Below are 55,848 nucleotides of genomic sequence, written 5' to 3' on the forward strand. Positions count from 1 at the left end.
GTCGCCACCAAATGCCGGATCTTGATATCGGGGTGCATTTTGCTCATGACCCGAGCAAAACCGGTCCGAGTGTCCACGATGTCCTGAGACACACTGTCCACGATGTCTTGAGACAGAAACGTCCATTAAGTCATGAGACTCCACAGCCGCTATGGAGGCCCGATAAGGACATTTAGTGACAGCTCAACCGGTGGAGGGGGTGCCGAGGGAGCGGACGCCGGCGACGGCGGTGCGGACCGCGGCCGCCGCCTCCTGCAACTGCGCTGCCGTCACGGTCGAGTCGAAGCTGAACCGCACCGCCGTCTGGGCGATCTCGGGCTCGATGCCCAGGGCCAGCAGCACCGGCGAGGGCGCATCCGAGCCGGCGGCGCACGCGGAACCGCTGGAGCAGATGATGCCCTGGCGTTCGAGCTCCAGCAGCACGGACTCGCCGCTGGTGCCCGGGAAGCAGAAGGATGCCACCGAGGGCAGCCGCTCGGTGGGGTGGCCGGTGAGCAGTGCGCCGGGAACACCGGCCAGCACGGCGTCAATGAACCCGTCGCGGAGGGCAGCGACGTGCCCGGCCGGTTCCCGTGGCAGCGCCAGTGCCGTCGCCAGCGCCACGGCCCCGGCGACGTTTTCCGTGCCCGACCGGCGGCCCCGTTCCTGCCCGCCGCCGTGGACCAGCGGTTCAAGCCGGACCCGGCCGCGCACAAACAGCGCGCCGCTGCCTTTGGGCGCGCCCAGCTTGTGGCCGGAAATGCTCAGCGCGTCCACGCCCAGTGCGCCGGTGTCCAGCGGCAGCCAGCTGGCGGCCTGGACGGCGTCGGTGTGGAACGGGACCCCGTGGGCATGGGCCAGCGCCGCGAGCCGGGCGATGGGCTGGACCGTGCCGACCTCGTTGTTGGCGTACATGATGCTGACCAGGGCCGTGCCGGGCTGCAGCACGGCGGCGAGGGCCTCTTCGCTTACCTGCCCGAAGCGGTCCACGGGGATCACGTCGACGGCGAACCCGTGGACCCGTTCAAGGTACCTGGCGGATTCTTCCACCGCGGGATGCTCGACGGCGCTGATCGCCACCCGGTCCAGGCGCGGATCGGCGGCGCGCCGGGCCAGGGCGATGCCCTTGACGGCGAGGTTGTCCGCTTCCGTGCCGCCGGAGGTGAAGACGACTTCCCCGGGGCGGCAGCCGAGGGCCCTGGCGGTTGCGGCGCGGGCCCCTGCGAGCGCCGCGGCAGCCGCCTCACCCAGGGAGTGATGGCTTGACGGGTTGCCGAATTCGCCCGTGAGGTACGGCCACATGGCCTCCAGCACCTCGCGGCGGACCGGGGTGGTGGCCGCGGCGTCGAGGAAGATCATGGCGCGCCTCAGCCGGCCGCCGGGCCGGCGCCTGAGTCGACGGCCGGCTCGACGTCAAGCTCAATGTCCAGGCCGAGGTCCAGTGCCGTGACACTGTGCGTCAGGGCGCCGATCGAGATGACGTCCACCCCGGTGGCCGCGATGTCCGCCACGGTGGCGAGGTTGACGTTGCCGCTGGCCTCGACGCGGGCCCGGCCGCCCACCAGCCCGACGCCGGCCGCGAGCTCGGCCAGGGAGAAGTTGTCCAGCATGATGGTGTCCACCCCGGCGGCCAGGACGGGCTCGATCTGCTCCATGGTGTCCACCTCCACTTCGAAGTGTGTTGTGTGGCCGAGCTGGGCCTTGGCGCCGCTGAGCACTGCGGTCAGCTTCGCCGGATCGCCGCCGGTGAGGACGGCCAGGTGGTTGTCCTTGGCCAGGACTGCGTCGGAGAGGCTGAAGCGGTGGTTGGCGCCGCCGCCGCAGCGGACGGCGTAGCGTTCGAGCACCCGCAGCCCCGGTGTGGTCTTGCGGGTATCGGTGATCCGGGCCCGGGTGCCGGCCACGAGCGCCACGAACTCGGCCGTTTTGGTGGCGATGGCGCTCATCCGCTGGACCAGGTTCAGTGCGACGCGTTCGGCCAGCAGCACGGCGCGGGCGTTCCCGGTCACGCGGGCCAGGGCGGTTCCGGCGGCGAAGGCCTCGCCGTCGTGGACCAGCAGTTCGACGACGGCGCCCGGGTCGGTCAGCCGCATCGCCGCGGCGAAGACCTCCCCGCCGCTCAGCACCCCGGGAACGCGGGCGTTGAGCACCGCGGTGGCCCGCGCCTGCGCCGGGATGAGCGTCTGGGAAGTGACGTCCCCGTACGGGGCGTCCTCCTGCAGCGCCGCGCGGAGGACGGCCAGGACGGCGGCCTCGGGCAGGCTCCCGGCGAGCGCCGCGGTGCGGGAGGGCAGGGTTTCCGGGGCAGCGGTTGCGTGGGCAGTGGTGGTCACGAGGAAATCCTTTGCATGGAATGGGTGAGGGCTGAGGCGTCGTCCGTGTCCGCCCGGTAGTGGGCTCCGACGGACTGCGTGCGGTTCAGGGCAGCCGCCACAAGCAGGCGGGCCGCGAGGAGCAGGTTCCGGTCCTCATGGGCATCCTGGCAGAGCCAGTCACTGTGGCCGGCATCGGGAGCGGTCTCAGAATGGACAACGGCGTCCCAGGCCGCAAGCACGGTCTCCGCCTCCCGCAGTTGCTCCCCGCTGCGCATTACCCCGGCGTCCGCCGTCATCAACCGCCGAAGAGCGTCGCGCGAGAAAACCCCGTACGCGGATACCGACTTCACAAAATCTTCGGACACGCTCGCTAAAGTGTCCTCCCCTGACGTGAAGTCGTGCGACGGCGCTGCGGAAGCGTGCGTCAAGGGGAGGCCGCCCGCGGCCGTGGGCCCACACGATCCGGGTTCCCTGGCCGAGCTTGCGAGGCTAGGGGGATCGTGGGGAGCACACGGAGCAGTGGTGTCGTGCGACGGGTCGGCGCGCAGGAAGTCCTCGACCGCCCGGCGGCCGAACACCAGGCCCTCCAGCAGCGAGTTGCTCGCCAGCCGGTTGGCCCCTTGGGCGCCCGTGCGGGCCACCTCGCCGGCGGCATACAGGCCGGGTACCGACGTGCGGCCCCACAGGTCGGTGCACACGCCACCCATCCAGTAGTGGGCTGCCGGGGACACGGGTACGGTCTCTGTGGTCCAGTCGTACCCTGCGGCGAGGGTGGCCGCCGTGATGGTCGGGAACCGCCGGGCCAGGAAGCCCGGGCCCCGCTCTGCTTCGATGCCGCGGGCGTCCAGGTAGACCGGGCTGTCCGGCGCGGCCCCGGTGGCGGCAAGGTGCAGGGCGATGCTGCGGGAGACGACGTCGCGGGGGGCCAGTTCGGCGTCGGGGTGGTAGTCGGGCATGAAGCGGTATCCCGCGGAGTCCAGCAGCACCGCGCCCTCGCCGCGGACCGCTTCGGAGATGAGCAGGGCCGGCGGGCCGCCTGGAATCTCCTCGGCGGCAAGGGTGGTGGGGTGGAACTGGAAGAACTCGAGGTCCCGCACCGCGGCGCCGGCACGCCAGGCCAGGGCCAGTCCGTCGGCGGTGGCGACGGCGGGGTTGCTGGTGCGGGCAAAGAGCCGGCCCGCACCGCCGGTGGTGAGCAGGACGGCGTCGGCGGCCAGCTCCTGGGGCCGTCCGCCGGCCAGGTAGGCCACGCCGGTGACCCGGGCCGGCGTCGGGGGTGTGCTGCCGGGCTGTGGCGGAGTTTCCGGGCGGACACCAGGTTCGGTCAGGAGCCCGGTGACGAACGCGCTGGTCTCCACCCGGAGCCGGCCGTGGCCGGCGCGGTCCAGGACGGCGCGTTCGAGGACGGCGGCGACGAGCCCGCGGGCGATGCAGGCGCCCGTCGCGTCCCCGCCGGCGTGCAGGATGCGAGGCGCCGAGTGTGCCGCTTCCAGGCCCAGGGCCGGTCCGCCGTCGGAACCCAGGTCGAAATGCACGCCGTAGCGGGCCAGGCCGGCGATGTCCCGGACAGCCTCCGTGCACAGGATCCGGACTGCTTCGGGGTCGTTGAGCCCGGCACCGGCGGCGAGCGTGTCCGCGATGTGCGCTGCCACGGAGTCCCCGGGGGCGGCATCCTCCGGGGCCAGCACGGCCGAGATGCCGCCCTGGGCGTAGAAGGTGTTGCTTTGCTCCAGCGTCCCCTTGCTCAGGAGGACCACTTCGAGGTCACGGCCGCCGGTGGCGGCGTCGTCGGTGGCGAGCAGCGCGGCGTAGAGCCCAGCAATCCCGCTGCCGACGATCACGAGCCGCCTGGTCACGGCCGCGCCGCCAGCATGCGTTCCAGGGCCACCCTGGCCGGGGCGGCCACGTCCTCGTCCACGGTGATGCGGTTCAGCACCTCGCCCCGGACGAGCGCTTCCAGGACCCAGGCGAGATAGCCGGGGTGGATGCGGTACATCGTGGAGCAGGGGCAGATCACCGGGTCGAGGCAGAAGATGGTGTGCTGCGGGTATTCCGCGGCGAGCCGGTTCACCATGTTGATTTCGGTGCCGATCGCAAACGTGGTGGGTACCGTTGCCGCGGCGATGGCCTTCTTGATGAAGTCGGTGGACCCGGCGGAATCGGCGGCATCAACCACCTCCATGGGGCATTCAGGGTGCACGATCACCTGCACGCCGGGGAACTCGGCGCGGGCCTTTTCGATCTGGCCCACGTTGAAGCGCTTGTGGACCGAGCAGAAGCCGTGCCAGAGGATTACCCGGGAATCGAGCAGGGCCTGCTCGTCATTGCCGCCGAGGTCCTTGCGCGGGTTCCACATCGGCATCTGCTCCAGGGGCACCCCCATGGCCTTCGCGGTGTTGCGGCCCAGGTGCTGGTCGGGGAAGAACAGCACGCGCTGGCCGCGTTCGAACGCCCATTCCAGCACGGTCGCGGCGTTCGAGGAGGTGCAGACGATCCCGCCGCGCTCGCCGCAGAAGCCCTTGAGGGCTGCGGAGGAGTTCATGTAGGTGACCGGGATGACCGGGACCCGGCCCTCGGCGTCGGGCTCGGTGCCGAAGACCTCCTCAAGCTGTTCCCAGCACTCGGTGACCGAGTCGATGTCCGCCATGTCGGCCATGGAGCAGCCGGCGGCCAGGTTGGGCAGGATCACGGCCTGGTCGGGGCGGGACAGGATGTCCGCCGTCTCGGCCATGAAGTGCACGCCGCAGAAGACGATGGCCTCCGCGTCGGGCCGGGTCAGGGCGGCGTTGGCGAGCTGGAACGAATCTCCCACGAAGTCGGCGTATTCGATCACTTCGTCGCGCTGGTAGAAGTGCCCCAGCACGACGGCGCGGTCCCCCAGTGCCGCTTTGGCGGCGCGGATCCGGGCGTCGAGTTCGGCGTCGGAAGCGAGCTTGTATTCTTCCGGGAGCTGGCCCTGCCGGGGAGTGGAGGCCGGTGCGACGTCGGTGGAGGAGGCACCCGGCCCGTAGGCGGGCACGCCGGCGAGGGCCTCGGCGAGGTCGTAGTCCCAGGGCCCGCGGGCCAGCGCGGGGCTGCAGGTGGAGGCGGCCGCGCCTTGTGCCAGAGTGGTGGCCTGCTCGCGCGTGATCAGCTGGATTGCCGTGTTGACGCTGCTCATGGTGTGCTCCTGTTGTCTGGGTCGAGGCCTGGGCGGCCGGTGAAGCGGTAGAGGCGGGGCGGGCGGTGCTTGCCGCCCTGCAGATAATGGTCGGTTTCTTCGATTTCCGGCGTGGCCTTGACCTGCCGGCGGAAGTTGGCGGGATCGAGTTCGCGGTCCAGGACGGCCTCGTAGACCTCCCGGACCTGGGCGAGGGTGAAGTACTCGCCCAGCAGGTGGTAGGCGATGGATCCGTAGGCCATCTTGTTGCGCAGCCGCCACAGCGCGTAGTCGACGATCGAGTTGTGGTCGAAGGCCAGCCCGTCCAGCCTGTCGGCGCGGAACCAGCGCACGTTCTCCGATTCGTCGGCCAGCGCGGCCTCCGTGGGCTGGACGAGTGCCCAGTACACGATCGAGACGACGCGCTGGGTGGGCGAGCGGTGCAGCCCGCCAAAGGCGTAGAGCTGTTCGAGGTAGTTCGGGGCCAGCCCGGTGGTCTCGCGCAGGTTCCGCGAGGCGGCGTCCTGGAGTGACTCGGAGTGCGTGAGCGGGCCGCCCGGCAGCGCCCAGAGGCCCTTGAACGGTTCGCGGATCCGGCGCACCAGCGGGATCCACAGCGTGGGCCGCCCGGAGCGTTCGCTGGGACGCAGCGCAAAGATCACCGTGGAGATGGCCAGCGACGGCGGCGCGGTCTGGCGCTCCGAGACGTTGGCTGCTGTGGTGTAAACGGTGATCTACCCGCCCTCTGAGGTCCCGGGCGGGTCCCGCGATGGACTGCCCGGCTGGATCCGGCCCGACCGCCGGATTAGTTATAGTCACATTGACTAGAACTAATGATACGGCCGCGCCGCCCGGGCGCAAAATGTTTCAGGTCACACGGGCCGGACCGGGATGCCGCCGGCGCACGGACCGGGCTTGTCCGCGGGTGCCGGCACCGGTATTAATCGAGGCTATGGACGGAGAAGTCATGGACCCGGAGGGTACGGGCGCAGAGGCAGCGGGCGCAGAGGCGGTCAGGGCCCGATACGCGGGAGCGGCCCAGGCATTCATGGAGCTCGCCGGGCAGGTACCGCACCAGGCGTGGTCGCGGCCGGCACTGGGTGAATGGGATGTCCGGGCGCTGACCGGCCACACGAGCCGGGCCCTGACAACCGTGGAAGCCTACCTCGCCACCCCGGCCGCCGGGGCGCGGGTGCCGGGTCCGGTGGAATACTTCCTGGGCGTCCGGGGCGCCACCTCGCCCGCCGCGATTGCGCAGCGGGGCAGGGAAACCGGGGAGGCGCTGGGCGAGGACCCTGCCGCTGCCGTGCGGGAGCTTGTCCAACGCGTCACGGCCCTCGTCAGGAACACGCCCGACGATGCCCTGGTGGCCACCCCGGCCGGAGTAATGACGCTCATCGACTACCTGCCGACCCGGACCTTCGAGCTGGCCGTGCACACCCTGGATCTGGCGCGCGCCCTGGGCCTGCCGCCGCCCGCCGCCTTGGCCCCGGCGGTCGCGGCCTCCCTGGAGCTCGCCGGAGCCATCGGCTCCCGGTTGCCGTCCGCCGGTGATTTGCTGCTCTTGCTCACCGGCCGGACCAGCCTGCCCGAAAACCTGAGTGTCCTCTAGCCCGTGCCGGCGGCCGCGGCTTCCAGCAGCGGCAGGGTGCGGCCCTGGAAGTGCGTATTGAGCACGATCACGGAGGACGAGCGCAGGACCGATCTGGTGGCGATCATGGCATCGAGGACGCGCTGGAGGTCCGAATTGGAGCGGGCGGCTATCCGGGCCATGAGGTCCGAGCTCCCGGAGACGGTATGGATCTCAATCAGCTCGGGGATCCGCGCCAGGGCCTCCACGACGGCGTCGTGCCCGAGGTCCTGGTTGATCGTGAGGGAGCAGAAAGCCACCACGGGGTAGCCGAAGTGCGCCGGATCGGGCTGGGGCACCCATGAGCCAATCACGCCGGCGTCCTGCATCCGGTCCAGGCGCGACTGCACCGTGGCGCGGGCAACCTTCAGCACCCGGGAGGCCTCCAGGACCGAGGCCCGGGGGGAATCCGTGAAAAATCGGACAATCTTTGCATCAAGCGGATCAACGTCCACTGATTCTTCCTTCCCAAGCGGGACCGGGCCGGACAAACAGCCAACGATGCCCCGATTCAGTTAGCAAACTGCCACCATGCTCTCACGGCGGAGGCGCCCCGGCGGCCGGGGGCCGGGCCCAAATCCGGTAAATTCAATAGGTCCCATAAGGACGCAAAGATCCAAACCACACGAAGGTTCGCCATGACGATGAAGTCCACCGCGACGCTACCCACCGCGGTTCCCGCCCCGAGCCTGGGGCACAGCATGAAACCACGCCAGCTGACCATGATGGGACTGGGCAGCGCGATCGGCGCCGGCCTGTTCCTCGGCTCGGGGGCAGGAATCCAGGCCGCGGGACCGGCCGTGCTGATCTCCTACCTCGTCGCCGGAACCCTGATCATCCTGGTGATGTGGGCGCTCGGAGAGATGGCCGCGGCCAATCCCAACAGCGGCGCCTTCTCCGTGTACACGCAAAAGGCCATGGGCAAGACCGCGGGCGCCACCGTCGGCTGGCTCTGGTGGCTGCAGCTCGTGGTGGTCATCGCCGCCGAGGCCCTCGGCGCGGCCGGGCTCCTGTTCACTGTGTGGCCGGTGATCCCCGTCTGGGCACTGTCCCTGATCTTCATGGCCCTGTTCACCGCCATCAACCTGGCGGGCGTGAAGAACTTCGGCGAGTTCGAATTCTGGTTCGCCATCCTCAAGGTGGCTGCCATCGTGATATTCCTGGCCATCGGCGGGGCCCTGCTGCTGGGCTTGCTGCCGGACGTCCCGTCTCCTGGCCTCGGCAACTTCACATCCGGCTTCGCCCCGGCTGGCCTGGGCGGCATCGCAACGGCACTCTTCGTCGTCATCTTCGCCTTCGGCGGCACCGAGATTGTCAGCGTGGCCGCGGCCGAGACGGAAAACCCGGAACGCAGCGTCGCCCAGGCGATCCGCACCGTCGTCTGGCGGATCCTCGTGTTCTACATCGGCTCGGTATTCGTCATCGCGGCCGTCCTTCCCTCAACCTCCGCGGCCCTGAAGTCCCCCTTCGCCGGCGTCCTCGACGTCGCCCGGATCCCCGGCGCCGGCGCCGCGATCACCCTGGTCGCCGTTATCGCGCTGCTGTCCGCCCTGAACGCCAACCTCTACGGCGCGTCCCGCATGGTGTACTCGCTCTCTGAGCGCGGCGAAGCCCCCAAGTTCCTCTCCAGGCTCAACACGGCCCGGGTCCCGGTCGTGGCGGTGAGCGTCTCCGTGGCCTTCGGCTTCCTGGCCGCCGTCCTGGAACTGCTCTTCCCCGACCAGATCCTGCCGGCGCTGTTCCAGCTGGTCGGTTCCACCTGCCTCGTTGTGTGGGGCTCGGCCCTGGTGTCCCAGCTGATCCTGCGCCGCCGGGCAGACCGCGACGGCACGGCGCTGCCGCTGCGGATGAAGGGCTTCCCCGGGCTGACGATCTTCGGGCTCGTGCTCCTGGCACTGATCTTCGCCGTCGGCTTCAGCAGCCCGGAGAGCAGCAAGCAGCTGGTCAGCACCCTGGTACTGGTGGCCGGCATCGCCGTGGCGTGCTGGACCGGCGCCCGGATCACCCGGAACCGCAACGCCGCCGCCGCCGGCGCAAAAGCCGACCAGGCGGAACAGCCCAGCCGCTAGACAAATTGCCAAGCTCACCGGCGCGCGGGGCGGCATAAGTGTGCAGTCTGGGCACCCCAGCCTAGGCTGATTGCCCACCCCGCCGCCGGTGACTAGGGTCACAGGCATGGACACAATTCTCCCCGTGGCTTCCGGCAGCGCTGCCGGGCCGCTCACAGCCGATGAACTCCGCGAGCTCTATTCGCTCATGGTGGCCGTCCGGCACCTCGACACCTCGGCCATCGCCTGGCAGCGGCAGGGCATCATCCCCGGCTACGCCCCCGAACTCGGCCAGGAAGCGGCCCAGGTGGGCAGCGGCTACGCCGTGGACACCACCCGGGACTTCGTCTTCCCCACCTACCGCGAAATGGGCGTTGCCCGGACCATGGGGGTGGACATGGTGGCCTACATGTCCACCCACAAGGCCACGTGGCACGGCGGCCTGTACAACCCGCTGGAATCCCGGCTGGCCCCGATCCAGGCGGTAGTTGCCGGATCCGTCCTGCACGCCGTCGGCTGGGCCCACGGCCAGACGCTGGACAAAAAGGACGGCGTCGCAATGACGTACTTCGGCGACGGCGCCTCCTCCCAGGGCGACGTGCACGAGGCGATGAACTTCGCCGCCGTGATGAAGGCGCCCGTCGTGTTCTTCGTCCAGAACAACGGCTGGGCCATCTCGGTCCCCACCGAGCGCCAGGTGGCCGGCGGCTCCGTCGCGGCCCGCGCCGCGGGTTACGGCATGCCCGCGCTGAAGATCGACGGCGACGACGTCGTCGCGGTCCTCGAGGCGACCCGCCGCGCCTTCGCCCACGCCCGCGCCGGCAACGGCCCCGTGCTCATCGAGGCCATGACGTACCGCCGCGGCCCGCACTCCACGTCCGATGATCCGGGCCGCTACCGCTCCCTCGACGAGGAGCGCGACAGCGCCGGCACCGACCCGCTCGAGCGGCTGCGGCAGCGGCTGCTGGCCGATGGTATCGCCGACGAGGCGTTCTTCGCCGAAGCGCTGGCCGCGGCCAAGGCCGAAGAGGAGCAGATCCGTACCGGCATCCAGGCCCTGGGCTCCCGGCCCGGCACCGAAATGTTTGACCTGGTCTTCCAGGAAACCACCCCTGCCCTGCAGGCCCAGGCCGCCAACTGGCGCGAGGAGTCCGAACATGTCTAACTCGATTCTCGAAAGCGAAAGTGCCAGCGGCAACAACACTGCCGACAACACTGCCGACGACACTGTCGAGAGCACTGCCGACAGCGCAGAAGGCCCCGCATCCACCACGGTGATGTCGATGCAGCAAGCACTCAACCGCGCCCTCGACGAGGTCCTCGCGGACAACCCCAAAGCCGTCATCTTCGGCGAGGACTGCGGCCGGCTCGGCGGCGTCTTCCGCATCACCGACGGGCTGCAGGCCAGGCACGGCGCGCAGCGCGTCTTTGACACCCCGCTGGCGGAATCCGGCATCCTGGGCATGTCCGTGGGCCTGGCGATGGCCGGGTTCCACCCCATTCCCGAGGTCCAGTTCGACGGCTTCGCCTACCCTGCCATCAACCAGATCGTCTGCCAGATCGCCCGGATGAACTACCGCAGCCGGGGCACCATGCCGATGCCCATCACCCTGCGGGTGCCCAGCTTCGGCGGCATCCGCGCCCCCGAACACCACGGCGAAAGCCTGGAGGCGCTCTTCGCCCACGTACCGGGCCTGAAGGTGGTCTCGCCGTCGAACCCGCATGAGGCCTACCACCTGCTCAAGTACGCCGCCACGCGGCCGGACCCGGTGATCTTCATGGAGCCCAAGTCGAGGTACTGGCAGAAGGGTGAGGTGGACCTTGCGCACTGCGATGCGGACGACGATGCAGACGGCGGCTCCCCCACCGGCGCCAAGGTGATGCGCGAAGGCCGCCACCTCACGCTGGTCGCCTGGGGCGCCATGGTGGCCCGCTGCCTGCAGGTGGCGGAGCTCGCGGCCGAGGACGGGATCGACATCGAGGTCCTGGACCTGCGCTGGCTCAAGCCGATCGACGCCGAGGCCCTCGCCGCCTCCGTGCGCAAGACGCGCCGCGCCGTCGTCGTCCACGAGGCGCCGCTGACCTCCGGCCTCGGCGCCGAAGTGGCGCAGCTGATCACGCAAAGCTGCTTCGACACCCTCAGGGCGCCGGTGGAGCGCATCACCGGCTTCGATGTCCCGTACCCCTCGGGCGACCTGGAAGATGAATACATCCCGAACATTGACCGGATCCTCTTCGGCATCCAGCGAGTATTGGAGTACAAACGTGGCTGAAATTTCCTTCCCGCTCCCGGATCTCGGCGAGGGCCTGATCGAGGCCACCGTGCTGGAATGGCTGGTTTCCCCGGGCGAGCAGGTGGAGCGCAACCAGCCGCTCGTGGAGGTCGAAACCACCAAGTCGGCCGTTGAATTGCCCAGCCCGCAGGCAGGTAAGGTAGTGCGTATCTACGGCGGGCCCGGCGACAAGATCAATGTCGGCGAGCCCCTGATTGTGTTTGAGGTGCCGGACAACACCGCCGGCATCGTGGGCACGGTCCCGAAGGAAGAGGCACCTAAGCGCCGGGTCCGCCTGAGCGCCGTACTTGATGAGGACTGAGAGCATGAGCGGCAGACACACCGGCGAGCAGCATTCGCACACCGTTGAGGGCACCGACCCCCAGCTGTACGTGCAGGTGCATGAGCCCCAGAACGACGCCGGGTTCCGTCCCGTCCTGCTGCTGCACGGCTTCTCCTCCTCCTCCAAGCTCAACTGGGAAGACAGCGGCTGGCTCACCGCGCTCCTGGAAGCCGGCCGGCGCGTCATCACCGTGGACCTGCCCGGCCACGGCCGCAGCGGCGCCCCGGAGGACATGGACTCCTACTCCCCCAGCCGGATCCGTGCGGACCTGCTGCAGATAGTCTTCGACGCCGGCGCGCGGCCGCTGCGCGACGGGGACCCGTCCAGCGGGCTCGACGTGATCGGCTATTCGCTGGGGTCCCGGCTCGCCTGGGAGTTCGGGGCCACGCAGCACGAGCTGGTGCACCGGCTGGTCCTGGGCGGCCCGAACGTCGCCGACCCCCTGGCGGACTTCGACCTGATCGCCGCGCAGCGGTACCTGGCCGACGGCACGCCGATCGCGGACGAGTCGACCGCCGGGCTGCTGAAAATGGCCATGCTGCTGCCCAGCAACAACATCTTCGCGCTGCTGTCCCTGGTCGAGGCAATCAAGACCGAGCCGTATGACCCCGCCGAAGCGGTCCCCCACATGCCGATGCTCCTGGTGGCGGGGGAAAACGACGACCGGGCCGCCACCATGCCGGAGCTCGCCGCCCTGGGCGCCAAGGCCGGCGGCATGGTCGAACAGCTCGTGCTGCCGGGCCGCAACCACACCAACGCCATCACCAGCCGCGCCTTCAAGCAAGGCGCCATCAGCTTCCTGGGCGTCTAAACCCGCCTCACAAAAGCAACGCGGGGTCACTTACGGCCCATCCGAATGATCTGGATGGGCGCGCAGTGACCCCGCGTTGCTCTTTAACCCAGAGGGGCACGGACCTTGCGGTCCGCGCCCCTCGTGCTTGCCTGGTTGCTAGTGCTTTGCGGCTTCGGCCGGCGCGTGGTGCGCGACGCCGAGCGGGCGGCCCTTCGTTTCCCCGGCCAACAGGACGCCGACGGCGGAGATGACGCAGAGGATCATGATGTAGATGCCGATGGAGCCGGTCCAGTGGGTGCCCTGCAGGAGGACTTCCGCGATGGTGGCCGCGAACGCGCCGCCGAGGATCGCACCGAAGGCGTAGCCGATCGAGATGCCCGAGTAGCGCACCTCCGGCGGGAACATCTCGGCGTACATGGCGGACATGGGGCCGTAGGACAGGCCCAGGCCGACCGTGAGGACGAACAGCGCGGCGCCGTAGAGCACAATGTTCTTGGTGTCGATGAGGGCGAACATCGGGATCATCCAGGCAAAGACAATGCCGTAGCCGATCAGGAACGTCTTGACGCGGCCGATCTTGTCCGAGAGCCAGCCGCCGACCAGGGTGAAGATCAGCCAGCCGAAGGAAGCCAGCGTCGTGGCGAGCAGGATCTGCGGGGTGGGCATCTTCAGCGTCTTGGTGGCGTAGGAGATGAAGAAGGCAATCAGCAGGTAGCCGGCAGCGTTGTTGCCGATGAAGATCATCGTCGAATAGAGGACAGCCTTCTTGTGCTTGCGGAGCAGCTCGCCCAGGGGCGCCTTGCTTTCTTCCTTGCGGTCCTGCATCTCCTTGAAGACGGGGCTCTCAGCGACTGCCCGGCGGATCAGGTAGCCGACCACGATCAGCACGATGGAGAGCAGGAACGGCACACGCCAGCCCCAGGATGCGAAGTCTTCCTTGGACATGGACGTGTTGAGGAAGTACAGCAGGCCGGTCGCGAGGATCATGCCGACCGGAACGCCGATCTGCGGGTAGGCGCCGAACAGGCCGCGCCTGCTCTTGGGAGCGTGCTCCACGGCCATCAGGGCGGCGCCGCCCCATTCACCGCCGGCGGAGAAGCCCTGGATGACGCGGAGCAGGATCAGGAGGATCGGGGCCCAGACGCCGATCTGCGCATAGGTGGGCAGCATGCCGATCAGGGCCGTGGCGGCGCCCATCATGATCAGGGTGAAGACCAGCATGGCCTTGCGGCCGAGGCGGTCGCCGAGGTGGCCGGCGACGATCGCGCCGAGCGGGCGGAAGAGGAAGCTGATGCCGATCAGGGCGAAGGACAGGATCTGCGCCAGGCCAGGGTTGGAGGCGTTCAGCGGGGCCAGGAACAGCGGCGACAGCAGCGTTGCTGTCAGCTGGGCAAAAATAAAGAAGTCGTACCACTCGATGGTGGTGCCGACCAGTGTCCCGGCGAGGACCTTGCGTTCCTCGTGTTTGCTGCTGGGACCCGCCTCGGAATCTACGGATGAAGTTACGGTCATTGGAACTCCGTTGCTGGGGGCAGAGGTACTGCCCGGGTGGGTGCGAAGTGGATAACTGATGCCTCATGAATTACTGATCGAACGGTCAGTTAGTATCCTGAATACTACTACGAAAGATGTGATAAGGCACACATGTTCCCGGAAAGTGTCTTCCGCGGGTCAGTCGGTGCGGTTGAGCAGCTCGCGGACCCTGGCCCGGACCGGCTCGCGGTCGTAGGTGTTGACCAGGGCGCCGGCCATGCGGACGGGGTCTCCGAAGAAGAAGTACTCGTAGAGCGACTGGCGCCCGGAGAACCCGGAGATCGAGGCGTCGAAGGCCAGTTTGAACAGCCGGACCCGCTCGGGGCCGGTCAGGGTCTTGCCCTGCAGGTACAGCTCGATATCCTCCCGGGCCTCGCTGTTGACGTCCGCCTCCCCCGGCAGGGCCATGAGGCCCGACGCCGAGAACTTCCGGATGATCTGCGGGAAGCGCTGGGCGATCTTCGGGTACCAGTTGCGGGCGGCGTTCAGGGTGGACCACTTCGGCAGCATGACGCCGGCGTCGTTGAGTCCGGCGTCGGCCTCGGACGCGCGGACCAGGGCCTTGCCGATTTCGACGTCGATAATCAGCTCTGCGATGTCCTCCTGGATGTGCTGGAATCCGTCGATGCCGATCGATTCGGCCAGTTCCGAGGCCAGGCCCAAGTAGAACTCGCTCTTGGCGATCGTGCGGGTGACCACCTGGTGGGTCATGAGCGCGCCGGCCCCGGTCTCGGTGTAGAAACTGTTGCACAGCTGCGGGTGGCCCAGCATGAAGATGCGCTCGTTGGGCACGAAGACGTGGTCAAAAACCGCGACGGCGTCCATTTCCTCATAGCGGGAGGCCAGCGGCTCGTCGTGGGTGCTGCCGCCGTTGTACAGCGAGGTGCGGCAGAGGTAGCGCAGGCCCGGGGCGTCGTTGGGGATGGCGAACGCGTAAGAGTAGGGGGCGTCCTCCGGGGTGCCCCGCAGGACCGTGGACGGAAACACGAGCAGTTCGTCGGCGATCGGGGCGATGGTGGCGAGCATGCGCGCGCCCTGGATGACGATCCCGTCCCCGCGCTCCTCCACGATCCGGGCCGAGAGCTGGCCGCCGAGCTGCTCCGACCCGGAGACGGACCGGTTGACCTGCGGCGGGATGAGGGTGTGGGTGGCGAGCACGTCGTTTTCCCGGGCCCACTCGTAGTAGTTGCGGATGTTCTCGCCAAACTTCGGATCCGCCTGCGCGAACCACTTCCCCGCCGTGCCCAGCGCGGTCAACGCGGAGTTCATATAGTCCCCGGAGCGGCCAAGGAAGCCGTTGGAGGACTCGGCCCAGGTGGAGATGGCGCGGCGCCGCCGCTGGAGGTCCTCGACGGTCTTCGGCACCAGGAAGGAGGCGCTGACCAGGTCCCCGGTGCTGGGCGAGGCGTAAGTGAGTGCCTCCTGGTACTGCGGATCATGCTGCATGTCGAAGAGCCTGGCGTAGGAGCGGGCCACATTGCGGAAGGCGGGGTGCTCGGCGATCTTCTCGCTGACCACCTCGCCGTCGATCACCACATGCGGCGTCATGGCATTGAGCTTTTCCAGGTACTGCCGTCCGGTACGGATACCCATTGGTCGTCCTCCAGTCGTCGTTGAGCTGAATTGCCGGGAAGGAATGTGGCGCTAGAGCAGATCCTCCATGCCCAGCTGGCTTTCGGGGATGGTGGTAAAGGTGCTGTTGGCGAAGGCCAAGGCATCGCCGTTGCGGTAGTTGAAGTCCACCACCTCGCCGATATAAAGGGTGTGGTCGCCGCCGTCGTACGCCGCCCACGGCTTGCATTCGAAATAGGCGAGGACATTGGACAGCCGCGGCGCGGTCTTCCCCTCCACCCACAGCGGCTCGGGGCCGGGCCTGCCGGCGAAGTGCATGGCCAGGTACCGCTGCTCGGCGCCAAGGATATTCACGGTGAAGGGCCGGCCGGCGAGCTCGTCGTGGGCCCTGGCCGTGCGGGCGATGCTCACCAGCACCAGCGGAGGGTCCATCGAGACCGAGGTGAAGGAGTTCACGGTGATGCCGTGGCGTTTCGTGGCCCCGTCGAAGGTCACGATCGCGACGCCGGTGGCAAACCTGCCGAGGCTGCCCCGGAAGTGGTTGGCCCGCGGTACCGACAGGGGGCCCTGGGCGCCCCCGGCGTGGCCGCGCGGCGTGGCAATCATCATTGATCCCTTGCGTTCGTTGCGTTTCCCGACCGTGGTGTGGGTGTGCTTTGGATCAGCCGTGTTCTATAGTCGAGTTCTGTATTGTGTTCTATAATCGAACAAACAGTTCCCATATAGAACGCTAGCTGACCATGAGCCGGAACACAAGGGTAGCCCGGCGAGCCCGGCGTCCAGTAACCCCGCACCTAGGATGGACCCCATGACCCCGAATGCCGGCACCGCCCAGGCTTCCCCGTCCCAGACGCTGTCCCGTGGTATCAGGGCGCTGGAGATCCTCGCCGAGGCCCAGCAGCCGCTGACCATTGCCGAACTCGCCGACGCCATGGGCGTCCACCGCTCCGTGGCCTACAGGATTCTGCGCACGCTCGAGGACCACTCGCTGCTGGTACGTGACGATGGCGGCCGCGTCCAGCCCGGCCCGGGCCTCGCGGTCCTGGCCCGCGGGGTCTCCCGGAACCTGCAGTCGGCGGCGTTGCCGGAACTGACCCAGCTGGCCAACACCCTGACCATGAGCGCCTTCGTGGCGGTCTGGGACCGGGAGGAGTGCGTGACGCTGGTGACCGTGGATCCGCGGCACAGCGGCGCCGCGGTGGTGCAGCACCCGGGGTCGCGGCACCCCATCAGCGCAGGAGCGCCGGGCATTGCGATCCAGTCAGCCTTCCCGGAGCAGGAGTGGCGGGCCCTGGTCCCGGGCATCCCGTACCGGTCCGAGGCGGCCGAGGCCCGGCACCGCGGCTATGCCGCCAGCCATGACGAGGTGATCCCCGGCGTGTCCTCGATTGCGGTGCCGCTGCGTGTGCCGGGCGGGCGTCCGGCCGCCCTCGCCGTCGTCTATATCCGCGCCGCGCAGGATCCGGACGAGGTCGCAGCGGCCCTGACCGACGCGGCGCGTCGCATCGAGGCGCAGCTGGGCTAAGCCCGCGCCCCGTCCCGCAGCAGCGCCGTCCCGTCGGGGTCTATGCGGCCGCGGCCGTCTTCTTCCCGCGTTGCCGGAGTACGACGGCGGCTGCCGTTCCGAGCAGGAACAGCGCCGTGGCGGCGCACACCGGAACCAGGAAGGCCGTCGAATACCCGAAGTTCTGCGCCAGCTGTCCGGCGATGGAGGATCCGAGTGCCGTGCCGGCCACAATGCCGCTGGCCAGGGCTGTCATGACCGTGCCGAGCTTTCCGGCCGGGGCCACGAGGCCGCCGATCGCGAAGACAGTGACCATGAGCGGACCAACGGGCAGGCCCAGGACCAGCAGTACAAGGACCATGGGCAGCGCCGTCGAGGGCAGCAACAGCAGTGATGCGAAGCCGGCCATCAGGGCCGCGCAGGCAATCCAGCGGGCGTTCACCGTGAAGCGCCGGGGCCAGTACGCGACCGAGAGGGCGGCCGCGGCAGAGCTCAGTCCCATGACGGCGTAGAGCAGGCCCGCGAGTTCGGAGGTGGCGAAGCTGGCGGAGAAAGAGCTCAGGGCTGTCTGGGTGGAGCCGAAGAACGTGCCCATGCACACCATCGCCAGCACGGGGAGGGCGACGGCGGCGAAGGTTTTGACCCGCCGGGCTGCCGTGCGGGTTTCCCCGTGGTTGTCCCCCGCCGTCGTGGGCGCCGGGCCGGCCGCGTGGCCTGCGGCCGGCCCGGCGGGCCGGCGTTTCGTTGTGCGGACCACCGCGAGGTGCGTGGGGTGGACGGCGAAGCCGGGTACGAGGACCACGGTCAGTGCCGCGGCGAGGGCCAGCGGCAGCCACGGCGCGAGCAGGCTCGCGAGGATTCCGACGAGTGCGGGGCCGAGCACGAAGGTGAGCTCGTCCGCGGTGCTCTCATAGGAAAGGGCGGTGTCCAGGTCCGCGGAGTTTCCGGCCGCACGGGTTCCGGAGCCGGACGTCCGGGAGGTCAGCGCCATCCAGCGGACGCGGGCCAGCGGACCGACCTGCGGGCAGCTCACCCCGGCCACGAAGGCCGCGGCCAGCACGGGCACCGCGGCGGCAAGGTCGTGGACCCCGGGGATGAGGTAGGCCGTGAGGATCAGGGCAACGATGGCCACGGTGTTGGCGATGGCGGATACGAGCAGGACACCGCGCTGGCCGAGCCGGTCGGCGAGGACGCCGAGGACGGGGGCACCGAGTGCGGAACCGATGCCGACGGCGCCGGCCGCGGCGCCGCCCACGGCGTACGAGCCCGTGACGGCGGTGACGAGTGTCAGGGCGCCGACCGTCAGCATGGCAAGCGGCAGGCGGGCGAAGAGCCCGAGGGGGATGAAGCTGCGGCCGGCGAGCAACGGCAGCTGCGCGTAGCGGCCGCCCTTTGCGGGCGACGGGGCAGGCAAAGCGTCGGTCGAAATTGCGGTGGCCGGCAGCGCGTAGGTCGGCGGCAGTGGGGCGTCAAGAGTAGACACCAAAGAAGACGGTGAAGGGTTCATGGTTTCCGGGTTCGCTAAATACTGCGCATCGTCCCTCCTCCCGATGCGCGCGACCCGGTAACAGACCAATGATACCCGATCCCGGGACGCCGGCCCTGGGACCAGACCCCGGGACGGGACCAGAGTGGGCCCCGGGACCGGTCCCGGGGCCCACTCTGGGACCGGCTCAGGCCCGGGTGTCGTCGCTGATGTGCAGGGTGGAGCCGCTGCGGCCCTTGACCACCTGGAGCTGGGTGCCGATGCGCTGCTTCATTTCGGCGACGTGGCTCACGAGCCCCACCACCCGGCCGCCGTCGCGGAGGCTTTCCAGGGCGTCCATGACTTGTTCCAGCGCCTGTTCGTCGAGGCTGCCGAAGCCCTCGTCCACGAAGAGGGTCTCGATGTCCACGCCACCGGACTCATGCTGCACGACGTCCGCCAGCCCAAGAGCCAGCGCCAGTGAGGCCATGAAGGACTCGCCGCCGGAGAGGGTGGCGGTGTCCCGGCGCTGACCGGTCCACTCGTCCACGACCTCCAGGCCAAGGCCGGACTTCGCGCCGCGTGCTGCCTTGGCGTCGGTGTGGTGCAACGTGTAGCGGCCATCGCTCATACCGATCAGGCGTTCGGAGGCAGCGACGGCCACCTGCTCGAGCCGGGCGGCGAGGACATAGCTGTTCAGGCTCATGCGATAGGTGTTGTCTCCGCCGCCCTTGGCCGCGTCGGCGACGGCGGTGAGCATCGCGGCCCGGTCCCGCGGTTCCCTGCCGGCGGCAGCGAGGTCCGCGTAGTCACCGGCGATGCGCCCGAGTATCCGGAGCGAGTTTTCCGCCAGCCCGGCCGCAAGCACGGCTTCCCGGGCTTTGCGTTCAGCCGCCGCCGATTCCGTCCTGAGCTCCTCGAGGGCGGCGTCGCTGACGATGTCCCCGGCGGCCCGCTCGGCTGCCGCCAGGGCCAGGTCCTCTCCGGCGAACAGTTCCTGGATCCTGGCGGCCTCGTCCTGTCCGGCCCGGATGGCCGTTTCAAGGCTTGTGGCCACCGGCGTTGGCAGCAGCGCTTCCCGCGCCGCGGTTTCGGTGCTGAAACCGGCTCCGGGAAGGGCCACTTCAAGGTGCCGGCGTGCCTCCGCGGTGCGGGCGGCGGCCTGTTCGTGGGCCGAGTGTGCGGCGTCGGCGTGCTCCAGGACCGCCGTGGTTGCCGTCAGGGCGGCGATCCGCTGTTCGAGGGTCGCGTGGCCGGCGCGCAGCTTGTCCAGGGTGGCTTCGAGGGCCTGTGCCTGTTCGTCGATTTCGGCGATCGTCGATTGCGTCTGCACGATGCCGGAGGCGGCGTCGGCCTGCGCCCGCTCTGCGTCGGCGATCACCGCTTCGAGTTCTGCCATCCGGGCCCGGCTCGCAGCAAGGTCCGTGGCAGCGCGGACGGCGTCATCAGCCCGTTCCCGGGCCAAGGCTGCCTCCTCACGGGCTTCCCCGGCAGGTGTGTTGCCGCCCTGGGCGGCCAGGACGGCGACGTTCTGTTGGGCCCCGGCGAGCTCACGACCTAGGGCGGCGACGGCTTCTTCTGCCGTGTCGCTGGCCAGTTGCGCGGTTTTCTCGGCCTCGGCGACGGCCAAGGCGGAGGCTGCCGCTGGGGCAGGTGCCGGGTGCTCAGGGCTGCCGCAGACAGGACATGGGACCCCGGCCAGGAGCTGGGTGGCGAGCTCGGCGGCGGCGTTGGTGAGCCGTTGCTCACGGAGGTCCAGCCAGTGCTGCCTCCGGTCCTGGTGCGTGCTGAGGGCCGCGGCGTGCTGTCCGGAGATTGCCGCGCACTCGGCCTCGGCGGCGAGGAAGCGGCCAACGATGGTCACGAGTTCGTCCGCTGCCGTCGCCTCCTTGGTGCGCAACTGGACTTCCGCGGCCAGCTCCTCGAGGGGGCGGATGCCGGCGGACAGGGCCGCCGACTCAGTGCGCAGGGTGTCCAGTGCGGCGGCACCGGCCAGCCGTCCTTTTTCCAGCTCCTGCAGTTGCAGGCGCAGCCGGCTGCCGCGCTGGGTCAGCCCGAGGAACCGGGCTTCGTCGGGCAGGCGTTCGGTGAGCACGGCGTGCAGGGACCGCAGCCGGGCGAGGGTTCCGCGGACGGCCGCGCTGTCCAACATGACGGATTTACCCGCCCGGACGAGATCGGCATCGTCGTCGTCGTCGGCGGTGGGGGCGCCGGCGTCGAGGACGTCCTGCCCGGCGAGCTCCGGGTCTGTGGCGGCCGCGGACCGCAGCTGCCGCGCGGCCTCCAGCAGGGCCGTTCCTGCCAGGTCCTCAGCTGCCGCGGCGCTTTCGACCGCCTGCAACTGGCCGCCGAGCATTTCGGCCTGGCGGTGCAGGCCCAGTGTGACGGCCTTGCCCGCCAGGACGGGGGCGGCGGCGTCGGCGTCGATCCGCCGCTGTTCCGCGGCGGCGAGTTTGGCGTGGCGGTTGGCCCGCGCGTTCGCCGCCTCCAACAGGGACGCCTGATCGGCGGCCTGTTTCTCGGCTCCCGCGGCAGCGCTGCGCCGGCCCTCCGCGGCGGCTGCCGCGGCGGCGTCGAGCCAGGCCAACAGGGCATCGGGCTCGTCCCGGCCGGGGGCGCCGTCGGGGTCGAGTTCGAGCGCCGCTGTTTCGGCCTCCGCCTGGGCCACGAGCAGTTCCAGCTTCGCGTTGAGGTTGGCGACCTCGGCCTTGGCGGTCTGCGCCTGCCGGGACAGTTCCTGTTCCACGGCTTCAAAGCGCTGGGTTCCGAACAGGCTCTGCAGCAGCTCCAGACGGTCGGACGCCTTGGAGCGCAGGAACGCCGCGAAGTCCCCCTGCGGCAACATGACCACGCGCGTGAACTGGTCCCGGTTCATGCCCAGGACGTCGGTGATCTCGGCGCCGGCCTCATCATTCCGGCCCGATTTCTCCACCCACGCGCCGTCGATGCGTTCGCGCAGCAGCGTGTTGGCCTGCTGGACCGTGAAGCCGTTCCGGCCCCGGGCACTCGGCTTGTCCCACGCGGGCGAGCGGGAGACTTCGAAGTGCCGGCCCTTGGCCGAGAATTCGCAGGTGACGCGCGGTTCGGCGGCGGCCTCCGCGTGGTCGCTGCGCAGCCGCTTTCCGTCCTGGCGGGCCCCGGGAACCGATCCGTAGAGGGCGAAACAGATGGCGTCCAGGACGCTGGTCTTGCCCGCGCCGGTGGCGCCGTTCAGCAGGAAGAGCCCGTGTGCGCTCAGGCGGTCGAAGTCGATCCGCTCCGTGCCGGCAAACGGGCCGAACGCGGAAATCTCCAGGCGGTGGATCCTCACAGGGACACTCCTTCCAGGCGTACGGCGTCGAGCGCCTCGGCGAGGACTGCGGCTTCGGCGTCGGAAGCCGGCCTGCCCCGGACGTGCTCGAGGAATCCGCAGCAGACGGAGAGGTCGTCCCCGGCTTCGGCCAGCCGGCTGCTGTAACTGGCTTTGGGCGCCGCGCCGGGACCATCGGGATCGAAGCCGAGCACCAGGGTGTCGGGGAACCGTGCCCGCAGGCGGTCCATCGCCTGGGCCGGGCGGGCCTCGTCCGTCAGCGTGATCTGGCAGTAGGCGGTCTCGGCCCACGCGAAGTCCTCCGACTCCAGTAGGTCATCCAGCTTCCCGCGGAGCACGGCGAGGGTCCGGGGCGCGTCCCAGAGCACTTCGCGCACGCCGCCGATCCCCTCGGCGTCGACCTCCACGAGCCAGCTGCCCTTCCTGTGCTTCGCCTCCGAGAACGAATACGCGAGCGGCGAGCCGGAGTAGCGCACTGCCGGCGAGAGCTCCTGCCTGCCGTGCAGGTGGCCCAGTGCGGTGTAGCCAAAGCCGTCGAAGAGATCCAGCGGGACCGCGCCGACGCCGCCGATGCTCAGATCCCGTTCGCTGTCGGAGCTGATGCCGCCGCTGGCGAAGGTGTGCGCCAGGACCACCGAATGGACGGTCCGGGTCTGACTCCGCTGCCGCACGTCGGCACGGATCCGTTCGGTGGCGGCGCGGGTGACCTCGAAGTGGCTCGCGGTCTCTACGCCCAGCTGCTCGGCGACGAGCCGGGGCTCCAGCCAGGGGATCCCGTAGATGGCGAGCACCGGCGCTGCCTCATTCCCGGCATCGTCCCCGAGCGGAAAGAGCACGGGAACGTCCAGTTCATTCAGCCGTGTGCGCAAATGCACTCCCCCGCGCTCGAGCAGCCGCGACGCGAACCCCAGCCTGATGGCGGAATCGTGGTTGCCGCTGGTCAACACAACTTCGGCGCCGGCCCCGGTGAGGCGCACCAGGGCGTCATCCAGCAGGCCGACGACGTCGACGCCCGGCAATGCGCGGTCATAAACGTCCCCGGCGATGAGGACGACGTCGACGCTCTCTTCCCGGACAAACGCCACGAGCTGGTCGATGAAGGCGCGCTGGGCATCCAGCATGCCGATGCCGTGGAAGGACCGGCCCAAGTGCCAGTCGGAGGTGTGCAATAACCGCATATTCCTACGGTATCGGCTGCCACCGACACTCTTGCGCCACCACCCCGGAGGTGTGACGGAGGTTAAAAGTGGTCAGCAGTGGCTACTTCCCGCCCTTGCGGTCGAAGAAGCTGCGGGCCTCGTCGTTGCCGGCGGGGACGGCCGAAGCAGAAGCGGTGGTGGCCGTGACCTCGGCCAGCCCGGCGTCATCGAAATCGGCGCCATCCACATCGGCTTCCGTGAGCTTTCCGTCGGTCTGGGCGGTGGGCTGGTCGGTGGGCTGGGCGGCGGGCTGGGCGGTGACCGCGGCAGTGGCAGCGTTACTGGCCTGTCCACTGGTCCGGGCCGACTGCACGAAGCCGCGGAAAACCAGCCCGGCGATGGCCGCACCGACCACCGGTGCCACCCAGAAGAGCCACAGCTGCCCGAGCGCGTCCGGGCCGCTGAAGATGGCCGCCGCCGTTGCCCGGGCCGGGTTGAACGGCACATTGCCGAGGGCCTGGCCCAACTGCAGGAGCATCGCCGTCGTCAGGCCGACCGCGAAGGGCGCAGCCGCCCTGGCCGGATTCCGGCGGGCGGTCGTGGCAAGGAAGATGGCCACGAGCAGTGCCGTGCCGAGGACCTCCACGAGCAGGACGCCTGCCATGGGCACCTGGATGATCGAGTGCTCGCCGAATCCGGCGGCCACGGTGGCGAACGCGCCCTGGGAGTCGTTGATGGTCGGCACGGTGCGCAGGACGCCGTACAGGGCGACGGCCCCGAGCACGGCGCCCACCAGCTGCGCGCCGATGTAGGCGGCGGCGTCGGCAAGCCGGATCCGGCCGGCGATGGCGTTGCCCACGGTGAGGGCAGGGTTGAAGTGGCCGCCGGAGACGTAACCGACGGCGAGCATCGCCGCCGTCAGGGCCAGGCCGGCGGCCAGGGCGGCGGGCAGCGGGCTCGACTGCGGAATGGTGAAGAGCGGCACGCCCAGGCCCGCAACCACGACGATCAGGGTCCCCAGGGCCTCGGCGGACAGCCGGGCCACGAGCCCGGGCCGGGGCGGGACGTCGCTGGCGGCCGGTGGCTGGACGTCAACGGAGTCTGGGGCTGGCACAAGCAGGGTCATGGTCAGGATTCCTTTGCTGGCGGCGCGCCCAGGGGCTGCAGTTGCGGCGTCGCTGGACCGCCGCCGGGTTCGTGGTCCGGGGCGGCCTCGGCCGCCTGGGAGAATGGGTCCGCCAGCAGTCTGCCAGCGCAATCTGGATGTTGGCTGGATTCCGGCTGGGTGCCCGTTCCGGGCCGCGGCTCAGTGCCTCAGTTCAGTGCCCCAGGGCCACCGCGGCTACGGCGCTGGCGGCCAGGACCACGACGGCAGCGGCGGCCCAGCGCAGCAGCGTCGCAGGCGGCGCAGCGTTGGACCGCCGGAGCTCGCGCCCGCGGACCAGCACGCACACGCCCAGGACCAGCGTCGCGGCCATGGCGGCCAGCGCGCAGATGCCAAGGAAATCAACGGGACCTACAACGCCGCCCCGGGATCCTGCGAGCGCCCAGCTGCGCCAGACCAGCAGGTCCGCCACGATGAGGGCCAGCAACGTCCGGCGCCAGGCCAGGGAGGTCCGCTCGGGCTGCAGCCCGGGGTCCCTGGCCGCAGCTGGCCTCACCGCGCCACCAGGATCAGGACCGCGAACACCAGGGCCGCAGCCGCGACGCCGATGGTCATCACCAGCATCACTCCGGAGAACGGCAGCTCCCTGTTGTTCCGCATGGCAGCCTCCATGAGACCCCACCGGTGGTAGGACAGGGCGGCCAGGCCAGCGCCCAGGAACGCGAGGATGACGCACAACACGATCCGCACGGGTCCGGGCGCGATCTCCGGGGCCAGCTGGTCGATCGCAAGGGCTCCGGCAATCAGGGCCAGGGACGTGCGGATCCAGGCCAGGAAGGTCCGCTCGTTGGCCAGAGAGAACCTGTAGTCGGGGGTGGTCCCGGTCTTCCGCCACGCTGGTTCGCGCATTCGTTTCCTCCGCTGCCCGGCGGTACGGCGCCGGCGGTTGCCTCGTCTGACCGCTGGACGGGTCCTACCAGCACCCTACCGGCCTTCCGCATCCGCCGCCGCCCGGCCCCCAGGCGGCGGCGCTAAGTCCCCGGCGGGCGCCGGCATTGCGGGGTGCGGTGCAGCGCCGGGTAAATTTGAGGGCATGAGCACCGAGCCCGGGACCAGCCCCGCACCCGCCCCAACACCCGGCCAGCCGCACTCCCCTGCCCACGGCTCGCGCATCCACGGCTGCCTGCTGGGCGGCGCGCTCGGAGATTCGCTGGGCTACGCCGTCGAGTTCGACAGCATTTCCGCCATCCGGGCCCGGTTCGGCCCCGCGGGCCTGCAGGATTTTTCCGCGCTCGACGCCGGCAGCCCGTTTTCGGACGACACGCAAATGACGCTGTACACCGCCGACGGCCTCCTCGAGGCGCTGGAATGGGCCAACGACGGCGTGGCGGCGGACATCAACGCGTGCCTGTGGCTCGCGTACCTGCGCTGGCTGGGCACCCAGGGCGTCGCCGTGCCGGCGTCGGCCCCGTTCCAGCCGCCGCGCTGGATCGATGCCCAGGATGTCCTGAAGAGCCGGCGCTCACCCGGCGACGCGTGCCTGAGCGGACTCGCCACGGGCGAGATGGGTACCGTGAAGCGGCCGGTCAATCCGGATTCGAAGGGCTGCGGCACCGTGATGCGGTCGGCGCCCTTCGGCCTGATCCCCCACCTCGAAGCGGAAACGGTCTATAAGCTCAGCGCCGATGCCGCGTCCCTGACGCACGGCCACCCCGCGGCACGGCAGAGCGCCGGAGTTTTCAGCCTTCTCATCCATGCCCTGTCCTCCGGCCACGGGCTGCGCGAAGCGGCGGAATCGGCCCTCGGGCAGCTGCTCGGCGGCATCCTGCGCAAGGGCGAAAATCCGGATCCGGAGGTGGTGGCGCGGCTGGAGGCGGCCCTGCGGTTGGCCGGAGACCTGCCCGGCGGAGACGTGCTCAGCCCTGAGGGCCTGGTCGGCGAACTCGGCGAGGGGTGGGTGGCCGAGGAAGCCCTTGCCGTCGCGCTGTACGCCGTGCTGGCCACAGCCCCGGGAACCGGGACAGGAACGGGGACGGCGGACGCCGGCGCTGCCGAGGCCGATCCCGCCCAGGCCCACTTCCGTGCCGCGATCGCGGTGGCGGTGAACCACAGCGGCGACAGCGATTCGACGGCGTCGATCGCCGGGAACATCCTGGGCGCGTTCTACGGCGAGCGGTGCCTGCCGGCAGACTGGCTGGCGGCCCTTCAGGCGCCGGAGGTCATCCGGGGCATGGCCTCGAAGCTGGCCGCCGTCACTGGCTCATAGCTTCGGCGGGCAACACTCGGCCGGGCCCGTGCACGCCAGGTGTCGAGTCTCCGGCATTTGCGCAGTGCAGCCGGCTCCGCTTGGAAGCAGCGGCCCGGCCTGTCCGCGGGACATGCCCCGTACCACCCCGCTGCGAAGGACATGTCCATCCCCGGCCGCTGCATCCTCAGGACATGCCCATTTCTGGCGGCTAGGACTGGGCATATTCCCACTTTGTCCACCCGTCAGAGCCTCCGGAGGACATGTCCGGTCGCCCCCGCTGCGAAGGACGTGTCCATCCCTGGCCGCGGCATCCTCAGGACATGCCCATCTCCGGCGGCGGCGACTGGACATATTGCCACTATGTCCACCCGTCCTAGCCTCCGGAGGACATGTCCGTCCCTGGCGGCCGCCTCGGCGGAACCCGACCGCTTCGGCGGAGCCCCGGCGCACCGGACCTAAGCGCCCCGAATCCTAGGCGCCGCGGAGCGAGATGTTGTTGCAGGCTTCGCAGACGTCCTCGGGGATGAGCCCGCGGCGCTGCAGGAAGCCGAAAATGGTGCAGCCGAGGCAGAACCCGGCGAAGGCCTCAAGGGACGCGGCGGCGATCAGCACGGCGAGCAGCACCCACGCCGCCGGCGCGAGGCCGGCGGCCAGCAGCACCGCCGACGCCGTCGACACGGCAGCGCCGATGCCCTGGGCGAACCGCTTGGGCGGTCCGGGAACGAGACGGGTCCGCCCAAGCCAGGGCGTCAGGACCTTGACCGAGAGCTGGGCTAGGGGCGAGATCCGGGGACCGAACAGCACGCGCAGCCAGAACCCGGCGGCGATGACGGCGAGCCCCCAGCCGAAACCGGTCAGCAGGGTCACGGCGGACAGCGCCACCACCAGGGCTGCGGTGATGCGGGCGGCGTACTCATTCACCGGGTTCGGAAACGCGAACACCCGATGCCAATCAATTCCGCGCGTCGCCGGTGCTGACTTCGCGGGCGCCGACGACGCCGAGTCCGCCGGCATTGACGCCGGCGGCGCTGACTTGGCCGGCGCTGTGGGGGCCTGTGCATCCGTGGGTTTGCTCATCCGCCAAGGCTACGAGCGGGCGCGCAGTGGGAGGAATGATTGTTGCGCCGTGTGACTGCCGGGTCAGGCAGGACCCGGGCAGAAAGGACCCGTCAGCCAGGACCGGATCAGGCAGGACCCGTCAGCCAGGACCGGGTCAGGCAGGTGCGGCAGCCAGATGTCCGCCGACCATCTGGAGGAATTCGCCCTCGGACAGGACCTCGATCCGTTGCCCGCGTTCGTGCAGTTCCAGGACGCGGCGCGCCTTGCCGGTCAACCGGCCGGAGCGCAGGTCCGCGGCCACAAACCCGTCGCCCACCACCAGAACGGTGGTACGGGCCGTCACCCGGCTTTCAGGCCTGGCGCCAAGCTCTGCGGAACGGACCTTTGCTTCGGGGCGGGGAATTGCCAGTTCGCCGGTGAACACCACGGTCTGGCCGAACAGCGGGTGGTCGGGGCTGGCGGCGGCGTTGGGGGCCGGGTTGGGGCCTTCCTCCGGCCAGCCGGCCACGAAGCGCCGGCCCGGGGGCGAGCCGGCGGTTCCCCCCGCGAGCGCCTCCATGGCGGCCAGGGTGGCCTTGGACAGCGGGTCGCGCCGGGGGTCGAACGCCGGCTGGTGGGACACCGTCAGGCCGAGGGACAGGTAGAGTTCCGCGATGCTTGCTGCCCCGTTGCGGGCCGCGATGTCGATCAGGATGCCGGCACAGGCGCGGGCGTCCTCGGCGGCATCGTGGTGGTTGAGCAGCGGGACCCCGGCCTCCTCGGCGGCGTAGGGCAGGGAATTCGACACCAGGGAGTAGCAGCGCCGGGACAATATCACTGTGCAGACGTAGTCGTAGGCGGGTCCGGACAGCCCGGACACCTCCAGGCCGGAGCGGATCACACCGAGATCGAACCCTGCATTGTGGGCCGCGAGCACGTCGCCGCCGATGAACGCGCCGATCTCCGGGAACAACTCCCCGAACCGCGGCAGTCCAGCCACCTGGTCCGGCCGGATGCCGTGGATCCGGACGTTGTGGGGATCAAATGTGTCATGGTTTTCCGGTGGCCGCATGAGCCAGGAGGCTTCCTCTACGACGACGCCGCCACGGACCTTGCTCAGGCCAACAGCGCACGGTGAACCGCGGAAGCCGTTCGCGGTCTCAAAGTCGATCGCCGTAAAGTCCAAAGTCACGGCCCAACTTTACCGCCCGCGGACGGACCCTCCCGCACCGGACCGGCCCGCGGGGCTCGGCCCCCGGGCCTGCAGCCTGCCGTCAAGTACCCTTAACAGGTGAACGTACTAGCAATGAGCGACCTCGCCGTGTCCGCCCTTGGCGGCGCCGGCCCCGTCCAGCCGCACCTGGCCTCCTTCCTGCCGGACTGGCTCAACCCCCAGGTTTTCCTGGCGAATCCGGCCTTCGCGCCGTGGGTGGTCCTGCTGGTCTGCGGCATCATCTTTGCCGAAACCGGGCTGCTGATCGGATTCTTCCTGCCTGGGGACTCCATGCTGTTCACGGCCGGGCTGCTCGTGGCCACCGGCACCATCCAGGTCAACATCTGGGTCCTGACCGCGCTGATCATCGTCGCCGCGATCATCGGCAACCAGGTGGGCTACCTGATTGGGTCCAAGGCGGGACCTGCCCTGTTCAACAGGCCCAACTCCAAGCTGTTCAAGCGTGAAAACGTGGATAGTGCGCATGCGTTCTTCGAAAAGCACGGCGGCAAGGCCCTGATCCTGGCCCGGTTCGTTCCGATCATCCGCACCTTCGTCCCGGTGATCGTGGGCGTCGCGCAGATGAGCAAACGCAAATTCTTCACCTACAACGTGATCGGCGCGGTGCTGTGGGGCGGCGGCGTCACCCTCCTCGGTTACCTGCTCGGGGACAAGGTCCCGTGGGTCAAGGACAACCTGGACATCATCTTCATCGCCATCGTGCTGGTCTCCGTGATCCCGATCGCCATCGAGGTTGTCCGCGGCACGATCGCCAAGCGCCAGGCCGAGAAGTACGGCACCGACGTCGTGGACGAATTCATCGAAGAGCACGAGCCGGAAGAAGAACGCCGGACCCCGTAGCGCAGCGCCGCAGTAAATGTAGCGCAGCGCCGCAGTAAATGTAGCGCAGCGCCGCAGTAAATGCAGTGCCGCAGTGAACGCAGCAGTTAACAAGGAAGGCGCCCCACCGAGTGGGGCGCCTTCCTTCGTCCTGAGCCTGGCCGGGCCGGCTACTTCCCGGCCAGGGCCTCGACGATGGCCGGCAGGAGCGCCCGGAACGCATGGCCCCGGTGGCTGATGGCGTTCTTCTCCTCGGAACTGAGCTCGGCGCAGCTGCGGTCCAGCCCGTTCGGCTGCAGGACGGGGTCATAGCCGAAGCCACCCTCCCCGCGCGGCTCCCGCAGGAGTGTCCCTTCCAGCTGCCCGTATTCCACGACTTCCCGGCCGCCGTCGGGCGAGGACCCGGGGACCGCCAGCGCTGCCGCGCAGACGAACGCGGCCCCGCGGTACTTGTCCGGCACGTCGGCCAGCTGGGCGAGCAGCAACTGCAGGTTCGCGGCGTCGTCGCCGTGCCGGCCGGACCAGCGGGCCGAGAAAATCCCGGGCGCGCCGCCGAGGACGTCCACAGAAAGCCCGGAGTCGTCGGCGATCGCCACGAGCCCCGTGGCCTCTGCCACCGCCCGGGCCTTGAGCAGCGAGTTTTCGGCGAAGGTTACGCCGGTTTCGGCGACGTCGGGGGCACCGACGGCGCCGGCGTCCACCACCTGCGTGTCGACGTCGAGCCCGGGAACCTGGCCGCGGAGCAGCTCACGCAGTTCCCGGAGCTTGCCTTTGTTGTGGGTGGCGAGGACGAGCCGCGGGCCCGGGCCGTCGGCTTCCGGCCGGTCCGCGACGGGCGTCTCCGTCACGGGGCCTCCGCCAGGGTGTCGCGCTGGATCGCGGCGAGCTGCTCCGTGCCCAGCAGCGCCAGGTCCAGCAGCTTGTTCAGCTCGTCGCGGTCGAACGGTGCGCCCTCGGCGGTGCCCTGGACTTCGACGAACTTGCCGGAGCCTGTCACCACGACGTTCATGTCGGTCTCGGCGCGCACGTCTTCGACGTAGGGCAGGTCGAGCATCGGGACGCCGTCGATGATGCCGACGGACACCGCGGCGATCGTGTCGATCAGGGGCTGGGCGTTGCGGGCGATCATCTTCTTCTCGCGGGCGAACCGGATGGCGTCGGCCAGTGCCACGTAGGCGCCGGTGATCGCCGCGGTGCGGGTGCCGCCGTCGGCCTGCAGGACATCGCAGTCCAGCACGATCGTGATCTCGCCGAGGGCCTTGGTGTCGATGATGGAGCGCAGCGAGCGGCCGATCAGTCGGGAGATCTCGTGGGTGCGGCCGCCGATTTTGCCTTTGACGGACTCACGGTCGGACCGGGTGTTCGTGGCCCGGGGCAGCATGGCGTACTCGGCCGTGACCCAGCCGCGGCCCTCGCCCTTGAGCCAGCGCGGCACGCCTTCGGTCAGCGAAGCCGTGCACAGGACCCGGGTGTTGCCGAACTCGATCAGGGCCGAACCCTCGGCCTGCTTGGACCAGCCGCGCGTGATGCTGATCGGGCGCAGCTGGTCGGGGGTACGGCCGTCGGCGCGGATGACGGGGACACTGGGAGCTTGGGAAGTCATGCCTTTAGCTTATCGACTCACCCGCCCCGGCCCGCGCGGGCGGTCAGCGCGCGCTAGACGGTGTAGTGCACACCCGCGACGGCGACGGCCACGTCCTTGCCGAAGATCTCTTTGGCCTCGGCCATGACGGTGGTCGGCGACGTCCAGACGGGAATGTGCGTCAGCAGCAGCCGGCGCGCGCCGGCGGCGACGGCGGCCTCCCCCGCCCGCTTGCCCGTCAGGTGCACGTCCTTGATCCCGTCGTCGCGGCCTTCCTCGAACGCCGCCTCGCACAGGAAAAGGTCGGCGTCGCGAGCGGCGTCCTCCAGGCCCGCGCAGGAATCCGTGTCCCCGGAGTAGCTCAGGACGCGGGTCACGGGCGTGCCGTCCTTGGCGGGCTCGGTGACCTCCACGCGGAGGGCGTAGGCCTCCTCAACGGGGTGGTTCACCGCGTAGGGCGTCACCGTGAACGGGCCGACGCTGACTGGCTTGCGCTCGGACCAGTTGCTGAAATCGAATTCCTCGTGCATGCCCGGATCCAGGTCCAGCCCGTAGGCCGTGGCCATCCGGTCGGCCGTCGCGGCAGGCCCCCACACCGGAATCCTGCCCCGTCCCCAGCCGCCCGGCTTCCAGCGCACGGCAACATGGAGCCCGCACAGGTCCATGCAGTGGTCCGGGTGCAGGTGGGTGAGGAAGATCGCGTCAATGTCCTCCAGGTCCGTGTAGCGCTGGATGGCGCCGAGCGCCCCGCTGCCGAGGTCCAGGACGATCTTCCAGTTCCGCTCGCCGTCGTTGGCGGTCAGCAGATAGCACGACGCCGGCGAGCCCGGCCCCGGGAAGGAGCCGGTACAGCCCACGATGGTCAGCTTCACAGCCGTGGTCCCCCGCCCGCGGATCCGCCGACAAAGTTGGAGATCCGCGGCCGGCCCGCGCCGGCCCGGGCGGCGGCGATCATTTCCGGGGTGATCCGGGCGAGGCTGCCGGTGGGGTACTGCGCCGCGACGTGGTCCACGTGGCGGACACTGAGGACTTCGGGGCCCAGGAAGCGCCGGGCGAGGTGCTCAAACTGGGCGGCGTCGCCGGTGGCGATGAAATTGTGCTCCGGCGCCGCGGTGTCCGTGCGCTCCAGGCCCCGGGAGGCCAAAGCCCGGTAGACGTCCTTGGCCGTCTCCTCGGCGCTGGAAACCAGCGTGACGTCCTCGCCCATAACGAAGGAGATCACGCCGGTGAGCAGCGGGTAGTGGGTGCAGCCGAGCACCACGGTGTCTACCCCGGCGGCAATGAGCGGTGCCAGGTAGTCGCGGGCGACGGCGAGCAGTTCCGGTCCGGTGGTAATCCCGGCCTCCACGTACGGCACGAACGCCGGGCAGGCCACGGACGTGATCTCCAGGTCCGGGGCCGCGGCGAAGGTGTCCTCGTAGGCGCGCGAGCCCACCGTGGCCGAGGTCCCGATCACGCCCACCCGGCCCGTCCGGGTCGCCGCGACGGCACGCCGCACGGCCGGCTGGATCACTTCGATCACGGGGATCCCGTACCGGGCCGTGTACCGTTCGCGGGCGTCACGCAGCACGGCGGCGGACGCGGAGTTGCAGGCGATGGTCAGCAGTTTCACGCCGGAATCCACGAGCTCGTCCATGACGCCGAGGGCGTTGGCCCGGACTTCGGCGATGGGAAGGGGGCCATAGGGGCCATGCGCAGTGTCACCGACATACAGGATGGATTCGTTGGGCAGCTGGTCGATGATCGAGCGGGCCACCGTGAGGCCGCCGACGCCGGAGTCGAAGACGCCGATGGGGCGCGATGCCAGCCCGGCATTTCCGGCGCTGCCCGCTGCGGTCTCCGCCGCAGCTGGCGCTGCCGGATCCGTATTTGATGCTGAAGTCATGATTATTCGAGGATAGGGCTTCACTACAGGCGCGGCCATCACATTGTGTCCTGCAACTCGTGTCTGATGGGTCACACGGGTTTCCGGCGGATGGGCAACGCGGGGAAGACCCCTGCTCATCGGTGGCAGCCTGCCGCTGTCCCCGCCCTGTATGCTATGGGCGCCGTCGAGATATCGGGGGCGACCGTCGTGCCCCCACGATGGACGAAACAGCGAAAGGACCGCATATGACATGCGACGGCTGCACGACGTCGTCACAGCTCGACTTCGATTTCAGCATGGCCTTCCAACCGATCTATGACGCCGTTGCTGCTCGCGTATGGGGCTACGAGGCACTGGTCAGAGGCTTGTCGGGCGAGGGGGCTTTTAACGTCCTGTCCAGAGTCGCACCTGAGCAGAAGTACCGTTTCGACCAGGACTGCCGCGTCAAGGCAATCGAGCTGGCATCGCGGCTGTTTCCTGCCGGTGAGGGCTTGATTCTCTCCATCAACTTCATGCCGAACGCGGTCTACGAACCGGCTGCGTGCCTTCGTGCGACGCTGCTTGCAGCCAGGCGTTGCAGCTTTCCGACGTCGTCGATCATGTTCGAGTTCACGGAGAATGAGGAGGTTTCCGACACTGCCCACCTCACGAACATCATCACCGAATACCGCAAGCATGGTTTCACCACCGCCATCGACGACTTTGGTGCCGGTCATGCAGGGCTGGGGCTCCTGGTCGATTTCCAGCCAGACCTGATCAAGATCGACATGAAGCTCATCCGGGGAATCGACACCAGCCCGGCCCGCCAGGCTGTCGTTGCTGGCATCGTCGGCATCGCCAGGGAGCTCGACATCACGGTGCTCGCAGAGGGCATCGAGACGGAGGCGGAGTTCCGGATTCTGAAGGAAGCCGGCATCCGCTTGTTTCAGGGATATTGGTTCGCAAAGCCGGCATTCGAGGAGCTTCCACCGATACAGTCCGTGCCTGTTTCTGACGCCACCGCTGTCGCTTAGCGGCCCTACCTATCGAGCGAGTGCGCCATGGCCTGGACCAGCGACTCCTGCAGCCACGTGGTGAAGTTGTACACCAGGGCCAGGTAGCTTTCGACGTCCTCGGCCTGGGCCCAGTCCTGCATGAGGTGGATGTTGTCGGCGTCGGCATCGTCACGGATGTCGAGGCGTTCGGCCAGCACCAGCCGGACATCGTTGAGCGCGGTGGCCCAGTGCCGGGCGTCGTCCGGGGCCAGGACGAGGTTGTCCCGGTCCAGGCTCAGTGCGGCCGCCTTCAGCGCGCCGATCTTGCTTTCGCGCAGCGACCGCTCGGTGTAACGACGGAACTCCAGGGAGGCGTCGTCGTCGTTCTTCATCACGTTCGGCAACAGCCGCCGCATGGCGCGGTCCGAGGGTTCGCGCGCTTCGGTGTCCAAACCCACCAGGGCCGCCAGCGGGTCCTCGTTGGCGCGCTGCTCCGGCTCCAGCATGGAGATGACGTCATCGAAAAGGCTGCGCAGCAGCTCCCGCTCGGCCGGCTCCAGATGGCCCTTGATGCCCTTGAGCCCGTACTTGAATGCCTTAGCCACGTTTTCCCTTGCCTTTGCCGGAACCGCCGGCGTTGCCGCCGGTGGCCTTTTCCACCGTCGCCCAGAGTCCGTAGCCATGCATCGCGACGGCGTGCTGCTCCACCTGTTCCTTGCTGCCGTGCGCCACGATCGAGCGGCCCTTCTTGTGGACCTCCATCATCAGCTTGTTCGCCTTGGCCTCCGAGTAGCCGAAATAGCTGCGGAACACATAGCTCACATAGCTCATCAGGTTCACGGGATCGTTCCAGATCACAAGGTTCCAGGGGACGTCCGGGGCGGTCAGGACGTCGCCGGACGTCACTGTTCCGGTCTGGGTACTCTCCCGTGTGTCGGGGCCGAGCGCAACGCTGAGGGTCATCTGTCCATTCTATGGGGATGCACACTAGAGTGAATTTGTGAGTACCTCCGCTGGCTGGGACCGTCCCCGCACGTCCCTGTACACAGACCACTACGAGCTGACCATGCTGCAGGGCGCCCTGCAGTCCGGCGCGGCGCACCGCAAATCGGTCTTCGAGGCGTTCGCCCGGCGGCTCCCGGACGGGCGCCGCTACGGCATCGTGGCGGGCACCGGCCGCCTGCTGGAGGGGATCGCGAACTTCCGCTTCGGCGAGCCGGAACTGGACTACCTGCACCGGACCAAGGTGGTCAACGACCAGACACTGGAGTACCTGGCCGGCTACAGCTTTTCCGGCGACATCTGGGGCTATCCGGAGGGTGAGGCGTACTTCCCGAACTCCCCCGTGCTGATCGTTGAGTCCACGTTCGCCGAGGCCTGCATCCTGGAGACCTACCTGCTCTCCGTGCTCAACCACGACTGCGCCATCGCCTCTGCCGCCTCCCGGATGATCTCCGCGGCCGGGACCCGCCCGTGCATCGAAATGGGATCGCGCCGGACGCACGAGGAATCGGCGGTCGCCGCTGCCCGGGCCGCTGTCATTGCCGGGTTCGACAGCACCTCGAACCTGGAGGCCGGATTGCGCTACGGGCTGAAGACGGTGGGCACGGCCGCCCATTCCTTCACGCTCCTCCATGACACCGAGCGGGAGGCCTTCGAGGCCCAGATTGCCGCCTTTGGGCCGGACACCTCCCTGCTGGTGGACACGTACGACGTCGAAACGGCCGTCCGCACCGCCGTCGATCTCGCCGGGGACAAGCTGGGCGCTGTCCGGCTGGACTCGGGCGACCTCGTGGCCCAGGCCCAGTGGGTGCGCCGGCTGCTCGACGAGCTCGGCAACGACCACACCAAGATCGTGGTGACCTCAGACCTCGACGAATTCGCCATCGCGGCGCTGGCGTCCGCGCCGGTGGACTCCTACGGCGTGGGCACCTCGCTCGTGACCGGGTCCGGGGCCCCGACGGCGAGCATGGTCTACAAGCTCGTCAGCCGCACCGACGACGCCGGCGATTTCATCTCCGTCGCCAAGGCCGCCAAGAACAAGGCCAGCAAGGGCGGCCGGAAGTACGCGCTGCGCAAGCTCAACGAGCGCGGGACCGCCACGGCCGAAATCGTCGGCGTCGGCCATCACCCGGAGGACGACGGCAACGACCGTCCGCTGCTGCAGCAGTTCGTCAAGAACGGCGAGCTCCTCCCCGGGTGGACGGGCCCGGAGGGGGTCCAGCGCGCGCGCCGGCGCCACGCGGAAACCATGCGGGAGCTTCCCGCGGTGGTCAACCGGCTCCAGCGCGGCGAGGCGGCCATCCCCACCATCTACGAGGAGGACTGAATGTCCCGCGCCCTGATCATCGTTGACGTCCAAAACGATTTCTGTGAGGGAGGTGCCCTGGCCGTCCCCGGCGGGGCAAGCCTGGCCGGGGAAATCAGCGAGTACGTTGACGCCCACCACGGCCAGTTTGACCACGTCGTGGCCACCCAGGACTGGCACATCGATCCGGGTGAGCACTTCTCGGAGAAACCCGATCTCGTGGACAGCTGGCCGCGGCACTGCGTGGCGGGCACCCGCGGGGCCGAACTGCATCCCGATCTTGATCCCGAACACATCCAGGCGTACTTCCGCAAGGGCCAGTTCGCCGCGGCGTACTCCGGCTTCGAAGGGCTGCTGGCCCCCGAGGACGAAATCCCCACCGGTGACCGCCAGCCCGGCGCCATGCCCGTTACCGGCTCCGGAGACTCCGGAGACTCCGAAGACTCCGACAACACAGTGAGTTCCTTCGCCGGCAGTGATTTCGCCGCTGGCGAGGACGCGATCGGACTGGACGACTGGCTGCAGAGCCACGACGTCGAGGACATTGTGGTGGTGGGCATCGCCACGGACTACTGCGTCAAAGCGACCGCCCTGGATGCCGTCCAGGCCGGCTACTCCGTCACGGTGCTGCGCGGCCTGACGGTCGGCATTGCCGAAGACCTGGACGATGCCGTGGCCGAGATGGAGCTCGGCGGCGTCGATGTCCTCTGAGCCAGTAGACTCGAAATCCTTGCCCCATCGCCAGTCTTGCCATATTGACAGACCCGTAGAACCCCGGAGTACACCATGAAGAAGACCCTGACCGTCCTGATTGCCGCCGGAGCGCTGCTCGGCGCGGCCGGCTGCTCTGCCACGCCGCAGCTGACCAACGAGGAAACCTGCGCCCGGGTCAAGACCGTGGTCTCCGCCCAGTCGGCCACATCGGACAAGACCGGCATGACCCGGGTCGCCAACCAGCTGCGGCCCATCAAGGCGGCGGCATCCGAGGACCTGCGGGCCCCGCTGCAGACCATCATCGAATACTTCGACGAGTCGGCCAAGCCCTCCCCGGACACCGCCAAGCTCGAGGACATGAAGGCCGACTACACCGCGGCAGGCCAGACCTACGGCCAGGTCTGCGGCGCCGGCCAGTAGCCGAAGCAAAGTTCACAGCAGAGTAAACAGCAGAGGGACCAGTTCACAGTGAACTGGTCCCTCTGCTGTTGCCCGGCGCCTATTGGCCTGAGCCCATAACCCCGTGCCCATGACACTGAGCCCATAACCGCCTGCGCGGGGCTACTTCCGGCCGATGAACCAGTCCTGGAGCTTGCGCAGACGGGTCTGCAGCTGTTCCTCGTTGGCCTGGGCTACGGCCGGGCCGCCGCAGACGGTCCGGAGCTTGGTGTGGATGACGCCGTGCGGGGTCCCGGTGCGGGCCGACCAGGCCGCGACGTTTTTGGCCAGCTCGGTGCGCAGGTCCATGAGCATCCGGTGGTCCGGCACGGCCGGGGCCGCAGCCGCGGCTGCCTCAGTCTGCGGGGAGCGCCTGTTCTTCCGGTTCAGCTGCTCGTGCTGGCGCTGGCGCAACAGCGTGCCGACCTGTTCAGCGTCCAGCAGTCCCGGGATCCCGAGGAAGTCGAGCTCGTCCTCCGAGCCCACCTCGCCGCCGGTGCCGAATTCGCCGCCGTCGAAGAGCACCCGGTCAAAGGACGCCTGGGAGTCGAGGGCCTCGAACTTGCCCTTCATCAGGGAATCGGAGGCCTTCTCCTCGCGGTTCGCCTCGTCCATGAGCGAATCCTCGGGATTGAAGAGGCCGTCGCTGTCTTCCTTCTCCGGGCGGTCCAGGGCGTGGTCGCGCTCGGCCTCCATCGAGTTGGCCAGGGCCATCAGCTGCGGCACCGAGGGCAGGAAGACCGACGCCGTCTCGCCGCGCTTGCGGGCACGCACGAAGCGCCCCACGGCCTGGGCGAAGAACAGCGGGGTGGAGGTCGAGGTGGCGTAGACGCCGACGGACAGCCGCGGAACGTCCACGCCTTCGGAGACCATCCGGACGGCCACCATCCAGCGCTTCTCGCTGGCGGTGAATTCCTCGATCTTGCTGGAGGCCTTGGCGTCGTCGGAGAGGATGACGGTGGGCGATTCGCCCGTGATCTTCTTCAGCTGGCCGGCATACGCGCGGGCGTCCTCGTGGTCGGTGGCAATGACCAGGCCACCGGCATCCGGTACGCTGCGCCGGACCTCGCTGAGACGTTTGTCCGCGCCGGCCAGGACGGCGGGGATCCATTCGCCGGCCGGGTTCAGCGCGGTGCGCCAGGCCTGGGATGTGATGTCCTTCGTGACGGCCGACTCCCCGAGCGAGGCGGCCATCTCGTCCCCCGCGCTGGTGCGCCAGCGCATTTGGCCGGAGTACGCCATGAACATCACCGGGCGGACCACGTGGTCGCGCAGGGCCTTGCCGTAGCCGTAGGTGTAGTCGGCCTTGGAGCGCCGGATCCCGTCCCGGTCCTCGGCATACTCCACGAACGGGATGGGCGAGGTGTCCGAGCGGAACGGGGTGCCCGTCAGGGAGAGCCGCCGGGCCGCCGGGTCGAACGCCTCACGGAGGCCGTCACCCCAGGACAGGGCCTCGCCGCCATGGTGGATTTCGTCCAGGATCACCAGCGTGCGGGCGGCTTCGGTCTTGGCCCGGTGCAGCATGGGCTTGCTGGCCACCTGGGCATAGGTCACGGCGACGCCGATGAACCCGCGGCCGTGCTGGCCGTCGGCATTCTTGAAGTTCGGGTCGATCGCGATGCCCACCCGGGCAGCGGCGTCGGCCCACTGGCGCTTAAGGTGGTCGGTGGGCGCCACGATGGTCACGCGGTTGACCACCCCGGAATCGATGAGCATGGACGCCACGCGCAGGGCGAAGGTGGTCTTACCCGCGCCGGGGGTTGCGACGGCGAGGAAATCCTTGGGGTGGGTGCTGAAGTAGCTGTCGAGCGCCTCCTGCTGCCAGGCGCGCAGCTTGGGGGCGGTGCCCCAGGCGGCCCGCTCGGGATAGGCGGGGGGAAGCGTGGGTCCGCCGAAAAGTGTCTCCGTCATTAAGGCGCCCTCCATCCGCGCATGGCTGCAGCCGACGGAGAAACCCAATTAAGCACAAAAACACCAATCTTTTTGGATGGACCGTAAGGCAGTACCCGGACAGCATGGACCGGCAATCAGGAAAGCAAAAAATCAGGGGCGCGACGCCGCGCCGCCATAGGGAAGCACCGTCCGAAGACGGCTAACGGAACCTGTTGGTTCCGTTGATTGCCCTTACTTGTCGCCGGAGCCCTTGCCGCCGTCGTTTCCGGGGCGCAGGCCCTCGTAGACTTCCTTGCATTCGGGGCAGACGGGGAACTTCTGCGGATCCCGGCCCGGAGTCCAGACCTTGCCGCAGAGCGCGATCACCGGTTCACCGGTCAGCGCGGATTCCATGATCTTTTCCTTGCGCACGTAGTGCGAGAAGCGCTCCCGGTCACCGGGCTCAACTTCCTGGCGCAGTTCCTCGCGCTCGATCGTGGCCGTTGACGTCCCGGCTCCGGAGAGCTCGCGCATCGGATCGTTTTCGAGAGGATCGGTCATGCTAGTCATGACACCCATCTTAGCCGTTGGAAGGGCGCTGCCGGACCTGCGGGGTGCCGGCGGCGGGGCCTAGAGGCCCTGCCAGGCGGGTTTGTGGTCGTAGCTGTGGCGGTAGTAATCCGCCAGCCGCAGCGACGACGCCGCCGCCTCGTCCAGGAGGATGGTGGCGTGCGGGTGCAACTGCAGCACGGAGGCCGCACAGATGGCGGCGACGGGGCCCTCCGCGAGGTCCCGGACGGCCTGGGCTTTTTGCGCACCGGTGGCGATCAGGATCACGTGGCGGGCATCCAGGATGGTGCCCAGGCCTTGGGTCAGGACGTGGTGCGGCACGTCGGCCAGGCTGCCGAAAAACCGTGCGTTGTCCCGGCGTGTCTGCTCGATCAGGGTCTTGATCCGCGTCCGGGACGCCAGCGACGAGCCCGGTTCGTTGAACCCGATGTGGCCGTCCGTTCCGACGCCGAGGAGCTGGAGGTCCACTCCCCCGGCGTCGCGGATGGCGTCTTCATAGGCCCGGCAGGCCGCGGGGATGTCCGCCGCCGCGCCGTCGGGCACGTGGACGTTGGCCGGACTGATGTTCACCCGTGCGGTGAATTCGCGGGCGATCACCTCGCGGTAGGACTCCGGGTGGCCGGCCGGCAGCCCCACGTACTCGTCCAGGGCGAAGGCGCGGACCCGGCTGAAATCCAGTCCGGCGCGCTCGTGCCGCGCCGCCAGTTCGACATACACCGGCAGGGGCGTGGAACCGGTCGCCAGGCCCAGGACGGCGTCGGGCTTGCGGCGGAGAAGGGCTTCCACCGCATCCGCGGCAAGCGACGCGATCCGTTTGCTGCCGGGAAGGATGACAACTTCCATGATCCTGCCTTTACTGGCCTACGTGGTGTCCGAGTCTGCGCACTCCCAGCATGCACCCGTCAGCGGTTGACGGCCAGTTGTGCCAGCAGCTCCGGCGCCCGCCGGTCCAGCCATGCTCCGCCGGTCCGGACACCGACGGCGAAGAGCGTGAGACCGAGCACGGGTCCGAGGGCCAGCGTGATCCAGCCCGGCATGGAGCTGCCGGTGATGAACTGCGCGGCCACGAGCGCCGCCTCGGGCGCCACGAGGACCAGCAGCACGGCCATGCCGCCGAACTGCACGGCGAGGGTCTGGGCCACGTTGCCCGGCGGCTTCTTGAACGGGCTGTCCCCCGGGAGCGGGACGCTCACGGTGTAGCGCGCCGAGATCACCGAGGCCAGGCCCAGGCCGGTGAAGAGGACGCCGAGGCTGAGGCCCAGGACCGCGGGCAGCTTGTCCCAGTCGCCGGTGAAGAAGAACGGCCCGACACTGAAGAGGACCGCCACCGGCAGCGCGAAGCTCAGGCACGCCAGCGCACGGCCGAGCCGGTCGTCGGCGCCGCGCACCCCGGTTGCCACGTGCAGGGCGAAGGCGGTGCTGTCATAGGAAACATCCGTGGAGATCGACCACGCCAGGAGGAAGGCCGTCAGCGGCCCGACGAACTGGAACGGGCCGTAAAACCCGCTCTGGCTGCCCTGGAAGAGGAACAGCACCGGCAGGAGCGGAACGACCACGAGCGCGCCGGCGTAGCGGGGATCGCGCAGCCAGTAGTACAGGGACCTCGCGGCGACGGCGGCGGCCGGTGTCGCCGGGAGCAGTCCGAACAGGCCCGTGCCGCCGGTCCGCCGCTTGGATGTCCCGGCGTAGGGCGGGGTCACCAGGGCGCGCTGCAGCAGGAGTTTCCACGCCAGGGCCAGGCCCGCCAGGGTGGCCGCGGCGATGAGGAATTTCACGGCCGCGGCCGCGTAGCTGCCGGCAGCCAGCTCGCCGCCGAGCGAGAAGGCCGCCCCGGCCGGCGTCCAGGACAGGGCCCGGGCCAGGCCGGTCAGGAAATCGCCGGAACCGGCGATTCCCCTCGCGATGCCCGCCACAATGGGCCCCGTGAGCACGAGCGGGATGAGGAAGGCGACGGAGCTGATGTCCTTGAAGCGCCGGGAGCTTGCCAGTCCGGCCGTGGCCGTGGTCACGACCTTGGAGAGAACGATGCAGCTCAGCACGCCCAGCACGGCACCGACGAGGGCGCCGGCTGCGGCCGGCAGGCTGCGGGACCAGGTGCCCACCGTGGCGAGCGCAACGAGTGAGGTTGCGAGACCCGGTATGCCGATCAGGCCGCCGAGCGCCAGCCCGGCCAGCAGCTTCGGCATGGGGACGGCAAAGGTGGTGAACCGGGCAGGGTCCAGCGTCATGTCCGCGGCGGAGACAGCGACGGGAATGATGGCCCAGCCCAGCAGCGCCGTGGCGCCGCCCAGGACCACCACGGTCTGGGCGAGTTCAATCTCCACCCCGCGCAGGACGAACAGCCCGGCAACGCAAACAGCCACGATTCCCAGGGCATACAGGGCGCCGATCCCGAGGCCCACCAGCTGCCACGGGCTGCGCCGGACGCTGTTGCGCAGCAGGGTCAGCTTGAGCCTCAGAAGGTGCGCAACCATTCCAGCCCTTCCGTGTGGTTCCGGCCGCCCACGAGCTGCACGAAGCGGTCCTCGAGGCTGGCGCCGGCGCGGACTTCCTCCACCGTCCCGGCGGCGAGGACCCGGCCGCCCGCGACGACTGCGACGTGGTCGCACATGCGCTGGACCAGGTCCATGACGTGGCTGGAGACGATGACCGTTCCGCCCGAGGAAACGTAGCGGTCCAGGATGTCGCGGATGTTCGCCGCGGAGATCGGGTCCACCGATTCGAACGGCTCGTCGAGGACCAGCAGCCGCGGGGCGTGGATCAGCGCCGAGGCCAGCGCGATCTTCTTGGTCATGCCGGCGGAGTAGTCCACCACCAGCGTGCCGGCGTCATTGGCCAGGTCCAGGGCAGCGAGCAGTTCCGCCACCCGGGACGCCACCATCTCCCGGTCCATCCCGCGCAGCAGGCCGGCATAGGTGACCAGCTGCTCGCCGCTGAGGCGGTCGAACAGCCGGACGCCGTCGGGCAGGATCCCCATCAGCTTCTTGGCCTCCAGCGGATGCTGCCAGACGTCGACGCCGTGGACCAGCGCGGTGCCGAAGTCCGGGCGCAGCAAGCCGGTCGCCATCGACAGGGTGGTGGTCTTACCGGCGCCGTTGGGCCCGACCACCCCGTAGAAGGACCCGGCCGGAACGTCCAGGCTGATGCCATCGACGGCGATTTTGTCGCCGAAGCGCTTGGCGAGGCCAAGCAGGGACAAGGCAGGCACCTGCAGGACAGCCGCCGGCGGCGAAGACGGACCGGGCGGGGCTGGCTGTCCCTGCTGGCCAGGGGGTTGGAATGTCATGACGCCAGACTAACCGCCGGACGGCGCGAAAAGGATAGTCCGCAAGGCGTACGTTTTCACTCGCGGGAACCGCGCAGCTGTTTCTGGAATGAATGCCGGTTCTGGAATGGATGCCGGTTCTAGAACGAATGCCGGGGCATGGCGCGCTCGTACTGCGGCGGCCACGCCAGGTCATGGCCGAGCTCAAACGCGGCCCGCAGCCACCAGTGCGGATCCCGCAGGGCGGCACGGGCGATGAACACGCCGTCCGCCTGGCCGGTGGCCACCGCGTGTTCGGCCTGCCCGGCGGACGTCAGGAGTCCCACCGTGCCGGTCCTGACCCCGGTTTCGCGCCGGATCCGTGCGGAGAACCCGGTCTGGTAGCCCGGGCCTACGGGAATCTGCTGGTGGGCCACGGCCCCGCCGCTGGAAACGTCCACCAGGTCCACCCCGCGCTCGGCGGCGGCAGCAGCCATCCGGACCGAGGCGTCGGCCTCGATCCCGCCCGGCGCCCAGTCCGAGGCCGAGATCCGCAGCAGCAGGGGCATGGAGTCCGGGATGACGGCGCGGACGGCGTCCACCACGGCAAGCGTCAATCGGTTCCGGCCCGCCTCGTCCCCGCCCCAGCGGTCCGTGCGGTCGTTGACCAGCGGGCTTTGGAACTGGTGCAGCAGGTAGCCGTGCGCGCCATGGATTTCGATCGTGTCGAACCCGGCATCGACGGCCCGCACGGCGGACGCGGCGAAATCGGCGATCACGCCGTCGATCTGCGCTTCCGTCATGGCCGACGGCGGCGCGTAGCCGTCGAATGCGCCGGTGCCAGGACCCACGGTGTCCCAGCCGCCCTCGGACGCCGGCACGCTGCCCACCTTGCCGGAGAACGGCCAGTAGGAGGACGCTTTCCGGCCGGCGTGCGCCAGCTGGGTGCCGATCTTGGTCTCCGCGGTGCCGTGGCGGTGCACGAAGGCGGTGATGCGTTCCCAGGCCGCGGCCTGGTCGTCGTTGTAGAGTCCGGCGTCGCGGGGGCTGATCCTGCCCGCGGCGTTGACGGCGTTGGCCTCGGTGAGGACCAGGGCCGCTCCCCCGGTGGCAAAGGAGCCCAGATGCATCAGGTGCCAGTCTGTGGGCACGCCCTCGCCCGTTTCGGGGTCGCAGCTGTACTGGCACATCGGGGACACCCAGCCACGGTGCTGCAGCCGCAGTGACCTTAGATCCAGCGGCGCAAAGAGTGCCGATCCCACTAGAACAGCACCCGGGCCAGCCCCTGGCGGGCCTTGGCGACGCGCTCGTCGCCGGTGCCGACGACGTCGAAGAGTTCAAGCAGCCGGACCCGGGCGGTCTCCCGTTCCGGGCCGAAGTTGCGGCCAATGAACGTCACGATCCGGCCAAGGCCGTCCTCGATGTGGCCGCCGGCGATATCCAGGTCCGCAACCCCGAGCTGGGCCTCGAGGTTGTCCGGTTCGTCGGCCGCGAGCCGGCGCAGGGCATCTGCCTCGGGCCCGGAGAGGGCCTGCAGGCGATCCATCAGTTCCACCTGCGCCAGGCCGGCCTTGGCCTCCGCGTCGGCGGGCATCTCGTTCAGGGCCTGCCGGTAGGCGGCGGCCGCGGCCGCGTAGTCGCCGGCCTCGATCGCATCGAACGCCGCCTGGTGCAGCGGCGGCAGCGGCGGCGCCTCCGGTTCCGCGCCAACCGGGCCGCCGGCGCCGATCCGTCCGGTCACGCCGTTGGTGGCCGCGACCTTGAGAAGTTCATCGAACAGGCTGCGTACCTGCTGTTCGTCCGCGCCTCCCTGGAAGAGCGGCACGGGCTGGCCTTTGACCACCGCGACGGCGGTCGGCACGGCCTGCACCTGGAAAGCCTGGGCAAGTTCCGGGAACACATCGATGTCCGCGGCCCCGAGGACCAGCCGGCCGTCGTAGCTCTCGACGATGCCTTCGAGGACGTCCACCAGCTGGCCGGAGCCTGGCGAATAGGAGGCCCAGAGGGCGATCACCACAGGCACCTGGGCCGAGAGGTCCACGAGCTCCTGGAAGTTGCCCTCGGTCACATCCACGCGCAACGGCCGGCCTGCGTGGTCGGCCGGGCCGGATGCCGGGGCCGCCGGGGCACCGGCAGAACCGGCGGAGCCCGCCGGGCCCGGGGCTGCGGCGCCGGGACGGGCAGGTCCCGGAGAACTCGGTGCCGGCCGCTGTTTCAGGGCGGAGAGATCGACGGCGCCGCGCAGGTTCAGCGGGCTGGCGGCAACTGGCGGGACCGGGCGGGAAGCTGGCGTAGTCATAGCTCCACTCTAGCCATTGAAGTCCCGCCCGGCGCCACCATGCCCGCCGGCGAAGGCTACTTGAAGGACGCCCCGACCAGGCCGCGGGTGGCGGCCACGAGCTTCATCGGGTCCGTGGAACCGGCCGGCGGAACATAGACAGCCACGGACTCTGCGAAGTCCAGCACCATGCCGGTGCTGGTCTCCTTGCCGCCGGCCAGGGCGGCCGCGTCGTCGCCGATGGTGAGCTTGTCCCCGTCAGCCTTCGGAGTGCCGTCGAACGAGAAGTTCAGCCGTCCCAGGACCAAGGCCCCGCCGTCAGCGGTTCGGAACACGACAGTGTTGTCCGCGGCCGCCTTGTGCGTGAAGGCGAAGGTGCCGTTGACGCCAGATTTGACGACGTCGGCCTGGTAGGCGAGGGTGTCCGCGATGTACGGGGAGGACTGGCCTTCGACGAGCTTGTCCTTGAAGGTGGAGTCGGCCTTGGTCAGGCGGTCACCGAGCCCGGCGAGGGCTTCGTCGCCGCTGTACGCGAGCCCGGTCTTGTCCGCGGGCGCCAGCGTCTCCGTACCGGCCCGGCCGATCCCCGGGAAGGTGGCACCCGGCTGCAGCGGGGTGCTGCTGACCAGCTTGTAGTTATCCCGCGGGGAGTCCTGGGTCAGGGTCAGCAGCTGCGGGACGACGTTGCCCTCGCCCTGCGTCACGGCCATGACCGAGCGCGGCCAGCTGCGCTTGTTGGTGACCACCGTGGTCAGCAGCTTGGTGGAGCGGACAGGCATGCGGGCTTCGTAGGAACCGACCTGCGAGCGGATCTTGTAGTTCTGTGTGCGCACCTGGAGTTCGGACTTGGCCACCCGCGGCGCCAGCTTGGCGGCGTCCTTGGCAGCGTCTCCTGCATCGACGGCACCGGCAACCTGTTCCAGGACGCGGCGGAACTGCGCGTCCAGCAGCACCGGCGCATCGCCGGTCTGGCCCTCACTGCCCGGGGTCGCGGCGTCTGAGGCCGGGGCACCGGAGGCGGGAGCACTGGAGGCCGGAGCACTGGGCGGCGGCGCGGGCGTCTGGCTGGCCTGGGCGGCCACTGACGTTCCGGCGACGGCGGCGGCGGCGGTCAGCACTGCCACCACGATGCCGGAACGGCGCACCGTGCCGGAGCCCTTCTTCTGGCCGGCCGCTGCTTTCTCCGGCGCTGTTTTTTCAGGGCCTGTTTTCTCCGGCGTGGCCGGCTGCGGTGCAGTTTCGGGTGCGGAGGTGCCGGGTGCGGCAGGATCCTGGGTGCTTTCCGTCGAGCCGTTGTCCCCGCGGCGTGCCGCTGCCTTGGCCTGCGCGCGGCGGGCGAACGTGCTGCCGCCGCCGGTGCCGCCCCCGGTGCGGTTGCCTGACTTCGGCTTGAGGACCAGCAGCGCCCCGCCGGCGATGATCAGCAGGCCGCCGAGCACCATGAGCGGAATGGCCCAGGGCGTGGAGGTGTCGTTCGGGAAAGTCATCGTGATGGAGCCCGGGGCGGTCTTGGTGCCGTCCGCGGCGAGGAGCAGCGACCAGTCGCCGTCGGCCGGCGCGTTCCACGAGTAGTCCATTTCGCCGGTGGCGTTCTCGGTGGTGACCCAAAGATCCGATCCGGCGGGCGACGGCGCGGTAGCTTCGCCGTCGGTATGCGTCAGCTGCAGCGCCTTGCCGTCCTCGGAGACGCCGGCGACGGTGTTGTGGGCCGTCTTACCCACCCAGGCGTCGACGTCGTCCGGGCGTCCCGCGGCCAGCAGGAAGGCCCCTTCACCCTTGACCGTGATCTTCACGGTCCCGGAGTGCAGAGTCTTCAGCTTCTGGTCGAAGACGGTCAGCGGCGCGGCGGTGCCGGTCGGAGCGGTGGCCGTAATCGTCTCCGGGGGAGCCCAGAACGTCTTCTGGCCAATCCCGGCCAGGAGTGTCAGGAGGCCAAGCAGCACCAGGGCGACTGCAGTCTTGAAACGCAAAATACTACCTATCATCAGCGGACAGTTAGCTTCAATAGTAACCATTTTGTTACCCGCGAGTCAGATCGGGGACCCGGACGGCCCCCGGCGGCGGTGCCCGCGGGGGCGTTCTTCCCCTCTGGTGACAAGCCTGCTGATAGTGTTTGCGGTGATCATCACACCAGTGCCGCCAGTGTGGCGCAGCAAGGAATTAAGGGCATTTAACGCAGTGACTGAACATACGGATTCGTCCTCCGCCGGACCAGAAGAAGCGCAGGAATCCGACAGCCAGGAACCCGGCCCCGAACAACCCGTTTCCAGTCCCCGGCCTACAACCTCCCGGCCCCGGATTGCCGCGGCAAATGTCCTTCTGTCCGCGGCCCGGCGCCTGCGCCAGCCCCTGCCCGGAGCCCAGCCGAGAATCCGCTTCGAGATGCCCCCGGAGCATGAGGCCGGGGACGCGGAGACGTCCGCGGCCGATGCCCGCTTCGGCAGTCCCGGTCCGCGCATGTCGGCCCAGCACCCCTTGTACATGGGCTTTATGGGCACGGTCGGCGTCGGCTTCGCCCTCCTGGTCTACTGGATCGGATCAAATACGACGCAGCTGCTTTTGTGGATCATCACGGCGCTCTTCATCACCCTCGGCCTGGACCCGGTAGTGCGGTGGCTCGAACACCGGAATGTCCCCCGCGCCGCCGGCATCCTCCTGTCCGTGTCCACCCTGGCACTGGGCGTCGCCGCATTTTTCGCCACCCTGATCCCCACGATCGTGCAGCAGGTGACGCAGATCGTGCAGCAGGCGCCCAAGTGGGTCCAGGACTTCATTGACTCGGACTTCTTCCGGAGCATTGACAGCCAGTTCGGCATCCGGGACCGCATCAGCCAGGAGCTGGAGAAGTTCGTCAACAACCCGGACGCCATGGGCGGCATCTTCGGCGGCGTTGTGGGCTTCGGCTCCACCGTGGCAAACGGGATCTTCGGTGCCCTGATCGTGCTGGTCCTGAGCCTGTACTTCCTCGGCGCCCTCCCTGCGATGAAGAAATGGGGCTACCGGCTCGCGCCGCGCTCGCGGCGGGCCCGGGTAGAAGCCCTGTCCGAGGAAATCACCGGTTCGGTGGGCAACTACGTGATCGGCCAGGCCGCCGTGGCAGTGCTGAACGCGACGTTCGCGTTCATTGTGATGTCGATCATCGGAGTGCCTTTTGCAACGCTGCTGGCGTTCGTGGTGGCCCTGCTGGCCTTCATCCCCCTCGTGGGCGGCATGATTGCCGGGTGCCTGGTGACGCTCGTTGCCCTAACCGCCGGCTGGCAGACCGCGCTCGTCTTCGCTATCTGCTATTTCGCGTACCTCCAGTTCGAGGCCTACTTCATCTCTCCGCGGATCATGCAGAAGGCCGTGGCGGTGCCGGGCGCCGTCGCCGTCATCTCTGTGATCGCGGGCGGCAGCCTCCTGGGCGTCCTCGGAGCCTTGATCGCCATTCCCACTGCGGCGGCCATCATGCTGCTGGTCAAGGAAATCCTCATCGCGCGCCAGGACAGCCGCTGACGGGGCTCCCCTGTCGGGTTTTCGCACTGAGACAGGACAGCCGCACCGTGGTCCACGGTGCGGCTGTCCTGTTTCAATGCGATTTTCTCTTTTTGCGCCGTTGGCGGCTCAGGCGTGTGCCGTGGCGACCGGTCCGTCCCATTCCTGCGGCAGCACCGTTTCGGCACCGCCTGTGGCGCCGCCGGGGATGACCTCGTCCACGATTTCGTTGAGAACCCGCCCGGCGTACTTCTCCCCCACCCACAGGTGTTTGGCGCCGTCGACCCCCACCACCTGCGCCTGCGGCACCAGCGCGAACCTCGCGGCCGCAGCCGCCGGCTGCAGGTAGTCGTCGTGCTCGGGGACCAGGACCTTCAGCGGCTTGCCGGCCTCGGCCCATTCCTTCAGGTGCACGTCTGTGGCCCGGTGCAGCGGGGGCGAGAGCAGCACAGCCCCCTCGATTTCCGAGGCGACGGGCTCGGCGGCGCCGTACATCAGGGCCAGCTCGGTGCCGAAGGACCAGCCGACCAGCCACCGGTTCGGCAGGCCGCGGTCCACGGCGAACTGCACCGCGGCCTCGACGTCGAGACGCTCGCCTACGCCTTCCTCGAAGGCTCCCCCGCTGGTTCCCCGCGGCGATGAGGTGCCGCGTGTGTTGAAGCGCAGGACGGCGATTCCCGCGAGGGCGGGCAGCCGGTAGGAGGCCTTGCGGTAGACGTGCGAATCCATGAAGCCGCCGTGCGTCGGCAGCGGGTGCAGCGTGATGAGTGTTGCCTTGATTCCGCCGGTTTCCGGGACGGCGAGCTCGCCCACCAGCCGGTGCCCGTCCGACGTGCGGAGTTCGACGTTCTCGCGGCGGGCCGGCAGGACCGTGGAGGCACGGATGACAGTGGGAGCAGAGGGCTGGGTGAAGACGTACGACGCGGGATCAAAGCTCATGCTGACCAGCTTAGCGATACCGGTAGCTCCGCGAAGTCCAGCAGTTGCTGTGCCAGTGGCGCCGCTCGGCGAGACCCGCGGCGGCGCCAAAGAGGTGGTCCTCGGACCAGACCACCAGGTGGGCGATTCCCGGCAGCACGGCGGTGGAGCAGCCAGGGCAGATGTAGGTCTTCTCGGCGCGGCCCGCGGTGATGGGGCGGACCATCCATTCGCCGTCCGGTGCGCTCTCCCGGCGGGCGAAACCCGAGCGGGCGCGCTCCAGGTCAAGTTCCGGCGCCGGGCCGTGCTTGGCTCCGGCGGCTTTGCTCTTTCCGGGCACTGTGCCCTTGCCGGAGCCTGTCTTCGCAGAACCGGCGCGGCGGGGTCGGTTGGAACGGGGCATGCCTCCATTCTGCCCCAGTCCGGCTGCCGCTCATTGCCGCCCCGCCAAGCCGCCGCCCGCGCAGGCGGTAGAGTTGACCGGGTGCGTTTAGTCATAGCCCGCTGCTCCGTTGATTACGTCGGCCGCCTCAAAGCCCACCTGCCGCTGGCCACCAGGCTGTTGCTGGTCAAGGCCGACGGTTCGGTCCTGGTCCATTCCGACGGCGGGTCCTACAAGCCGCTGAACTGGATGAGCCCTCCTGCGTCCCTGCGGGTCTCCACACCGGATGAGGTCGACGTCGAGGTCGGCGTCGTCGAACAGTGGACGGTCCAGTCGGCCAAGACCGATGACCGGCTCATCATCAACATCCACGAGCAGCTGCACGATACCTCCCACGAACTGGGCCAGGACCCCGGCCTGATCAAGGACGGCGTCGAGGCGGACCTCCAGCGGCTCCTGGCCGCCCAGATCGAACTGCTGGGCACCGGGTTCTCGCTGATCCGCCGGGAGTACTTCACCGCGATCGGCCCCGTGGACATCCTGGCCCGGGACGCGGACGGCGCCACCGTGGCCATTGAGCTCAAGCGCCGGGGCGACATCGACGGCGTCGAGCAGCTCACCCGGTACCTGGAACTGCTGAACCGGGACCCGCTGCTGGCCCCGGTCCGGGGAATCTTCGCAGCCCAGCAGATCAAGCCGCAGGCCAAGGTCCTCGCCAAGGACCGCGGAATCGACTGCGTGACCCTGGACTACGACGCCATGCGCGGCGTTGACGACAGCGAATCCCGGCTCTTCTAAGCACCCCGCGGCAGGCTTTCCGTGGCGGCGATTCGCGTTAAGACGTTCTTTGCACAATTTTTATGCAATTCTTCCGTTCGCCCGTTGACCTGACGCAAGTGTCATGAAATTCTTATACGAGTCTTTGTGTAGGTGTTTTTTCATGCTCGCAAGACATGTTGCGAGCGTGAAGCTCCTGCCGCCACGGTCCGTGAATCCGGTTCCGTTGCCAAAGGTTCTTCTCGCAGAGTGACCAAGTCCGGTGCGAAGTGCGCCGGATTTATTCAAGATCCACAATGAGGAGAAACAAATGGCTCAGGGAACCGTCAAGTGGTTCAACGCAGAAAAGGGCTTCGGCTTCATCACCCCGGATGACTCCGATGGCGATGTCTTCGTTCACTACTCCGAGATCCAGACCGGTGGCTTCAAGACCCTCGACGAGAACCAGCGTGTTCAGTTCGAGATCGGCCAGGGCGCCAAGGGCCCCCAGGCCACCGGCGTAACGCTGGTCTAGTCTGCCGCCGGGAAGTGCTTTAGGGCATTTCCGGCACCAGGAATGATCCCCGGCATTTGTGCCGGGGATCATTTTTTTGTGCATTCTTGGGCGCGGCGTTTCAGCTTGTCCGCATTGACCCGGATGCATTCTTCAGCCGAATTCCGCACTAACCCCGGGCACTAACCCGCCGGGCCCTGCCTAACGCACCAAAGTGCGCAGCAGGCGGGCACTTTGCCGGACGGACAACCCTGGAAGGTACGCGCGGCTCAGGGCCCGGCCCATCGCCGGCAATTGCAACGGATCCTGGTAGTAGAGGTACAGCGTGCGGTAGTCCGGTTTGAAACGCGACTTGAAGGTTGCCAGCGAGCGGAAGCCGTAGACGGGTTCCAGGGCCCTGCCCACCACGTCCAGGATCCCGGCCAGCCCCTCCGGCCCGGCGTCGCTGCCGCCTGAGTCGCTGCCGGAGTCGCCTCCGGAGTCGCCGCCGCCGGCACTGTCTCCGTCACGGTCCTTCGCCAGCGGCGAGCCGGACAGGGAGATCACCTCAACCGTGCGCTTGAGCTCCAGCACGGCGGAAGCAATGAGGAACTCCATGACACCGGGGAACGCGTCGCCGCGCCGGCGCATGAAGTCCAGGGTCCAGCTCACGAGCTGTCCGTCCGCGTACACCGGCAGCCAGCTCGTAACGCCCTGCACGCGTCCGGAGGCGTCCACCGCCAGGCAGCACAGCACCTCGTCGTCGTCGAGCTCGTCGATGCTGCCGAGCGTGAAGCCCATCTCCGGCACGTGCTTTTGCGCCGCCCACTCTTCGGAGACCTCGCTGAGCTGGGTCCGCAGAGGGGCCGGGAATTCGCTGTAGCGCCCCCATACGGCCTGGACACCGGTCTTCGCGGCACGGTTCAGGGCGGTGCGGACGTTTTGCCATTCCTTGCCCTTGAACTCGAGTTCGCGCACGGCGAGCCTGGTTTCCTGGGCCACGGCCACGCGGCGGAATCCGCGGGCCCGGAGCATAGGCCAGAGGCCGGCGGTGCAGGAGTAGAAACACGGGATCAGGGCGTGTTCGGCGCAGTAGCGCATGAAACCCGCCGCGGTCTCCTCGTGGAGGGCGGCGGATCCGAACGGGCCCGCCAGCGTCAGGGCCACGTTGCCGTGCTGCTGATAGGCCACGCCGCCGCGCCGGTCCGGCGTAAACCAGTATTTGTTCGGTTCCCAGAGCGCCATCCAGGACAGTGAGTCCCCGCCTTGGCGGATCAGGTCACGGGCCGTGTCCCGGTCCCCGGAGCCGACGTCGGTGCTGTGTCCGGTACCGTGCAGCCGCCGCCGCAGCACCAGCCAGACCGCCGCCAGGGCCACCCCCCAGAAGATGATGCCGGCATAGGCGAACAGAAATGACTCGACGGCGTTGCGGTTCTGGAACAACCTGCTGTAGGCGCCCGGAATGGGCAGCGGCAGGTACTGCCGGGCGAGCTCCGCCGCGAGGCCCAGCACTCCCCCGTCGCGGTCCATCCCGCCGGCGGCGAGCCAGGCCACCGAATAGGCCCCGGCGAGCACCAGCCACGTGCCCCCGACCACGATGCCCAGGATCCGCCTGGCCCGCGGAGCAGTCTCGACCCGGAACTGCCGGCGGTTAAGCCAGAGCAGCACAACGAGCAGCAACGGGACGGCCACGAGCGGAAGGACGCGGACGAAGCCGGAGCCCATCACGGCCGTGTGCGGCTGGCTGGCGTAGTGCGGAATCCGGGCGAACAGGGCCAGGTACACGGCGGCCAGGGCTGTCACGCCAAGCTGGACGATGATCGCGATCCGCAGGGCCAGGCGGCGGCCCTGCCGCATGCCGTCCGCACAGATCAACAGCAGGACCACCGGGACAACCGCCAGCGCAAGGCCCAGCGGACCGGCGAGTCCGGCGCGGCCGGCCTCCAGGCAGCTGACGTCCACCGTCCCGCCGCAGTTTTCCTCCAGCTGGCCCAGCGTGGGCAGCGGGTTCAGCACGACGTCGCGCAACAGGGCCAGGGGCCCGGTGGGGCTGCTGACGGCGGCCGTGAGGATCGGCCCCACCGCGAAGATCGCGACCGTGAGGGCCAGCAGGTTGCGGGTCTCGCGTCCGGTTGAACGGTGCCGGTGCAGGGTCCCCCGGTCGCCCTGGATCCACCAGCCCGCGGCCAGGCCGGCAAGGGCACCGGCGAGCCCAACCACTGTCTCCGGATGCCCGACGTAGAGCACCAGCAGCAGGGACGCGGACAGGCCGGCGGTCCGCAGCCTGCGTTGCCACAGCGTGGGCAGCAGGCCGCTGGCGGCCAGGGCCACGGCCAGGACGGCGGCGTAGGGGCCAATCAGCCGGGCGTTGACCATGAGCCCCAGCCAGCCGTCGCCGATATACCGGGCCAGCTGGGTAACCAGCAGGAACACCGTCACAGCAGCGAACTGGCCTACAAAGAAGAATACGGCCGTCCGCAGGGTCCCCAGATGCCGTTCAGCGAGACCCAGAAGCAGGAGGATCATCAGTGATGCGGCCAGGTAGGCCAGCAGGTTGGTGGCGAAGAACAGCGAGGTGAACAAGGACCACCAATGCCCCGCTTTCAGCCCCGAAGCGTTGACGGACGCTATAGGCAACAGGGCGTCGGGCGGGCCCGACAGGAAGCTGCCCGTCACGGCCCCGACACCGAGGAAGGCCGCGAGGACCGCCAGCGTGAAGGGTACGGCACGGAAGTGCGCCAGCGTCCGGCGCAAGCTCTGGCGCCAGACACCCTGCAACGGCGGGATCTCCGGCCCTGGGCCCGCCGCGGTCCGGTTACTCCCGGTCTTGGCCTGGCTCATGGCGCGATCCCCCAGCGTCGGGCCAGGAAGTCCAGGCCGCCGGGAAGGCCGCCGGATGCCACGTCCCAGGAGTGCCCAGCGTTGGCGATCCGGTGTGTTTCAACGCTGAACCCGGCACGGCGTGCCGCCTCGGAGAGCACGTCCATGTAGCCGGTGAACTGCGGATCGCGGTCTCCGGCGGCGAAATACACGCCGTGGCCGTCGAAGCGGTGTTCCGCCATGACGCGCAGCGGGGTCAGCTGGTCGAAGGCCGCGGCGTCGGCGCCGAAGGAGGCCTCAATGGTCTTGGCCCGCACCTTCGCGAGGGCCGGCTCCTCCTCGCTGGAGAAGGCCAGCGCCGCGCTGTAGACGCCGGGATGCCTCGTGACCATCTGCATGGCGCACGTGCCGCCGAAGGAGAAACCGCCCGCGGCCCACCGGCGGGGATCCGGGTCAACGTCGAGCGTGCGCTTGATCCAGTCCGGAACGTCCCGCGCCAGGAAGGTGTCCGCCTGGGCAATCCGGCTGTCCATGCACAGCGTGTTTCCCGACGCCGAGCCGTTGGGATCGACCACCACCGTTACGGGCGCCACCCCGGCGTGCTCCGCGGCGAACCGGTCGAGCCGGCTCCGGAGTGCGCCGCCGGTCAGCCAGTCGGCAGGACCGCCCGGCTGGCCGGAAAAGAGGACCAGCACCGGCAGCGCAGGCCGGGGGGAACCCAGGTAGGCCGGAGGGAGATAGACGTAGGCGTCCCGGCTCTGGAAGCCGGAGACGGTGCCCGGGATGACCGCCTTGCGGATGACGCCGTCGGGAAGGTGGTCCGGCGCCTGCCAGTGGGTGAGCCCGGTGGCGGCAGGGGCGCCGGCGGCGCGCGTCAGGCCGGCCTCGAGCGGCTGGATCCGGGCGACGGCCGCTCCGGTGAGGTCGCCGACAGTGTGGTTCAGGCCGAAGTAGATGTTGATCTGGACGGCGGACAGCGCGAGGACGGCCAGGAAGGCGGCCGTGGCTGCTGCGCTTGAACGCCAGCGATGGCTACGGCCCGGATTAGTGCCGGTCGGATTAGTGCCGGTCGGATTAGTGCCGGTCCGTCCGCGGCCCCAAAGTCCAAGCAGGCGCATGAGCCACAGCAGCAGGGCGAGGACGCCGGCAACGGACCAGGCCAGGGTCTCCCACGGCAGTTCGGCAGGGAAGACGGTGACGGCGTAGAGCAGGAACCAGTGCACGGCCGCGACGAGCGCCGCGGCGAGCAGGGTCATGGCAGCCGCGACGGCCACGGCCGCGCCGGGAGCGCGGCGGCCCGTGCGCCGGAAACCCGTGTGCCGGAGGGCAACGTGCGTCAGGAGGTAGGCCAGGCCCGCCGCGGCGGCTGCCCACACGATCCACACCACCGGGCCGTCGACCAGGCTAAGGCCATCGAGGTAGTCCACCGGGGCTAGCGCCAGGTGCCGACGCCGATGACGGGTCCGGCCTCAAGCCAGGATGACAACCCTGTGTAGGCATCGAATCGCATGGCCAGGAGGACCTGCTGGCCCTCGTAGCGGAGCTCCACGATGACGGCGTCGGGCTGGACCTTGAGGAGCTCGGATTCGGTCGGCTTGCGCCGGCCAAGCAGCTCCAGCGAACTGCGCCGGAAGGTGTGCTTGGGGCGGACGCTGAGTGAGACCAGGCGGA

Annotated in this window: 52 protein-coding genes (1 of these 52 only partly in view); 16 read left to right on the forward strand and 36 right to left on the reverse strand. The window is 69.1% G+C overall.

Annotated features, from left to right (window positions below; all coding sequences use genetic code 11):
* Positions 1-183 precede the first annotated feature (183 nt).
* The 5 genes from AC1DGD_RS16075 to AC1DGD_RS16095 are packed head-to-tail and all read right to left on the reverse strand — an operon-like array spanning position 184 to position 6,167.
* On the reverse strand, positions 184-1,338 hold the full coding sequence (locus tag AC1DGD_RS16075; protein ID WP_476857492.1) for a cysteine desulfurase family protein: 1,155 nt from the start codon (positions 1,336-1,338) through the stop codon (positions 184-186).
* Positions 1,339-1,346: 8 nt separating this feature from the next.
* Entirely contained in the window at positions 1,347-2,273 is a 927-nt protein-coding gene (gene nadC, locus AC1DGD_RS16080) for a carboxylating nicotinate-nucleotide diphosphorylase (RefSeq protein WP_476857533.1), read from the reverse strand.
* 35 nt (positions 2,274-2,308) lie between these two features.
* Entirely contained in the window at positions 2,309-4,150 is a 1,842-nt protein-coding gene (locus AC1DGD_RS16085; RefSeq protein ID WP_476857493.1) for an L-aspartate oxidase, read from the reverse strand.
* Entirely contained in the window at positions 4,147-5,454 is a 1,308-nt protein-coding gene (gene nadA / locus AC1DGD_RS16090) for a quinolinate synthase NadA (protein WP_476857494.1), read from the reverse strand. Before nadA ends, AC1DGD_RS16085 begins: the two co-directional genes overlap by 4 nt.
* Positions 5,451-6,167 carry an NUDIX hydrolase gene (locus AC1DGD_RS16095; RefSeq protein ID WP_230012031.1) on the reverse strand — a complete coding sequence of 239 codons (717 nt, stop codon included), beginning with the start codon at positions 6,165-6,167 and terminating at the stop codon, positions 5,451-5,453. The genes nadA and AC1DGD_RS16095 overlap by 4 nt, the downstream gene beginning before the upstream one ends.
* 218 nt (positions 6,168-6,385) lie before the next feature.
* Between AC1DGD_RS16095 and AC1DGD_RS16100 the strand changes: the two genes are divergently transcribed.
* Positions 6,386-7,045, forward strand: a complete 660-nt coding sequence (locus AC1DGD_RS16100; protein WP_476857495.1) for a maleylpyruvate isomerase N-terminal domain-containing protein — start codon at positions 6,386-6,388, stop codon at positions 7,043-7,045.
* Here the strand turns inward: AC1DGD_RS16100 and AC1DGD_RS16105 are convergent.
* Complete coding sequence (locus AC1DGD_RS16105) at positions 7,042-7,518, reverse strand: Lrp/AsnC family transcriptional regulator (protein ID WP_028277521.1); 477 nt, start codon at positions 7,516-7,518, stop codon at positions 7,042-7,044. The genes AC1DGD_RS16100 and AC1DGD_RS16105 overlap by 4 nt on opposite strands.
* A gap of 183 nt (positions 7,519-7,701) precedes the next feature.
* Here AC1DGD_RS16105 and AC1DGD_RS16110 point away from each other — a divergent pair, with 183 nt between their 5' ends.
* The 5 genes from AC1DGD_RS16110 (at position 7,702) to AC1DGD_RS16130 (ending at position 12,538) form a co-directional block, all read left to right on the forward strand.
* Positions 7,702-9,132, forward strand: a complete 1,431-nt coding sequence (locus tag AC1DGD_RS16110; protein WP_476848877.1) for an amino acid permease — start codon at positions 7,702-7,704, stop codon at positions 9,130-9,132.
* Between the two features lie 106 nt (positions 9,133-9,238).
* A complete protein-coding gene (locus AC1DGD_RS16115; RefSeq protein ID WP_476857496.1) occupies positions 9,239-10,276 on the forward strand; it encodes a thiamine pyrophosphate-dependent enzyme in 1,038 nt (345 codons plus the stop codon).
* Positions 10,269-11,384 (forward strand): alpha-ketoacid dehydrogenase subunit beta, encoded by a 1,116-nt coding sequence (locus AC1DGD_RS16120; protein ID WP_476857497.1) that lies wholly within the window; start codon positions 10,269-10,271, stop codon positions 11,382-11,384. Before AC1DGD_RS16115 ends, AC1DGD_RS16120 begins: the two co-directional genes overlap by 8 nt.
* Positions 11,377-11,706 carry a biotin/lipoyl-containing protein gene (locus tag AC1DGD_RS16125; protein ID WP_018775751.1) on the forward strand — a complete coding sequence of 110 codons (330 nt, stop codon included), beginning with the start codon at positions 11,377-11,379 and terminating at the stop codon, positions 11,704-11,706. The genes AC1DGD_RS16120 and AC1DGD_RS16125 overlap by 8 nt, the downstream gene beginning before the upstream one ends.
* 4 nt (positions 11,707-11,710) lie before the next feature.
* On the forward strand, positions 11,711-12,538 hold the full coding sequence (locus tag AC1DGD_RS16130) for an alpha/beta fold hydrolase (protein WP_476848875.1): 828 nt from the start codon (positions 11,711-11,713) through the stop codon (positions 12,536-12,538).
* 138 nt (positions 12,539-12,676) lie between these two features.
* Here the strand turns inward: AC1DGD_RS16130 and AC1DGD_RS16135 are convergent, their stop codons facing one another.
* From AC1DGD_RS16135 to AC1DGD_RS16145, 3 genes are all read right to left on the reverse strand, one after another.
* Positions 12,677-14,032, reverse strand: coding sequence for an MFS transporter (locus AC1DGD_RS16135; protein WP_476857498.1), 1,356 nt, complete (start codon positions 14,030-14,032; stop codon positions 12,677-12,679).
* A gap of 159 nt (positions 14,033-14,191) precedes the next feature.
* On the reverse strand, positions 14,192-15,646 hold the full coding sequence (gene hpaB / locus AC1DGD_RS16140) for a 4-hydroxyphenylacetate 3-monooxygenase, oxygenase component (protein ID WP_476857499.1): 1,455 nt from the start codon (positions 15,644-15,646) through the stop codon (positions 14,192-14,194).
* Positions 15,647-15,697: 51 nt separating this feature from the next.
* Positions 15,698-16,234 carry a flavin reductase family protein gene (locus tag AC1DGD_RS16145; RefSeq protein ID WP_476857500.1) on the reverse strand — a complete coding sequence of 179 codons (537 nt, stop codon included), beginning with the start codon at positions 16,232-16,234 and terminating at the stop codon, positions 15,698-15,700.
* 199 nt (positions 16,235-16,433) lie between these two features.
* On the opposite strand from AC1DGD_RS16145, the gene AC1DGD_RS16150 reads away from it, so the two are divergent.
* The gene (locus AC1DGD_RS16150; RefSeq protein ID WP_476857501.1) at positions 16,434-17,150 is read left to right on the forward strand and encodes an IclR family transcriptional regulator; all 717 of its coding nucleotides are present in this window, start codon (positions 16,434-16,436) and stop codon (positions 17,148-17,150) included.
* A gap of 40 nt (positions 17,151-17,190) precedes the next feature.
* Here the strand turns inward: AC1DGD_RS16150 and AC1DGD_RS16155 are convergent, their stop codons facing one another.
* The 6 genes from AC1DGD_RS16155 to AC1DGD_RS16180 all read right to left on the reverse strand — a co-directional run bounded on the left by AC1DGD_RS16155 (position 17,191) and on the right by AC1DGD_RS16180 (position 25,057).
* Positions 17,191-18,615, reverse strand: a complete 1,425-nt coding sequence (locus AC1DGD_RS16155; protein WP_476857534.1) for an MFS transporter — start codon at positions 18,613-18,615, stop codon at positions 17,191-17,193.
* Between the two features lie 187 nt (positions 18,616-18,802).
* A complete protein-coding gene (locus tag AC1DGD_RS16160; protein ID WP_476857502.1) occupies positions 18,803-21,904 on the reverse strand; it encodes an AAA family ATPase in 3,102 nt (1,033 codons plus the stop codon).
* Complete coding sequence (locus AC1DGD_RS16165; protein ID WP_476857503.1) at positions 21,901-23,082, reverse strand: exonuclease SbcCD subunit D; 1,182 nt, start codon at positions 23,080-23,082, stop codon at positions 21,901-21,903. Before AC1DGD_RS16165 ends, AC1DGD_RS16160 begins: the two co-directional genes overlap by 4 nt.
* Before the next feature lie 82 nt (positions 23,083-23,164).
* Positions 23,165-24,169 (reverse strand): aquaporin, encoded by a 1,005-nt coding sequence (locus AC1DGD_RS16170; protein WP_476857504.1) that lies wholly within the window; start codon positions 24,167-24,169, stop codon positions 23,165-23,167.
* A 193-nt stretch (positions 24,170-24,362) separates the two neighbouring features.
* Positions 24,363-24,704, reverse strand: coding sequence for a DUF202 domain-containing protein (locus tag AC1DGD_RS16175; RefSeq protein WP_230012221.1), 342 nt, complete (start codon positions 24,702-24,704; stop codon positions 24,363-24,365).
* Complete coding sequence (locus AC1DGD_RS16180; RefSeq protein WP_018775740.1) at positions 24,701-25,057, reverse strand: YidH family protein; 357 nt, start codon at positions 25,055-25,057, stop codon at positions 24,701-24,703. Before AC1DGD_RS16180 ends, AC1DGD_RS16175 begins: the two co-directional genes overlap by 4 nt.
* 184 nt (positions 25,058-25,241) lie before the next feature.
* Between AC1DGD_RS16180 and AC1DGD_RS16185 the strand changes: the two genes are divergently transcribed.
* The gene (locus tag AC1DGD_RS16185; RefSeq protein ID WP_476857505.1) at positions 25,242-26,414 is read left to right on the forward strand and encodes an ADP-ribosylglycohydrolase family protein; all 1,173 of its coding nucleotides are present in this window, start codon (positions 25,242-25,244) and stop codon (positions 26,412-26,414) included.
* Between the two features lie 453 nt (positions 26,415-26,867).
* On the opposite strand, the gene AC1DGD_RS16190 is transcribed toward AC1DGD_RS16185, so the two are convergent.
* A complete protein-coding gene (locus AC1DGD_RS16190) occupies positions 26,868-27,410 on the reverse strand; it encodes a DUF4395 domain-containing protein (protein WP_223916168.1) in 543 nt (180 codons plus the stop codon).
* Positions 27,411-27,609: 199 nt separating this feature from the next.
* Positions 27,610-28,626 (reverse strand): 3'-5' exonuclease, encoded by a 1,017-nt coding sequence (locus AC1DGD_RS16195; protein ID WP_476848864.1) that lies wholly within the window; start codon positions 28,624-28,626, stop codon positions 27,610-27,612.
* Positions 28,627-28,740: 114 nt separating this feature from the next.
* On the opposite strand from AC1DGD_RS16195, the gene AC1DGD_RS16200 reads away from it, so the two are divergent.
* The gene (locus AC1DGD_RS16200; protein WP_476849009.1) at positions 28,741-29,508 is read left to right on the forward strand and encodes a VTT domain-containing protein; all 768 of its coding nucleotides are present in this window, start codon (positions 28,741-28,743) and stop codon (positions 29,506-29,508) included.
* Positions 29,509-29,657: 149 nt separating this feature from the next.
* On the opposite strand, the gene rdgB is transcribed toward AC1DGD_RS16200, so the two are convergent.
* Genes rdgB through murI form a run of 4 tightly spaced genes read right to left on the reverse strand, consistent with a single transcriptional unit; the run spans position 29,658 to position 32,954 of the window.
* On the reverse strand, positions 29,658-30,335 hold the full coding sequence (gene rdgB / locus AC1DGD_RS16205; protein WP_476857506.1) for an RdgB/HAM1 family non-canonical purine NTP pyrophosphatase: 678 nt from the start codon (positions 30,333-30,335) through the stop codon (positions 29,658-29,660).
* Complete coding sequence (rph, locus tag AC1DGD_RS16210) at positions 30,332-31,090, reverse strand: ribonuclease PH (RefSeq protein ID WP_028276043.1); 759 nt, start codon at positions 31,088-31,090, stop codon at positions 30,332-30,334. The genes rdgB and rph overlap by 4 nt, the downstream gene beginning before the upstream one ends.
* A 53-nt stretch (positions 31,091-31,143) precedes the next feature.
* Complete coding sequence (locus AC1DGD_RS16215; RefSeq protein WP_223915988.1) at positions 31,144-31,941, reverse strand: MBL fold metallo-hydrolase; 798 nt, start codon at positions 31,939-31,941, stop codon at positions 31,144-31,146.
* Positions 31,938-32,954 carry a glutamate racemase gene (murI, locus tag AC1DGD_RS16220; protein WP_374706737.1) on the reverse strand — a complete coding sequence of 339 codons (1,017 nt, stop codon included), beginning with the start codon at positions 32,952-32,954 and terminating at the stop codon, positions 31,938-31,940. The genes AC1DGD_RS16215 and murI overlap by 4 nt, the downstream gene beginning before the upstream one ends.
* Positions 32,955-33,154: 200 nt before the next feature.
* Here murI and AC1DGD_RS16225 point away from each other — a divergent pair, with 200 nt between their 5' ends.
* The gene (locus AC1DGD_RS16225) at positions 33,155-33,949 is read left to right on the forward strand and encodes an EAL domain-containing protein (protein ID WP_476857507.1); all 795 of its coding nucleotides are present in this window, start codon (positions 33,155-33,157) and stop codon (positions 33,947-33,949) included.
* A 5-nt stretch (positions 33,950-33,954) separates the two neighbouring features.
* Here AC1DGD_RS16225 and AC1DGD_RS16230 read toward each other — a convergent pair whose 3' ends face one another.
* Together AC1DGD_RS16230 and clpS are read right to left on the reverse strand one after the other, a co-directional pair.
* Positions 33,955-34,515, reverse strand: coding sequence for a DUF2017 domain-containing protein (locus tag AC1DGD_RS16230; protein ID WP_476857508.1), 561 nt, complete (start codon positions 34,513-34,515; stop codon positions 33,955-33,957).
* Positions 34,508-34,873 (reverse strand): ATP-dependent Clp protease adapter ClpS, encoded by a 366-nt coding sequence (gene clpS, locus AC1DGD_RS16235; protein ID WP_018775730.1) that lies wholly within the window; start codon positions 34,871-34,873, stop codon positions 34,508-34,510. Before clpS ends, AC1DGD_RS16230 begins: the two co-directional genes overlap by 8 nt.
* Before the next feature lie 37 nt (positions 34,874-34,910).
* Between clpS and AC1DGD_RS16240 the strand changes: the two genes are divergently transcribed.
* From AC1DGD_RS16240 to AC1DGD_RS16250, 3 genes are all read left to right on the forward strand, one after another.
* On the forward strand, positions 34,911-36,239 hold the full coding sequence (locus AC1DGD_RS16240) for a nicotinate phosphoribosyltransferase (RefSeq protein ID WP_476857509.1): 1,329 nt from the start codon (positions 34,911-34,913) through the stop codon (positions 36,237-36,239).
* Entirely contained in the window at positions 36,240-36,929 is a 690-nt protein-coding gene (locus AC1DGD_RS16245) for an isochorismatase family protein (RefSeq protein ID WP_476857510.1), read from the forward strand.
* Between the two features lie 75 nt (positions 36,930-37,004).
* Complete coding sequence (locus AC1DGD_RS16250) at positions 37,005-37,352, forward strand: hypothetical protein (protein WP_223915998.1); 348 nt, start codon at positions 37,005-37,007, stop codon at positions 37,350-37,352.
* A gap of 141 nt (positions 37,353-37,493) precedes the next feature.
* Here the strand turns inward: AC1DGD_RS16250 and AC1DGD_RS16255 are convergent, their stop codons facing one another.
* From AC1DGD_RS16255 to AC1DGD_RS16290, 8 genes are all read right to left on the reverse strand, one after another.
* Positions 37,494-39,281 (reverse strand): DEAD/DEAH box helicase, encoded by a 1,788-nt coding sequence (locus tag AC1DGD_RS16255; protein WP_079554437.1) that lies wholly within the window; start codon positions 39,279-39,281, stop codon positions 37,494-37,496.
* A 213-nt stretch (positions 39,282-39,494) separates the two neighbouring features.
* Positions 39,495-39,812, reverse strand: a complete 318-nt coding sequence (locus tag AC1DGD_RS16260; RefSeq protein ID WP_370122952.1) for a DUF3039 domain-containing protein — start codon at positions 39,810-39,812, stop codon at positions 39,495-39,497.
* 60 nt (positions 39,813-39,872) lie between these two features.
* Positions 39,873-40,655 (reverse strand): glucosamine-6-phosphate deaminase, encoded by a 783-nt coding sequence (nagB, locus tag AC1DGD_RS16265; RefSeq protein WP_230008509.1) that lies wholly within the window; start codon positions 40,653-40,655, stop codon positions 39,873-39,875.
* A gap of 59 nt (positions 40,656-40,714) precedes the next feature.
* Positions 40,715-42,286, reverse strand: coding sequence for a transporter (locus AC1DGD_RS16270; RefSeq protein ID WP_230008508.1), 1,572 nt, complete (start codon positions 42,284-42,286; stop codon positions 40,715-40,717).
* Positions 42,268-43,098 carry an ABC transporter ATP-binding protein gene (locus AC1DGD_RS16275; protein WP_476857511.1) on the reverse strand — a complete coding sequence of 277 codons (831 nt, stop codon included), beginning with the start codon at positions 43,096-43,098 and terminating at the stop codon, positions 42,268-42,270. The genes AC1DGD_RS16270 and AC1DGD_RS16275 overlap by 19 nt, the downstream gene beginning before the upstream one ends.
* A 119-nt stretch (positions 43,099-43,217) precedes the next feature.
* Positions 43,218-44,318 carry an NADH:flavin oxidoreductase/NADH oxidase gene (locus AC1DGD_RS16280; RefSeq protein ID WP_230008676.1) on the reverse strand — a complete coding sequence of 367 codons (1,101 nt, stop codon included), beginning with the start codon at positions 44,316-44,318 and terminating at the stop codon, positions 43,218-43,220.
* Positions 44,318-45,355: a co-chaperone YbbN gene (locus AC1DGD_RS16285; protein WP_476848855.1), complete on the reverse strand. Its 1,038-nt coding sequence runs from the start codon at positions 45,353-45,355 to the stop codon at positions 44,318-44,320. The genes AC1DGD_RS16280 and AC1DGD_RS16285 overlap by 1 nt, the downstream gene beginning before the upstream one ends.
* Before the next feature lie 56 nt (positions 45,356-45,411).
* Complete coding sequence (locus AC1DGD_RS16290) at positions 45,412-47,319, reverse strand: hypothetical protein (protein ID WP_476857512.1); 1,908 nt, start codon at positions 47,317-47,319, stop codon at positions 45,412-45,414.
* A gap of 193 nt (positions 47,320-47,512) precedes the next feature.
* Here AC1DGD_RS16290 and AC1DGD_RS16295 point away from each other — a divergent pair, with 193 nt between their 5' ends.
* Positions 47,513-48,829 carry an AI-2E family transporter gene (locus AC1DGD_RS16295; RefSeq protein ID WP_374706739.1) on the forward strand — a complete coding sequence of 439 codons (1,317 nt, stop codon included), beginning with the start codon at positions 47,513-47,515 and terminating at the stop codon, positions 48,827-48,829.
* Positions 48,830-48,937: 108 nt separating this feature from the next.
* Here the strand turns inward: AC1DGD_RS16295 and AC1DGD_RS16300 are convergent, their stop codons facing one another.
* Entirely contained in the window at positions 48,938-49,747 is an 810-nt protein-coding gene (locus AC1DGD_RS16300; protein WP_476857513.1) for an alpha/beta hydrolase, read from the reverse strand.
* A gap of 10 nt (positions 49,748-49,757) precedes the next feature.
* Positions 49,758-50,129, reverse strand: a complete 372-nt coding sequence (locus tag AC1DGD_RS16305; protein WP_476848852.1) for an ATP/GTP-binding protein — start codon at positions 50,127-50,129, stop codon at positions 49,758-49,760.
* Positions 50,130-50,210: 81 nt separating this feature from the next.
* Here AC1DGD_RS16305 and nucS point away from each other — a divergent pair, with 81 nt between their 5' ends.
* On the forward strand, positions 50,211-50,906 hold the full coding sequence (gene nucS / locus AC1DGD_RS16310; RefSeq protein WP_026266819.1) for an endonuclease NucS: 696 nt from the start codon (positions 50,211-50,213) through the stop codon (positions 50,904-50,906).
* A 289-nt stretch (positions 50,907-51,195) separates the two neighbouring features.
* On the forward strand, positions 51,196-51,399 hold the full coding sequence (locus AC1DGD_RS16315) for a cold-shock protein (protein ID WP_011692441.1): 204 nt from the start codon (positions 51,196-51,198) through the stop codon (positions 51,397-51,399).
* A 180-nt stretch (positions 51,400-51,579) separates the two neighbouring features.
* On the opposite strand, the gene AC1DGD_RS16320 is transcribed toward AC1DGD_RS16315, so the two are convergent.
* The 3 genes in view from AC1DGD_RS16320 to AC1DGD_RS16330 are tightly spaced (at most 5 nt apart) and all read right to left on the reverse strand, a layout consistent with a single transcriptional unit that may run on beyond the window.
* Complete coding sequence (locus tag AC1DGD_RS16320) at positions 51,580-54,198, reverse strand: bifunctional lysylphosphatidylglycerol flippase/synthetase MprF (protein ID WP_476857514.1); 2,619 nt, start codon at positions 54,196-54,198, stop codon at positions 51,580-51,582.
* Complete coding sequence (locus tag AC1DGD_RS16325) at positions 54,195-55,604, reverse strand: alpha/beta hydrolase (RefSeq protein ID WP_476857515.1); 1,410 nt, start codon at positions 55,602-55,604, stop codon at positions 54,195-54,197. Before AC1DGD_RS16325 ends, AC1DGD_RS16320 begins: the two co-directional genes overlap by 4 nt.
* Before the next feature lie 5 nt (positions 55,605-55,609).
* Positions 55,610-55,848 carry the 3' portion of a DUF2550 domain-containing protein gene (locus AC1DGD_RS16330; RefSeq protein WP_223916017.1) on the reverse strand. 193 nt of this gene lie beyond the right edge of the window, so only the last 239 of its 432 coding nucleotides appear in the window; its start codon lies off the right edge, out of view; it ends in the stop codon at positions 55,610-55,612.

Source organism: Arthrobacter sp. 05T45 (assembly GCF_056395875.1).

What these genes read in the sequence shown, in the direction of transcription:
- AC1DGD_RS16135 (WP_476857498.1), bottom strand. Translation starts at nt 14,032, where the DNA reads ATGACCGTAACTTCATCCGTAGATTCCGAGGCGGGTCCCAGCAGCAAA.
- AC1DGD_RS16300 (WP_476857513.1), bottom strand. Translation starts at nt 49,747, where the DNA reads ATGAGCTTTGATCCCGCGTCGTACGTCTTCACCCAGCCCTCTGCTCCC.
- AC1DGD_RS16180 (WP_018775740.1), bottom strand. Translation starts at nt 25,057, where the DNA reads ATGCGCGAACCAGCGTGGCGGAAGACCGGGACCACCCCCGACTACAGG.
- AC1DGD_RS16225 (WP_476857507.1), top strand. Translation starts at nt 33,155, where the DNA reads ATGGACGAAACAGCGAAAGGACCGCATATGACATGCGACGGCTGCACG.
- AC1DGD_RS16145 (WP_476857500.1), bottom strand. Translation starts at nt 16,234, where the DNA reads ATGATGATTGCCACGCCGCGCGGCCACGCCGGGGGCGCCCAGGGCCCC.
- AC1DGD_RS16100 (WP_476857495.1), top strand. Translation starts at nt 6,386, where the DNA reads ATGGACGGAGAAGTCATGGACCCGGAGGGTACGGGCGCAGAGGCAGCG.
- AC1DGD_RS16170 (WP_476857504.1), bottom strand. Translation starts at nt 24,169, where the DNA reads ATGACCCTGCTTGTGCCAGCCCCAGACTCCGTTGACGTCCAGCCACCG.
- AC1DGD_RS16250 (WP_223915998.1), top strand. Translation starts at nt 37,005, where the DNA reads ATGAAGAAGACCCTGACCGTCCTGATTGCCGCCGGAGCGCTGCTCGGC.
- AC1DGD_RS16110 (WP_476848877.1), top strand. Translation starts at nt 7,702, where the DNA reads ATGACGATGAAGTCCACCGCGACGCTACCCACCGCGGTTCCCGCCCCG.
- AC1DGD_RS16185 (WP_476857505.1), top strand. Translation starts at nt 25,242, where the DNA reads ATGAGCACCGAGCCCGGGACCAGCCCCGCACCCGCCCCAACACCCGGC.
- AC1DGD_RS16255 (WP_079554437.1), bottom strand. Translation starts at nt 39,281, where the DNA reads ATGACGGAGACACTTTTCGGCGGACCCACGCTTCCCCCCGCCTATCCC.
- AC1DGD_RS16290 (WP_476857512.1), bottom strand. Translation starts at nt 47,319, where the DNA reads ATGATAGGTAGTATTTTGCGTTTCAAGACTGCAGTCGCCCTGGTGCTG.
- AC1DGD_RS16285 (WP_476848855.1), bottom strand. Translation starts at nt 45,355, where the DNA reads ATGACTACGCCAGCTTCCCGCCCGGTCCCGCCAGTTGCCGCCAGCCCG.
- AC1DGD_RS16275 (WP_476857511.1), bottom strand. Translation starts at nt 43,098, where the DNA reads ATGACATTCCAACCCCCTGGCCAGCAGGGACAGCCAGCCCCGCCCGGT.
- AC1DGD_RS16165 (WP_476857503.1), bottom strand. Translation starts at nt 23,082, where the DNA reads ATGCGGTTATTGCACACCTCCGACTGGCACTTGGGCCGGTCCTTCCAC.
- AC1DGD_RS16150 (WP_476857501.1), top strand. Translation starts at nt 16,434, where the DNA reads ATGACCCCGAATGCCGGCACCGCCCAGGCTTCCCCGTCCCAGACGCTG.
- AC1DGD_RS16200 (WP_476849009.1), top strand. Translation starts at nt 28,741, where the DNA reads ATGAGCGACCTCGCCGTGTCCGCCCTTGGCGGCGCCGGCCCCGTCCAG.
- AC1DGD_RS16245 (WP_476857510.1), top strand. Translation starts at nt 36,240, where the DNA reads ATGTCCCGCGCCCTGATCATCGTTGACGTCCAAAACGATTTCTGTGAG.
- AC1DGD_RS16305 (WP_476848852.1), bottom strand. Translation starts at nt 50,129, where the DNA reads ATGCCCCGTTCCAACCGACCCCGCCGCGCCGGTTCTGCGAAGACAGGC.
- AC1DGD_RS16120 (WP_476857497.1), top strand. Translation starts at nt 10,269, where the DNA reads ATGTCTAACTCGATTCTCGAAAGCGAAAGTGCCAGCGGCAACAACACT.
- AC1DGD_RS16260 (WP_370122952.1), bottom strand. Translation starts at nt 39,812, where the DNA reads ATGACTAGCATGACCGATCCTCTCGAAAACGATCCGATGCGCGAGCTC.
- AC1DGD_RS16270 (WP_230008508.1), bottom strand. Translation starts at nt 42,286, where the DNA reads ATGGTTGCGCACCTTCTGAGGCTCAAGCTGACCCTGCTGCGCAACAGC.
- AC1DGD_RS16320 (WP_476857514.1), bottom strand. Translation starts at nt 54,198, where the DNA reads ATGAGCCAGGCCAAGACCGGGAGTAACCGGACCGCGGCGGGCCCAGGG.
- AC1DGD_RS16115 (WP_476857496.1), top strand. Translation starts at nt 9,239, where the DNA reads ATGGACACAATTCTCCCCGTGGCTTCCGGCAGCGCTGCCGGGCCGCTC.
- AC1DGD_RS16190 (WP_223916168.1), bottom strand. Translation starts at nt 27,410, where the DNA reads ATGCCGGCGGACTCGGCGTCGTCGGCGCCCGCGAAGTCAGCACCGGCG.
- AC1DGD_RS16315 (WP_011692441.1), top strand. Translation starts at nt 51,196, where the DNA reads ATGGCTCAGGGAACCGTCAAGTGGTTCAACGCAGAAAAGGGCTTCGGC.
- hpaB (WP_476857499.1), bottom strand. Translation starts at nt 15,646, where the DNA reads ATGGGTATCCGTACCGGACGGCAGTACCTGGAAAAGCTCAATGCCATG.
- rph (WP_028276043.1), bottom strand. Translation starts at nt 31,090, where the DNA reads ATGACTTCCCAAGCTCCCAGTGTCCCCGTCATCCGCGCCGACGGCCGT.
- AC1DGD_RS16075 (WP_476857492.1), bottom strand. Translation starts at nt 1,338, where the DNA reads ATGATCTTCCTCGACGCCGCGGCCACCACCCCGGTCCGCCGCGAGGTG.
- AC1DGD_RS16130 (WP_476848875.1), top strand. Translation starts at nt 11,711, where the DNA reads ATGAGCGGCAGACACACCGGCGAGCAGCATTCGCACACCGTTGAGGGC.
- nadA (WP_476857494.1), bottom strand. Translation starts at nt 5,454, where the DNA reads ATGAGCAGCGTCAACACGGCAATCCAGCTGATCACGCGCGAGCAGGCC.
- nagB (WP_230008509.1), bottom strand. Translation starts at nt 40,655, where the DNA reads ATGGAAGTTGTCATCCTTCCCGGCAGCAAACGGATCGCGTCGCTTGCC.
- murI (WP_374706737.1), bottom strand. Translation starts at nt 32,954, where the DNA reads ATGACTTCAGCATCAAATACGGATCCGGCAGCGCCAGCTGCGGCGGAG.
- clpS (WP_018775730.1), bottom strand. Translation starts at nt 34,873, where the DNA reads ATGACCCTCAGCGTTGCGCTCGGCCCCGACACACGGGAGAGTACCCAG.